Source organism: Myxococcus sp. CA039A (assembly GCF_013336645.1).
Lineage (GTDB): Bacteria > Myxococcota > Myxococcia > Myxococcales > Myxococcaceae > Myxococcus > Myxococcus llanfairpwllgwyngyllgogerychwyrndrobwllllantysiliogogogochensis.
This window is the reverse complement of sequence record NZ_JABUMQ010000040.1, coordinates 1-46,525: the sequence shown is the minus strand read 5'-3', so window position 1 is coordinate 46,525 and position 46,525 is coordinate 1. Positions and strand designations below refer to the sequence as shown.

31 protein-coding genes and 2 pseudogenes are annotated in these 46,525 nt (G+C 65.9%); 16 read left to right on the top strand and 17 right to left on the bottom strand.

Going from position 1 to position 46,525, the window contains the following annotated elements:
• Positions 1-31: 31 nt before the first annotated feature.
• A complete protein-coding gene (locus tag HR086_RS09460; RefSeq protein WP_174465415.1) occupies positions 32-982 on the bottom strand; it encodes a hypothetical protein in 951 nt (316 codons plus the stop codon).
• A 59-nt stretch (positions 983-1,041) separates the two neighbouring features.
• On the opposite strand from HR086_RS09460, the gene HR086_RS09455 reads away from it, so the two are divergent.
• A complete protein-coding gene (locus tag HR086_RS09455; RefSeq protein WP_141647649.1) occupies positions 1,042-1,452 on the top strand; it encodes a VOC family protein in 411 nt (136 codons plus the stop codon).
• 74 nt (positions 1,453-1,526) lie between these two features.
• On the opposite strand, the gene HR086_RS09450 is transcribed toward HR086_RS09455, so the two are convergent.
• Positions 1,527-2,420, bottom strand: a complete 894-nt coding sequence (locus tag HR086_RS09450) for a 1,4-dihydroxy-2-naphthoyl-CoA synthase (RefSeq protein WP_141647648.1) — start codon at positions 2,418-2,420, stop codon at positions 1,527-1,529.
• 426 nt (positions 2,421-2,846) lie between these two features.
• On the opposite strand from HR086_RS09450, the gene HR086_RS09445 reads away from it, so the two are divergent.
• Entirely contained in the window at positions 2,847-3,266 is a 420-nt protein-coding gene (locus HR086_RS09445) for a hypothetical protein (RefSeq protein WP_174458936.1), read from the top strand.
• A gap of 171 nt (positions 3,267-3,437) precedes the next feature.
• Positions 3,438-4,328, top strand: a complete 891-nt coding sequence (locus HR086_RS09440; RefSeq protein WP_174465414.1) for a DUF1003 domain-containing protein — start codon at positions 3,438-3,440, stop codon at positions 4,326-4,328.
• 83 nt (positions 4,329-4,411) lie between these two features.
• Here the strand turns inward: HR086_RS09440 and HR086_RS09435 are convergent, their stop codons facing one another.
• The 3 genes from HR086_RS09435 to HR086_RS09425 form a co-directional block, all read right to left on the bottom strand.
• Entirely contained in the window at positions 4,412-6,145 is a 1,734-nt protein-coding gene (locus tag HR086_RS09435) for a PA14 domain-containing protein (RefSeq protein WP_174465413.1), read from the bottom strand.
• 507 nt (positions 6,146-6,652) lie between these two features.
• Positions 6,653-7,360, bottom strand: coding sequence for a hypothetical protein (locus tag HR086_RS09430; RefSeq protein ID WP_174462611.1), 708 nt, complete (start codon positions 7,358-7,360; stop codon positions 6,653-6,655).
• 257 nt (positions 7,361-7,617) lie between these two features.
• Positions 7,618-8,100, bottom strand: a complete 483-nt coding sequence (locus HR086_RS09425; RefSeq protein WP_141647640.1) for a hypothetical protein — start codon at positions 8,098-8,100, stop codon at positions 7,618-7,620.
• 539 nt (positions 8,101-8,639) lie between these two features.
• Between HR086_RS09425 and HR086_RS09420 the strand changes: the two genes are divergently transcribed.
• Together HR086_RS09420 and HR086_RS09415 are read left to right on the top strand one after the other, a co-directional pair.
• Positions 8,640-9,134 (top strand): hypothetical protein, encoded by a 495-nt coding sequence (locus HR086_RS09420; RefSeq protein ID WP_174465412.1) that lies wholly within the window; start codon positions 8,640-8,642, stop codon positions 9,132-9,134.
• 48 nt (positions 9,135-9,182) lie between these two features.
• A pseudogene (locus tag HR086_RS09415) lies at positions 9,183-9,473 on the top strand (tyrosine-type recombinase/integrase); the annotation flags it as partial.
• A 21-nt stretch (positions 9,474-9,494) separates the two neighbouring features.
• Here the strand turns inward: HR086_RS09415 and HR086_RS09410 are convergent.
• Positions 9,495-10,760 (bottom strand): cytochrome P450, encoded by a 1,266-nt coding sequence (locus HR086_RS09410; protein WP_174465411.1) that lies wholly within the window; start codon positions 10,758-10,760, stop codon positions 9,495-9,497.
• A 394-nt stretch (positions 10,761-11,154) separates the two neighbouring features.
• Between HR086_RS09410 and HR086_RS09405 the strand changes: the two genes are divergently transcribed.
• Positions 11,155-12,354, top strand: coding sequence for a DUF2314 domain-containing protein (locus HR086_RS09405; RefSeq protein WP_174465410.1), 1,200 nt, complete (start codon positions 11,155-11,157; stop codon positions 12,352-12,354).
• Between the two features lie 476 nt (positions 12,355-12,830).
• Positions 12,831-15,605 carry an ELWxxDGT repeat protein gene (locus HR086_RS09400; protein ID WP_174465409.1) on the top strand — a complete coding sequence of 925 codons (2,775 nt, stop codon included), beginning with the start codon at positions 12,831-12,833 and terminating at the stop codon, positions 15,603-15,605.
• A gap of 229 nt (positions 15,606-15,834) precedes the next feature.
• Here the strand turns inward: HR086_RS09400 and HR086_RS49555 are convergent, their stop codons facing one another.
• Positions 15,835-17,139 carry a M57 family metalloprotease gene (locus tag HR086_RS49555; RefSeq protein ID WP_306440922.1) on the bottom strand — a complete coding sequence of 435 codons (1,305 nt, stop codon included), beginning with the start codon at positions 17,137-17,139 and terminating at the stop codon, positions 15,835-15,837.
• A 340-nt stretch (positions 17,140-17,479) separates the two neighbouring features.
• The gene (locus HR086_RS09390; RefSeq protein ID WP_174465408.1) at positions 17,480-19,594 is read right to left on the bottom strand and encodes a hypothetical protein; all 2,115 of its coding nucleotides are present in this window, start codon (positions 19,592-19,594) and stop codon (positions 17,480-17,482) included.
• Positions 19,595-20,402: 808 nt separating this feature from the next.
• Here HR086_RS09390 and HR086_RS09385 point away from each other — a divergent pair.
• Entirely contained in the window at positions 20,403-24,218 is a 3,816-nt protein-coding gene (locus HR086_RS09385) for an Ig-like domain-containing protein (RefSeq protein ID WP_174465407.1), read from the top strand.
• Between the two features lie 113 nt (positions 24,219-24,331).
• On the opposite strand, the gene HR086_RS09380 is transcribed toward HR086_RS09385, so the two are convergent.
• Positions 24,332-26,599: a hypothetical protein gene (locus HR086_RS09380; RefSeq protein WP_174465406.1), complete on the bottom strand. Its 2,268-nt coding sequence runs from the start codon at positions 26,597-26,599 to the stop codon at positions 24,332-24,334.
• Between the two features lie 297 nt (positions 26,600-26,896).
• Here HR086_RS09380 and HR086_RS09375 point away from each other — a divergent pair, with 297 nt between their 5' ends.
• Positions 26,897-27,475 (top strand): hypothetical protein, encoded by a 579-nt coding sequence (locus tag HR086_RS09375; RefSeq protein ID WP_174465405.1) that lies wholly within the window; start codon positions 26,897-26,899, stop codon positions 27,473-27,475.
• Between the two features lie 79 nt (positions 27,476-27,554).
• Here the strand turns inward: HR086_RS09375 and HR086_RS09370 are convergent, their stop codons facing one another.
• From HR086_RS09370 to HR086_RS09360, 3 genes are all read right to left on the bottom strand, one after another.
• The gene (locus tag HR086_RS09370; protein ID WP_174458921.1) at positions 27,555-29,045 is read right to left on the bottom strand and encodes a ricin-type beta-trefoil lectin domain protein; all 1,491 of its coding nucleotides are present in this window, start codon (positions 29,043-29,045) and stop codon (positions 27,555-27,557) included.
• Between the two features lie 284 nt (positions 29,046-29,329).
• Entirely contained in the window at positions 29,330-29,674 is a 345-nt protein-coding gene (locus HR086_RS09365; protein ID WP_174458920.1) for a hypothetical protein, read from the bottom strand.
• 357 nt (positions 29,675-30,031) lie between these two features.
• On the bottom strand, positions 30,032-30,451 hold the full coding sequence (locus tag HR086_RS09360; RefSeq protein WP_174458919.1) for a hypothetical protein: 420 nt from the start codon (positions 30,449-30,451) through the stop codon (positions 30,032-30,034).
• 178 nt (positions 30,452-30,629) lie between these two features.
• Between HR086_RS09360 and HR086_RS09355 the strand changes: the two are divergent.
• Positions 30,630-30,770: pseudogene (locus HR086_RS09355) on the top strand (endonuclease III); the annotation flags it as partial.
• Between the two features lie 235 nt (positions 30,771-31,005).
• Here the strand turns inward: HR086_RS09355 and HR086_RS09350 are convergent.
• The 4 genes from HR086_RS09350 to HR086_RS09335 all read right to left on the bottom strand — a co-directional run bounded on the left by HR086_RS09350 (position 31,006) and on the right by HR086_RS09335 (position 36,499).
• Positions 31,006-31,992: a hypothetical protein gene (locus HR086_RS09350; RefSeq protein WP_174458918.1), complete on the bottom strand. Its 987-nt coding sequence runs from the start codon at positions 31,990-31,992 to the stop codon at positions 31,006-31,008.
• A gap of 5 nt (positions 31,993-31,997) precedes the next feature.
• A complete protein-coding gene (locus tag HR086_RS09345; protein ID WP_174465404.1) occupies positions 31,998-33,467 on the bottom strand; it encodes a hypothetical protein in 1,470 nt (489 codons plus the stop codon).
• 300 nt (positions 33,468-33,767) lie between these two features.
• A complete protein-coding gene (locus tag HR086_RS09340; protein WP_174465403.1) occupies positions 33,768-34,943 on the bottom strand; it encodes an IS256 family transposase in 1,176 nt (391 codons plus the stop codon).
• 935 nt (positions 34,944-35,878) lie between these two features.
• Complete coding sequence (locus HR086_RS09335; protein ID WP_174465402.1) at positions 35,879-36,499, bottom strand: transposase; 621 nt, start codon at positions 36,497-36,499, stop codon at positions 35,879-35,881.
• A gap of 456 nt (positions 36,500-36,955) precedes the next feature.
• Here HR086_RS09335 and nth point away from each other — a divergent pair, with 456 nt between their 5' ends.
• The 6 genes from nth (at position 36,956) to HR086_RS09305 (ending at position 45,111) form a co-directional block, all read left to right on the top strand.
• Positions 36,956-37,588 carry an endonuclease III gene (nth, locus tag HR086_RS09330; protein ID WP_174465401.1) on the top strand — a complete coding sequence of 211 codons (633 nt, stop codon included), beginning with the start codon at positions 36,956-36,958 and terminating at the stop codon, positions 37,586-37,588.
• Between the two features lie 90 nt (positions 37,589-37,678).
• Complete coding sequence (locus HR086_RS09325) at positions 37,679-38,995, top strand: DUF418 domain-containing protein (RefSeq protein WP_174458915.1); 1,317 nt, start codon at positions 37,679-37,681, stop codon at positions 38,993-38,995.
• A 138-nt stretch (positions 38,996-39,133) separates the two neighbouring features.
• A complete protein-coding gene (gene xdhC / locus HR086_RS09320) occupies positions 39,134-39,967 on the top strand; it encodes a xanthine dehydrogenase accessory protein XdhC (RefSeq protein WP_174458914.1) in 834 nt (277 codons plus the stop codon).
• 5 nt (positions 39,968-39,972) lie between these two features.
• On the top strand, positions 39,973-43,779 hold the full coding sequence (gene xdhB, locus HR086_RS09315) for a xanthine dehydrogenase molybdopterin binding subunit (RefSeq protein ID WP_217441737.1): 3,807 nt from the start codon (positions 39,973-39,975) through the stop codon (positions 43,777-43,779).
• 56 nt (positions 43,780-43,835) lie between these two features.
• Positions 43,836-44,420, top strand: a complete 585-nt coding sequence (locus tag HR086_RS09310) for a hypothetical protein (protein ID WP_174465399.1) — start codon at positions 43,836-43,838, stop codon at positions 44,418-44,420.
• 91 nt (positions 44,421-44,511) lie between these two features.
• Positions 44,512-45,111: a hypothetical protein gene (locus tag HR086_RS09305; protein WP_174465398.1), complete on the top strand. Its 600-nt coding sequence runs from the start codon at positions 44,512-44,514 to the stop codon at positions 45,109-45,111.
• Between the two features lie 900 nt (positions 45,112-46,011).
• Here HR086_RS09305 and HR086_RS09300 read toward each other — a convergent pair.
• The coding region (locus HR086_RS09300; RefSeq protein WP_174465397.1) for a hypothetical protein at positions 46,012-46,525 on the bottom strand (514 nt) is incomplete at its 5' end.

Here is a 46,525-nt window from a genome sequence, read left to right as displayed (position 1 = left end):
CACCCCGACACTGCGTGCGCCCCCTCCCCTGTCAGCGCAGCAACCGACCCGACACGTGGAGCACACCGCGCGCGGCCCGGCGCACCGCGTCCACGCGCCGCGACTCCACCCAGGGAGGGTCCACGGGAGCGTCCCAGTCGAACACGCGCAGCCGCGACAGGAAGCCCTGCTTCACGCAGCCCTCCAGGCTGAAGACGTGCAGGTCATGCGTCCAGCGCACCGCGAGCCGCAAGTCGCGCGACAGCTCCGTCCAGTCCAGCGGCGGCGCCGAGAGGACCCCTGGCAGCTCCACGCCGCCCCCTGTGCTGCCCACCGCGAGCGAGCCCGTGCCCGGCGCGTAGCTCCACAGGAGCGCGGCGCCTCGGGGACGCACGAAGCTGGTGTAGAGCATCAGCACCTCCCGGTCCGCGGGCACGTCCACCAGACCCGCCACGCGCCGCAGCACGGAGGAGCGCGCCTGGCGCTCATCCACGATGAAGGGGAACTGGTACGCGTCCACGCGGTAGCCATCCACGCGGATGCGCTCCACCAGCGCGTGGTAGCCCGCCCTCGCCTCGCGGGAGCGACCTCCTCGGAGGATGAGCCGCGAGAGCATCCCAGGAAGACTCCGCAGCGGCGCTTCGGCCCACCTGCGCAGCTCCTGGATATCGGGCTCGATGTCCAACCCCACGCCGGCCCACTCGAGCTTCTCGTCGTCCGTCCACGTCCTGAAGGCTTCGTAGCGCGCACGCGCTTGCAGCACGTTGCCCGCGTGGAACCAGTAGCCCTGCTCCGGAGGGAGCAGGAGCCACGCCGTGACGGGGATGCCCGCGCGGTTCAGGCGGCGCACCACATCGGCTCGCTCGGGGCTCAAGTCCAGGAGTCCCAGGCTCACGCCGGCGCGCATCGCCTGGAGATCGTCGATGACGCCTTCGGTGTTGAACAGTTCGCGAAGTGGCTCCGGAGCCAGCTCGCAAAAGAAGGTCAGGAAATGGGGTTTCATGGCAGCCTCGCGCCTCCACGCGTACCCCCTCAGGGGCGCACATTTCCGCGAGGAGCACCATGGAATTTCACAGAGGCCGGATGCTCGACCACGTCCACCTCCGCGCCAAGGACCTGGCGGCGAGCAAGCGGTTCTATCAGGCCATTCTCGAAGTGTTGGGCATCCCGCTGGGCTCGCATGGCCCCGACAACTTCTTCGCGGACGAGCTGTTCGTCAGCACCGCGGACCCCGGTGCGCCGAGTGGACGCGGCGTCCATCTGGCCTTCCAGGCGAAGGACCAGGAGATGGTGAAGCGCGTCTACGAGGTCGCGCTCGCGGCCGGTGGGAAGGACAACGGCGGCCCAGGTGAGCGGCCCTACCACCCGGGCTACTACGCGGCCTTCGTGCTGGACCCGGACGGTAACAACATCGAAGCCGTCTACCATGGCCCGGCGAAGCGCTCCGCGCCGTCCGTGGTCTTCACCGTGTAGGCAGCTGAAGCATGTGAACGGCCCGCTCTGGGGTGTCTCCGAAGCGGGCCGAGTCTCACGAAGCGAAGCGCGGTTCAGTAGCTCCAGGGGAAGCGCTTGAAGTCGCGCTTGCGCTTCTGCACGAAGGCGTCGCGGCCTTCCTGGGCCTCTTCGGTGCCGTAGGCCAGGCGCGTGGCCTCGCCCGCGAAGAGCTGCTGCCCCACCAGACCGTCGTCGGGCAGGTTGAAGGCGTACTTCAGCATCTTGATGGCGGTGGGGCTCTTGGTGTTGATCTCCGCCGCCCACTCCAGCGCGAAGTCCTCCAGCTTCTCGTGGGGCACCACGGCGTTGACCATTCCCATCTGGAAGGCCTCCTGCGCCGAGTAGTTCGCGCCCACGAAGAAGATTTCGCGCGCCCGCTTCTGGCCAATCTGCCGCGCCAGCAGCGCCGAGCCATAGCCACCATCGAAGCTGGCCACGTCCGCGTCGGTCTGCTTGAACACCGCGTGCTCCTGGCTCGCGATGGTCATGTCGCAGACGACATGCAGGCTGTGTCCACCGCCCACGGCCCACCCCGGCACCACGGCGATGACCGCCTTGGGGAGGAAGCGGATCTGCCGCTGGACTTCCAGGATGTGCAGCCGTCCGAGGCGTGCCGGGTCGGACTCGCCTTCCTCTCCCTCGTACTTGTAGCCGTCCTTGCCGCGGATGCGCTGGTCTCCGCCCGAGCAGAACGCCCAGCCGCCGTCCTTGGGGGACGGGCCGTTGCCGGTGATGAGCACGCAGCCCACGTCCGTCATGAAGCGCGTGGCCTCCAGCGCCTTGGACAGTTCGTCGACGGTGCGGGGACGGAAGGCGTTGCGCACCTCGGGACGGTTGAACGCGATGCGCACCGTGCCCTGGTCCACCGCGCGGTGGAAGGTGATGTCCTTGAACTTGTGGCCCTCGACGGGCGTCCAGCGGGCCGGATTGAAGATGGCCGAGACCATGGGTTTCTCACTCGGGAGAAAGGGGGGAACGGGCGCGGACCCTACGCCGGCACGAAGGGAGCGTCCATCGTCCATCCGAGGATGGCGAGGTTCATTCCTCCGGGCTAGTCCCTCAGTGGAGCGGTGAGACACTCGCCGCCTACCCATCCGAGCGCGGCGACGTGCAGGGGTTGGTGCAAGAGCGCTTCAAGTCATTTGGCGTCCATGGTGCGGCACCGGAGGATCGAGCCCGCTGGATGGTCGACGTCAAGCAGACGTCTACGGCTGCGCTCCGCGATGAGGAACAGGCGGAGGCGTCATCCCGCCGTGGCAAACCGTGTGCATGACTTATCTCTGGTTCGGCAGTCCAAGCAGGCCCTGCCTTCATGCGAGTTCGTGACCACCTTTCTACTGGGTGACTGTTCCGCTCAGCCCAGGAGGTCTCGGATGAAACGATGGACCCAGCACCTGCTCCTCGGACTCCTGCTGAGCACGCCTCCCCTGGCCCTGGCCGTGGACACCCAGGCGAGCGGGGACTCGGCCCGTCCCTCCCCTGCCCCAGATGCCGAGGGCACGAGCGGCACACCTCGGGCCTTCTCCGGCCCGGTGCTCGGAACCGCCCCGGGAACACTCTTCGTCACCGGTCCCAGCGGCGCTTCGATTCCCATCCGCGTGACACACCAGACACGCATCGCCGGAGCGACTGTCCCGCGCGACCAGGACATCGAGACCTATCTGCGCGAGAACCTGAAGCCCGGCCGCTCCGTCCGCGTCCAGTTCGACGTCAGGCCCTTCTCCGACGGTACCCCGCAGAACGTCGCCTCCACCGTCGAGCCGAAAACCTCCCGCGAATCCCCTTCGCCGTGAGCCACGTCGCGAAAGCACCGCGACTCGTTGGAGCCACAGTCATCCGGCCGGGCCCTACTTTTCGGCCCTGGGAAAACCATCGTCCCGTGACACGGTGACGCTGGGCGAATTGCTCGGAAGGTGCCAGCCTGCGGAGCGCACGGTGCAGCCCTTCGCGAGGAACTCCGCGTCATGCCCGCCGACGTCGCCCTGCTCAAGGAAGTGCCCCTCTTCGCCGCCCTCGATGACGAGGAGCGCGCGCTGCTCGCCAACCAGCTCGAGGAAGTGCGCCTGTCCGCCGGAGAGAAGGTGTTCAGCCGAGGAGACCCCGGCGGCGCCATCTACATCGTCAGCTCCGGCGAGGTTCAAATCTCCGTCGAGGACACCACCGGCCAGGTCATCGTCTTCGAGACCGCGCGGCGCGGCGACTTCTTCGGCGAGCTGTCCCTGCTGGATGGAGACCCGCGCAGCGCGGATGCCCGCGCCATCCAGGAAACGTCCGCCCTCAAGGTGGACCGCGCGGACCTCGAGCTCCTCTTCCGGCGCCACCCCTCCAGCGCCATGGACGTGCTGACCGCCATCGGCCGTCGCCTGCGCGAAGCAGACAAGATGCTGCACAGCCGGCCATCACTCAGCCCCAACGAGATGGTGGAGGAGCGACTGACGACCATCCAGCGGCTCGCGGATGGACTGGCCGCCTTCAGCGGTACCTTCACCTTCATGATGCTGCACGCCGTGTGGTTCGCGGTGTGGATCACCATCAACCTGGGCTGGATTCCCACGTTCCACGCGTTCGACCCGTTCCCCTTCGGCCTGCTCACCATGGTGGTCAGCCTGGAGGCCATCTTCCTGTCCTGCTTCGTCCTCATCAGCCAGAGCCGGCAGGCCGCCAAGGACCGAATCCGCTCCGACGTCGAGTACGAAGCCAACATCCGCGCCGGCATGGAAGTCACGCAGCTCCACGCCAAGCTGGACCACCTCTATGCGCAGACCATGGCCCGCCTGGACGCCGTCGAACGCGGGCGCCCACCCTCGGCTCCGACGACCTCCAAGCCCGGCCAGCCCGCGGCATCCCAGGGCTGACCGAGCCACCGCTGGCTCCAGGCTCAGTTTGGCGCGGAAGCCCAACTCGCCTCCATCGAGCGGAAGTGCAACGCCAGTTGGCGTCAGGGGGCGCAGATGATGACCGAATCAACCTCCAGGTCTGGCGGGTCATAGACCGCCGCGGTGTCCGGCCCGACGTTCCAGGTCCCCTCCGGCTGCACCGCGAAGTCGATATAGGGGCGCCACCCATCGGCGAGCGCCGTGCGGAAGGCCTCGTCGGTGACCCTCCCGTTGAAGCCAGACGTCTGGTAGGTCGCGGTCCGCACCAGGATGCGCGAAGAGCCCAGGCTGTCCCGATAGTAGTATCGGGCAATCGCCGGAACCGCGGCGGCGTCCCACTCGACTTCCCAGACGTGGGCCGCGGAGACCAGATTGGCGAAGGGGCCGACTTCGTTGTTCGAGGTGTGAATCATCGGGCTCGAGCCGACGTGCGTGGTGGCCGAGAACTTGTTCGGGTCATTGGCCGTGCCCTTGGGGGAATCCCACCAGGTCTCGATGAGGTCGAGCTCGCCATAGCGTGCATCGCCGAAGCTGTTGCGGGCCCACAGGGCGGGGAACGTGCCGGGCATAGGGGTCGGCATCCTCGCGTGGAAGGCCATCGCGCCCCTTCCCGGAGCGAAGGTGCCCTTCCCCTTCAGCCATGCGCCCGAGTAGTAGTTCGTGCCCGCGCACCTGGCGGGATTCTCCGGCGTGATGTTGGGATAGGGGTCCGCGCAGTGGCGCTTGGAGGCGACCTTCAGCTTGCCGTCCTCCACCTTCACGTTGGCGCGGAGCATCTTGGTGAGCTGCGTGAACGCGCCCCCGCTGGGGTTGTTGTTTCCCTGGATGACGTCCCACTTCGTGGTGTCGAGGGCAGTCCCGTCGAAGTCGTCGCGGAAGAGCTCGTTGGTGAAACCCGGAGGGCAGTCGAGCCTCGTGACAGGGATGGGAGGGCCCACGGGGCCGGGGAAGAGGTTCTCCTTGGGGATGATGCCCTTGGGCGTCGACGGCGATGACCACGAGAGCATTGCCACGGCGTTGCCAGTGTTCTCGAAGTACTCGAGCACGATGTCGTAGGGCTCGCCGGCCTGGAGCGCGCTGGTCCCGGAGTTCTCGATGGCGCCGTGTGCGGTCCAGTTGTCGATGATGCGCGTGCCATTCACCGTCAGGCGGATGCCATCGTCGCTGGTGGTGTAGAAGGTGTACGTCTCCGTGTGGTCGGTGCTGACCTTGCCCGTCCAGCGCACGCTGAAGGTCTCGGCGCCGATGTCGGCGAGAGGCGCGGCCGCTCCCCAATTGAAATCGACGGTGGCATCCACTCGACTCACCGAAGCGCCAGTGAAGTCGACGTTGTCGAAATATTGCCCCTGGAGCCCGGTGCCGCTGCGACCCGTGACGTCGAGCCAGATGATGGACGAGACCAGAGATCCGGCCGCCGCACTGTTCTCGAAGAGCAGCTCGGTCCGGAGCAACCTTGCGTCCGCCACGTCCAGGCTGGCGAACGTGTCGCTGAAGTTCCCGGGAGTGGTGGTGAGTCCGTGGAGGGGCCCCGTGGCGAGCAGGGTCGCGCCATCGTAGAGCTTCACGCGGAGCGAGCCGGCGCCTCCGTTGATGGCCCATCCGTCGTAGTTCACGACGACTTTCGATGCGCCGCCGGGCATGGCGCTGTCGTGATAGCCCAGGGTCAGGGTCGATGACGTTCTCGCGGGGGCGCTGCGCGCGAACGAGCCGCCGCGATCACTCGCCGCGAAGGAGACACCGTCATCCATCAATCCATGGATGGGCGCGCTTCCTCCGCCCGCCCAGATGCCGCTCATGGCCTCGTCGCTGCTGGGAGACACACTGGACGAGACGAGCGCCGAGGGGGCTGTCTCACTCGCTTCGAGGTCGTCACCCTTCTCGGATGAGGAGCCGTGGCACGCCGCGAGGAAGGCAAGGGAGAAGACAGGGAGAGTCCGGAGCGTACGTATCGCTCTGTTCATGAAGAGTACCCTTGGTAGGCACAGCGCCAGGAACTCCAGATGTCTCAAATTCCATGTAGCGCGGTTGCACCAGCAATTGTGCACGGGGCTTTCTCACCCCGTCAAGCCATCGCTTCGCTTGTCTTCACGAGTGCGCAACAATCCGGAAGACTTCTCCATCAGGGGCGGAACCATTCCTCACTCATGATGACATTGGCACCTTCGCAAGGGATTGAACCGCTCCAGCGCGCCCGCGTCGAAGTCGCTGTCGAGGTGCGCCCGCGTGGTGCGGCGCCGGCGCATGAGCTGTACCTTGATGTGCTGGGCGACTCCTCGCGCCTGCGAGACCTGGAGCTGTCTGTGTCAGTTCGCGTCGGTGGCCTGGGCGACCGGAACGCGGCACATCTCCAGGAGCTTCTTCTTCTGGACGGCCGAGGCGCCCGCCCAGTCCGGATGTTCCGAGGCGACACAGGTCGGCTGGGAGGGGGCCTCGGGCGGAGCCTCTGGCCTGGCGATCAACGCACCAGGGCCGCTGGTCTGTCCCAACTCCAGCTCCAGCAGCATGCCGCGGATGGCCTCCGCCTCATCCTTCCCGGTCATCTGGTCCCGGCCGTGCCAGAGCGAGCCGGTGATGACATTCTTGTCGCATCTCGGCACCCAGGTGGGCGGGGCGTCACTGCACACCGCGCGGCCATCCAAGGTGGGATTGCCGAACAAGTCCATCCGGGTGACGCCGTCCTCGCGTGGCGTCAGCAGCACGAAGAACATGGACCCCACCGTGTTCGTGGAGCCGTAGACGATGTCGCCCCCCGACACCGTGGTCAACGCCGTGCGCAGGCCCTTGAAGACGTAGACGAGGCTCCCGTCCTTGCGGACTTGCTTCTCCGTCACCGGGAAGCCGCGCTTGCTCATCAACTCCGTGATGCGTCGCGCGGCGTCATCCGGGCCTCCTTGGAGGAGTGCCTCGGACTTCTTCGCGTCCAGGAATGAGTGACTGCTGGTCCGAATGCTGGAGATGCAGCCACTGCCCAGCATCACCATTCCCGCCAGGGCCCATGCTTGGATTTTCATGGGAAGGCTCCCTAGCATTTGTCATTCCAAGCCCATCGCTCGTCAGGCTTTCGAGCGGAGAAGGCCCCGGCACCTCGCATCCGCGTGCCGCGTGTCTTCATGACAGACCTTGATGCGGGGAAGTACGTAGATGCTGATTCCGCATGTTTTGCGGAAATCGCACTGCCATTTCCTCCACGCGCGTGTCTCCACCCGCCCGGGCCCCGAAGTGGCCAGGGACGGGCGGGCACTGACTCCGGGCGTTGAGGACAGCCAGCTCAGGGCTCGGGGAAGCCTTCGCGCACCCACACGTTGGCGGTGTCCCTGTTGAACTTGAAGTTCATGGGCACGCGATGCTTCGCGACAGTCGCACCCGCGTCGTCGGTGGCCGAGAGCAGCGCGTGGGGCTCGTACTCATCGGCCACGATCTCCAGCAGGACCTCGTACCAGCGGCCCTCCCAGGCGATGGAGAGCTTCCGGGTCAGGGCCTGGTCGCGCTGTCGCGCGGAGCGGTCGAGGACCTCCGAGGCCGTCTTCACGAAGGTCGCGAACGCTGGCGCATCGAAGGGCTTGGGGTTCTTCTTGTCGCGGCCCATCACCCACGGACTGATGAGGACGGGCTCGGCAATCCCCTGCTTGCGGATCTCCACGGCCCAGCCGTCATCGTCCTCGTTCTTGATGACCCGGGCCGACCAGCCGTTCTTCTGCCAGAACGTGGGCTCCATCACTTCAGGCTCGGTAGGCGTGCGCTCGTCGCTCATGGGGTTCCTCATACCCTCCGATGGCCATTTGCCAGAGCAGAGAATGAGCTTTCCCCTGCACCACGGAAGTCGACCGTGCGCTCGACCGCCTCGCGGCCGAGCGCTCCTCGCTGGATGGGAGGCGGTGGGGATCGAACCCTCTCCGGACGGCGCGAAACTCCCAGCAGAATCGCGCCCTTACCTCGCAACCGTCCGGAACGACTCAACTTCGGTATCCCTCCGCGTCCCCTGTCGTCCTGTCCCGTTCCCGTCCATTCCGCAGGTTCGTGCGACCTACGTGCAGCATGGGCGGCCCTTTCATAGGGGCCCAGGTCCCCAGCCACAGCCTAGTGGTACCCAACCCATCCCGGTCGGCACCTCTCTCGTAATCAGTGGTCCGAAGGATCCGGGCAGGTCAGTTGCTGCTCCGGTAGCTCGGGGCCCGCCCCAGGAACGAGTCGATGAACACATGCCTCTCAGAAGTTGAGGCAACCTCGCTTCTTCTCTGATGCGGATGGTGCGCGTTGTGTTGCTGAATGAGAGTCCAGGGAGAGAACCTGATGAAGAAGAACCTGATGTGCCTGACCGCCGTGTTCACGCTTTCCGTTGCCGTTCCCTCCTTCGCTTCTGAGCCGCCCCCGGAGAGCAGCACCGCCAGCATCTGCCCAATGACGAAGGTGACCGAGAACACGCTGAAGATGAAGCCGAAGCCGAATAGCTCATTCCCCGTGGGCGGAATCAAGGCCCCCAAGGTGTCGTGCCACGACAACAAGGAGAAGTTCAAAGCCGGGTACCACTTCAAGCTCTTCGTCTCCCCCGACCGTAAACAAAGAATCGACTACCTTCACAAGCCCGAGGAAATCCAGGCTGCGTGCCAGAACGCCTGCATCGAGCAGTCGAAGAATTGCAAAGAGACGTTCGCGAAAGGCGATAAAGCCAAAGTAGCCATGTGCAACGCCCAACTCCACGATTGCATGGCCGCCCATAACGAGTCTCATTCAGCCGTCTTCAAGAAGATTTCGGATACACACTGCACAAAGTACGGCGAACCCTGAACGACGGGTCGCAGTTCTTGAATGGCCTTATGCTGCGAGTCGAGCGGGACCATTTGGCGCGGTGTGGAGGACTTGCCGAAGGGTGGACGCGAGCGGACGGTCGACCTGCCCCGTTCGGTGGTGGAGGCGCTCAAGTCGCACCGGCACCTGCGCGATCGCTTCGTGTTCTGCCAAGAAGACGGCCGGCAGCTCACCGACGGGAAGATGGAGGCGCCGCTTCGACGTGCGCTCCGGGTGGCGGGCATCACCCGCGAGCAGGGGCAAATAGGCTGGCACGACCTGCGGCACACCTACGGGAGCCACCTCGCAATGAGGGTGGTTCCGCTGAAGGTAATTCAGGCGTGCCGCTCCACGCTGTCGTCAGCGAACCTGGGGCGCGTGGACCTCCCACGCGACCTCGAGGCTCTCGTGCCTCCTGACGGTGACGCTCCTCAAGAAGCCCGGCGTCTGCCCTGGCACCAGCCGGAGCCCCGGGAGACTCCGCAGAAGGGCCTCCAGCGACAGGCGTGCCTCCAGCCGTGCGAGCGGCGCGCCGATGCAGAAATGGAGGCCCTGCCCGAAGGCGAGGTGCTTCTTGACGTCAGGCCGCCGGACATCGAAGCGCTCCGGCTCGTGGAACCGGGCCTCGTCGCGATTGGCCGACGCGTAGACGATGCGGATGTGGGCTCCTTTGGGAATGGAAACGCCCCCAAGCTCCACCGCCTCCAGCGCGGTACGGAACATGGCATGCACGGGAGAGGTCATCCGCACCGCCTCCTCGACCGCGCCCGCGATGAGGCCCGGGTCGTCCCGAAGGGCCCGCAGCTGCTCCGGATGCTCCAGCAGCAGCTCCACCGCTCCCACGATGAGGCCCGCGGTCGTCTCGTGCCCCGCGAAGTGCACCTGCATCAGCATGCTCACGAGCTCCGCCATGCTCATGGGCGGCGTCATCCCCTGTGACCCGGTGACGATGTCGCTCATCAGGTCATCCCGGGGAGACGTTTTGCGTTCCTCGAGTGCCGCGGCGAGGTAGCGCTGGAAGTCGACCACGCCTCGCGCGCATGCGACCTGGTGCTCAATGGGGCCATGCGCCGCGAGGACCGTGGTCAGCTCGTCGGACCAGCGCCGGAACCTGTGGATGTCCGCGCGAGGGATTCCGAGAATCTCCGCGATGATGCTGCACGACAGTGGATGGGCGAACCGCAGGAACAGGTCCGCCTTCCCTTCCTTCCGGAAGGAGTCGATGAGTTCGTCCACGAGGGCGCGGATGAAGGGTTCCTTCTCCGCGAGACGCCGCCCGGTGAAGGCCTTGCTGACGAGGCTCCGGAAGCGCGAATGCGCTGGCGGGTCATTGTCGACGAGGCTGGGGACCAGCGGGTAGCCGTCCATCAGCGCGGCAACCACCTCCGGAGGCGTCGTCGCGGCGCCCACGGTGATGGACTCGGCGGACGAGAAGCGCTCGGTATCGGCGACCACTGCGCTGATGTCCGCATGGCGCGTCACCACCCACGCTCCCAGCGCCGGGCTGAAAAACACCGGCTCCTCCCGCCGTGCACGCGCGAGGAACGGGTGGGGATTCTCGAGCTGGGGAGAGTCGAGCGGGCGATACTCAGACCCGAGTCCTGAAGCGGCGCTGTCCTTGAACATGCGTGCTGACCTCACTCAAAGGTTCGTCGGGTGTTCAGTGCGGATGGGAGGCCCCGCGAATCCTAGCAGGCCAGCAAGACGCACCCGCATCCCGACGGTGACGACGACGCCATGACGAAGCTGGGACAGGAACGGCCGACTGTCGCCTCCGGGTGGTAGGTTGCCGTCACCTACCTTCTTCGAACAGGGCGTGAGGATGAGCATGCGCGGTGTGACCGCCAGGCGGTTGGGTTTCGTGGGGTTCTGGGGCGCGGTGCTCTGTGCGCTCGCGCTCTCGGGCTGTGCCACCCGGGCGGCGACTCTCCGGCCGATTCCCCCACCGCTGCCACCAGGCCCGCTCTTCTCCCCGCGTGCCACGTTTCGCTTCGCCGTCGTCCACACGCCAAAGCCTGGCATGCCAGTCCTCCCGAAGGTGGAGGAGCTGGTGCGCGAGCGCTTCACCGTGCTGCGGCTCGCTGGGGAGGGCTTAGGGGCAGCGCCCCTGCCCACCGTGCGCGTCTCGGAGCGAGCCCTGAAGGACCATCCTCTCCCCGAGCAGGGGATGCTGGAAATCGCCGCGCGCGGCCTCTCGCCCCAGGAGCAGGCGCAGCTCGCGGCCTCCGAGCGCATCACCGTCCTGGAGTTCACCACCGAGCCCCCGGCTTTCGAGGCGGTGCGGCAGGCGCACGCGCTGGCCCTGGAGCTGGCCCGCGCCAGCGGCGGGCTGGTGTGGGACGAGCATGCCGGGGAGTTCTTCTCCGTGGAGGGCTGGCACGAGCGCCGGCTCGAAGGCTGGGACGGCGGCGAGCCGATGCTGCCACGCCACTTCAACACCCGTGTCTACTCGGAATGGGACGGCACCGCACGGCTCATGACCGCGGGACTGGGCACCTTCGGCCTCCCGGACCTGGGAGTGCAGCAGGTCCCGGCGCCGCTCGCGCACACGGTGGGCACGTTCATGAACCTCGTCGCCCAGCTCATGGTCGAAGGCACTGCCATCCGCAAGAATGGGGTCTTCCCCATCACCGTGGACGCACTGAAGCTCGCCTCCTATCGCGAGGCCCTGCTGGAGCAGGTACCGCCCGAGGCGCCACGGCGCACCTTGATTGGCCTGCTCCCCGTGGACCCGAGCGACGTGGAAGGTGAGAACCGGCTGGTGGAAATCATCTTCAAGGCTCGGCCTGGCGACAACCCCTCGGAGCGCCCCTATGCCGCCATCTCCGAGGTCTTCGGCACGCAATCCGAGATTGTCCATGTCGACGAGGACCCGGAGCTGCTGGCCGCGAGCCGCCGCGCCGTGGAGGCCCTGCTCACGCGAATCAAACCGCGCTTCCAGGAGGGTCTGGAGCTGGAGTCGAAGCTGCTCGTGAAGGCCCGCTTCACCACCCATGACGGGGGCATCGAGTGGATGTGGGTCCACGTCACGCGGTGGGAGGGCAGCGTGCTCCATGGCGTGTTGAACAGCGAGCCGGAGGCCGTGCCCGAGCTGAAAGCAGGCTCGCCCGTGACGGTGGGGGAAGACTCGCTCTTCGACTACATCCTGGAGCGGGACGGTGGCTCCGAGGGCAACGAGACGCAGCGCCTCATCCTTGAGCGCTCGGGCAAGACGCGCTGACCGGGTGGAGGCGACCTCGCCCACTCGCCCACGGTCAGGCAGGTGCTCGAGCACTTGAAGCGGCCCGTGGATGTGCCGCCTCTTGCACCGGCACCAGGGCCGCCGCAGCCAGACTTCTGGCAGTCAGCGCCCCACCCTTCCGCGCCGCGCACTCCCGCGCAGCGCTCGGCGGCGGTGTGTCCGTTCACGTGCCACAGGGACCACACCCCCTTGAGCCGACCTCTCCAAGAGGTGCGCTTACCCGTCCGCTCACGAGCAGGACAGCACCATGGGCTTCTATCGGTCCGATGTTCCGGGAGAGCACAGATACGTGGCCTCCACGCAAAACAAGGCCATGCGCCTCGCGTCAGAATTCCCTTCCAGACATGTCAGTCCGGTGCGGTTTCATCCAACGCCTCAGTGAGGGGTTCTCCAACATGAATATCCAGAAGCAAGGCGGACGTTCCGCGTCCGTATGTTCCACTCCTGCATCCGGAGTGAGAGGTCTTTTCCTACTCACACTGCTCACCTTGGGCGCGGGCTGCGGCCCGGAGGCAACGGAGCCGTGGGCTCCCAAGCAGGAACCAGGTCCCCTCAGGGAGGCGCTGGACGAAGGACCCGCCTTCCTGGTCAAGGACATCAACACCTCGACTCCGGCCAACGTCGGCTCCAATCCGAAGCACTTCGTCGCGCTCGGTGGGGCGCTCTACTTCGCCGCCGACAGCCACACCTCGGGCGAGGAGCTCTGGAGGACCGACGGCACCTCCGCTGGCACCGCGCTGGTCGCGGACCTCTGCTCGGGCCCATGCGGCTCAAACCCGCGCGGTCTGACGGTCATGAACGAGGCGCTCTATTTCTTCGCCTCGAATTCCCACGGAGCCCTGGGGCTGTGGCGCAGCGATGGCACTGTCGCCGGCACGCAGATGCTCAAGGCAATCAACATCAACAACTTCAGTCCAAAACTCACCCCCATCAACGGGACGCTCTACTTCAGCATCTACGACCCCGCCTCGGGAAACGAACTGTGGACGAGTGATGGCACCGCCGTCGGCACGAAGATGCTCGTGGATATCAACCCGGGCACCGGCGACTCCTACCCGAGTGGCTTCCTCGCCTTCAACGGCACGGTCTATTTCAGGGCCACCTCCGGGGTGGGGGCCGAGTTGTGGGCGACGGACGGCACCGCCGCCGGCACCGCCATGCGGATGGACCTCTACCCGGGCACCAACGGCTCCGCGCCAGCTGAACTCACCGTGTACAACGACATGCTCTACTTCATCGCCTCGGATGCTCCCAGCCAGCGGAGTCTCTTCAAGTCCAATGGGACGGCCGCGGGGACCGTCAAGGTGAAGGGTTTCGGGACCATGGGCGCCCCCCTGCTCTTCAACGGGCTGATGTACTTCCCGGCCTCCGACACCGCCTCCGGATACGAGCTGTGGAAGAGCGATGGCACCACCGCCGGGACCTTGCTGGCCGTGGATGTCTTTCCTGGCAGCGCCGCCTCCCACATCAACAACATCAAGGTGGTGGGAGACAGTCTGTTCTTCACCGCCTACGACTCCACCGCTACCTATGCCCTGTGGCAGAGCGACGGCACCCAGGCGGGCACCCAGCGACTCCTCACCGCGCCCTCGAACCTGAACAACGTCAACGTCCTGGGCGGCTCGGTCTACTTTTCCGCCCGGGAGGCGAGCACGGGCTCGAGCGTCTACGCGGAGCTCTGGGTGAGTGACCTGACCGCCGCGGGCACCCGCGTCGTGAAGGACATCAACCCGGGCACCTCGCTTGGCGCCTTTTCAACCCTGGCGACGAGCTACTTCGGCATCCTGGACGGCGTCCTCTACTTCGGAGCCAACGACGGCGTCTCGAACACCGAGCTGTGGCGCAGCGATGGCACGGCCGCTGGCACCACCCAGGTGAAAGACCTCTTCGGGCCCGTGAGCGAGTCCTCCCCCGCGAATCTCGTCGTGTCGAACGGCCGCGTGTTCTTCACCGCCAATGAAGGGAGCCATGGGGCGGAGCTGTGGGAGAGCAATGGCACCGCCACGGGCACCCGCAGGTATTGGGACATCTGCACGGGGAGCTGCAGCCCGACCCTGTCCTCCTTCACCCTGCATGGCTCGAGCATCTTCTACATCACCACCACCAATTCGATTGGAGGCAGCTCGCCCGCGAGGCTGATGCGGAGTCCCACCTCCTCGGGCACCGCTGGCGCCATCCCCGTGGCCAGCTCGCTCACCGTCACCTCGCCCCGATTGGTGTCGTACAAGAACTGGCTGTACTTCCGCGCCAATGACACCAGCTACGGCGACACCTTGCGGATGACGGACGGCTCCTACACCACCCAGACGAGTGACACCGCCGGTCGCGGGCTCAGGACCCCGGACCAGATGGTGGTCTCCAACGGGACGCTCTTCTTCACCGCCGATGACGGCACGAGCATGGGGACCGAGCTGTACAAGACGGATGGCACCTACTCGGGCTCGACGCGGGTGAAGGACATCTGGCCGGGCGTGAACAGCTCCTCCCCGTCCAACCTCACCGACGTGAATGGGACGCTGTTCTTCCGCGCCCAGGATGGAACCGGCGCGTACAACCAACTCTGGAAGAGCGATGGCACCAGCACGGGCACCGTCAAGGTGGCGACCTTCTTGCCGGCAACCGGCGGCGCGTTGACCAACTTCAGGAACATGTCGGGGACGCTCTTCTTCTTCGTGTCCGACTACACCACGACCGAGCTCTGGAAGAGCGATGGCACCAGCGCGGGCACCGTCAAGGTGAAGGACCTTCCGGTGCGCTCCTACTCCGAGTCGACGTACTTCGCCACGATGGGCGGCGCGCTCTACTTCGGCCTGCGTGACGATGCTCACGGCTACGAGTTGTGGAAGAGCGATGGGACTGCCGCGGGCACGGACATCCTGGTGGACCTCCGACCCGGTCCGAATGGGGGATTGGCGACGCAGTCCTACAACAATGGCGCGCTCGTCTCGAACCTGCTTCCGTTGGCCGAAGGGCGGCTGTTGTTCTCCGCGTCGGATGGGGAAACCGGAATGGAGTTGTGGATGACGGACGGGAGCGCCGCGGGAACGGTGCGCTTGACGGACCTGGCACCGGGTGACGCCTCCTCCACTCCGACGTCGCTGACTCGCGCGGGCACCCTGGTCTACTTCGCCGCCAACGACGGGGGGCGTGGCCGCGAGTTGTGGGCCCTGCGTGTCGCCGACATCATGGACAGCAGCCAGACTTCTGGCAGTAAGGGCCCCACCCCTTAGCCCCCTACCCTTCAGCGCGGCGCTCTCCCGCGCCGCGCTCGGCAGCGGTGTGTCCGTTCACTTCCCTCGGGCACAGCGTATCGTCGTGCGCCTGCGCCCCGGGCGCGGCTCGAAGTGACCCGGATGGCGCATACCCGCGTGGCTATCCGGGGTCTGTCATTGGGTGCGTTGAAGCGAAACCGGCGGCCCGGAGCACTTCTGTCCGGGCCGCCCATTGCCAACGGGGCGATTACGGGCTGAGGGAGATGCTCCCCGCCCAGTAACCGTAGGAGTACGAGGTCACGCCATTGCGGGTGGTGCCCGCGTAGCCACCCTGGGCCGGCTGGATGGTGACAGTCACCTGTCCGCCGCTGGAGGCAATCACACCCGCGTGCACGGACGCCGTGCAGACATCCGAGTCATCGGTGTAGAGGTCCGTCCCCCAGATCGCCGCTCCGAGGCTCGCCGTCGGGCAGTTGCACCGGATTTGCGTCCCGTTCTGCCCGCGGTAGGACAGGAAGTTGAAGCTGGAGCAGATCGGCGGAGTCTGCGGCACCTGAGCGCCGATGAGGCGGAAGCTCCCCGCCCAGGCGCCGTAGGAGTTCGTGGTGACGCCGTTGCGAGTGGTTCCCACGTAGGTGCTCTGGCCCGGCTGGATTTCGACGACCACCGTCCCACCGCTGGTGGAGATGACACCCGCGTGCACCGCGGCGGTGCAGATATTCGAGTCATCGGTGTAGAGATTCGTTCCCCAGACAGTGCCTGAGGCCCCCGGGGAGCAGGTGCAGCGACCCTGTGCCCCCGTCTGCCCTCGGAAGACCGTGAGGTCGACGTTCGAGCAGTTCGGGAGCTCGCTCGGGCCGTAGAGGGCTTTCAGCGCGGCCTCGTCGGCCTGGGTGAACTCGCCGGTACTGCCGAAGTTGGGGCAGGCGTTCATGACGGACCCGTCCCAAACGGCGGCTTCCGGCGACCCCGGGATGAGGATGGCGCCCACGCCCATATCGCCCTCGTTGTAGCCGCTCGGGCAACTGATGGCGCTGTTGTAGTAGTCCGTGTGGCGCAACCCGATGGCGTGGCCAATCTCGTGGGTGATGGTGTGCTCGTTGATGTCGAGCTCGTAGTTGGCCAGCAAGACAGTCATGTAGATGGTCCCGTGGGGGAGACCGAGCGCAGGGAAGAACGTCCAGCTATGGTCCTCGGTCGTGGTCACCATGTCGATGTTCGCGGAGCAGCCGGTGGTCGGGCCGCGCTCGAAGGTGAACCGCAGACCCAGCGCGTTGTAGTTTTCGATGGCCATGTTGAGCCCCAGCTTCAACTTGGGATGCTCGTTGAACGAGTCCGATGGGTTGAGGCAGATCTTCGTCACTGAGGGGCCGACGACGTTGGTCGTTCTGTAGTGCTCGGCGCTCCCCGGGGGGGCCTGAAGCATCTCTCGGGAGGCCTGGAGCGTCACACGCGTGTCGCCGCCCACGAAAACAGCCTCGTTGATGACCTGGATGTCCTTGGCCGGATAGCCGGCCTCGATGAGGTTGGAGATGATCTCCTCATTCTCCATTCGCGGATCCATACCGCCGCAACCGACCAGCAATGCGACACCGGTCACCGCGAGGACTGCTGCCTGCTTGAACATGGATGCTCGTCTCTTTGACTTCGGGGGAATGCGCCGCCCGGCGAGGGCTTCCCGCCGGGGCCGCGCGCCAGGTTTCATAGCGCGCCCCCACCCCAAACCCTCAGCGACAACCTTGGATGCTTAATCCGTCTCAAGTCTCGGGATTCGAGACACCCACGCGAAGTCGGAACTTGCTGCTGAAATGACCCCGCGGGCTGTTGAAGACCGGGGCCTCCCGCCTCGCTGGGCTGAGGCGCCAGACGCGCAAGGGAACGCGGCGGCGTGCTCAGTCCAGGATGAGTGAGTAGGGGCCGTACGTGAAGCTCCCGGACGCAATGTCAGGCCGGACCCGGAGGTGGTGGAGGCCCGATTGGGTGGGAGTGAAGTCCCCCGCGAAGCTCCTGGGCACCGCCGTTCCATCCGGGGCCACCACACTCACCACCGTCCCGAAACCGGCCGTGGCCTTCACGCGACGCGGCTGCCCGGCGAGCAGGCTCAGCGAGAACACGTCCACGTCGAACGCGGAGTCCAGCACCGCGGGCAGCAGCAGCGGATAGGTGATGGGCGTCGCATGGACCAGGTCATCCCCATGGTCGTCCGTGCCCAGGTACTCCAGCGTGAGCTGGTAGAGCCCCGCCCTGACGACGACGTAGACCGGAGCCGTTGCGTCGGCGTCCAGGTGGTAGCTGATGGTGGTGCCCTGGGTCGTCTTGAGCGTGCGAAGCAGCCCGGCCGGTGACTCGAGCTTCGGGTCGCATCCGGTGCAGCTCACCCGATAGAGGGCATTGGCCTCCATGGAGAAGGTGAACACGTCCACGTCCGTGCTCACGTAGCACGCGCCAGAGACAGGCAGGCCCGGTTCGAGCGGCGTGGCTGTCGCGGGTGTGTCCCCGTGGTCATCGGGTCCCAGGTCACGGGCCCAGATGGAGAAGGTGCCCGCACGCCCGAACGGCGCGACATCCACCTCCAGGAAGTAGACCGCCTCCTCGGACGACAGGAAGGTGAAGCCACCGGACAGGGTATGGAGCACCGTCCCCTGCGCGTTCTTCAGCCTCACTGCGCCCGCGTTGCCGGTGCCTCCCATCTGCTGAAGGGAGTAGTGGTGCCCGGCACGCACGGAGAAGGAGAAGACATCCACGTCGAGGCGCGTCTCCATGTGTCCCGTGAGCAGGGAGGGAAGCAGCACTTCGGTCGCATCCACGAGGGTGTCCCCGTGGTCGTCTGAACCCAGGTCTTCCAGGCGACAGGAATAGGGGCCCACGTAGGCCCCGAAGCCCACCTCCACGAAGTACTCGGCGACAGCGGCCGCATCCACCGAGACACGTGTCGGCTGGTTCTCGACGTACGTGTGGACATCCACCATCTGCCCCGTGCCATTCGTGAGCATCAGGTGCGGCCCCACGCTGTACCCAGGGACGACCTCGCAACTGAAGAGGTAGATGTGTCCCACCTGGGTGGTGAAGGAGAAGACATCCCGGTCCAGTCCACCGGAGAGCTGCCCCGTGAAAGGCACGGACGACGGCGTCACCGGAGTGGCGTACTCCCGCGCATCCCCGTGGTCGTCCGTGCCCAGGGTCGCGAACTGGAGCGTATAGGCCGCCTGGACGATGAGGTCCTGCGCGAAGACCGACGTCACCTCCACCCGGTAGATTCCGTCATGCGTCGCATTGAAGGAGACCGTGCCCGTGGGATCCCCCGTGGACGAACCCGTGGGAGAGAGGACCTTCACCTTGCAGGACACGGCCGGGTTCTGGGACGTGCAGGTGACGCCATGGAAGGCCCCGTGCGACAAAGACACGGTGAACACATCCATGTCCGTGCGCAGCTCCATGACGCCCGTGGCCTGGGTGCTCGGGAGCCAAGGCGTGGCCGTTTCCACGGTGTCACCGTGGTCATCCTGCCCCACGTCCTCGAGCACGCAGCTGTAGGAGCCCGACAGCTCCTCATGGACGGCGTACATCCTCAGGTAGGTGGTCTGCGCCGAGTGGGTCTTGAAGTAGAGGCTGCGCCCGGACGAAATCCAGACAGGGACCCAATCCAGACGCCTGCCCGCGGAATCGATGAGCTCGAGACCCCAGCCCACGAGCGGCTCCGGGAAGGTGCAGTGGAAGCGGTAGAAGTGCCGGGCCCCCGACTGGAAGGCGAAGACATCCCGGTCGAGGGAGCTCTCCAGCGTGCCTCCGAAGCTGGCAGAGGAGGCAGGGAGGTGCGTCGCGGTGGCCGGAGTGTCTCCGTGGTCATCGAGCAGCGCGCCTGAAAGGGAGACATTCGCCGGCTGGAAGGACTCCGCCTGCATACCCGGGGCGCCCTCCTCTATTGGCTCGGGGAGTGCTCCACCGCAGCCCAGCGCGAACATCAGAATGGGCAGACGACGCCAGATGGCTCGTAACAGGGGTGTCATGGTCGTTCCTCCAGACAGCAGGTGAGATGGATGGGCCAACGGCGTGGGCCCCTCCTTCCTGAAGGAAGACGCGGCGGAAAGCAAAAACACTGGCACACGGAGCACATGTCAAGCCATGGCAGCTCCATGGGACGTCGGAGCGCCGCGCACCAGGACACACTTGGCTGAGGCGGAGGAGCCGAGGCGGGGCGCGGATGGGGGCCGCCGAACCGTGAGCCACCTCGGTGGAAAGGCCGTCTATTCTCGGTCGCCAAGATATCGCCGGAGCCCGCTTGGCCATCCCCGCACGGGCCGGACAGCATCTCCCAGACTCCTGGGATGGACACGCCCGCCTGGCATGACGACCCTCGCGGGAGATCGGCGATGTGATTGCAATGGCATCCGCAGAAACTGGGGCGTCAGGACCAGTCACTACGAGTTCACCGAAGTCGAGTGCCACGAACGGCGGTAGCGTGGAATGCGGCCGCATTCATTTCCGCGAGGTGCCGCCCCAACCCGTCAGGGCGTCAGGCTCAGGACCGCGATGACACGTGCGTCGCCGACTGGCCGAGATCTGGAGGTCGCTCCAAGGGGAACGTCAGAGGGTCGCGGTACATCGGTGCGGTGTGGCGAGCGCCTGTCACCTGGTTGCAGGTGCCCTCGCCTATCCGGGCGCGCATGACCCCTGTCCGTACAGGGGCTCCGTCGACGCGTGGTCCCTCTTGCTGCTTCTTGGTCCTGTCGTCGTCACCCGAGTCGCGGGAACGGAAAGCGCCGCACGAGCCGTTCGGCCCGCGACATCCCCCCTATGACATTGAAACCCTCCTGGATGAGATGGGCCCTGGTTGTCCTGGGCCTCATGGTGTTCACCCCTGCCTGCAAGGACAACACGCCGAACGACAATGACCCGCCGGACGCCTCGGGCGATCCCGACGCGGGAGGCTCCGATGGTGGCTCCAGCCCCACGGGCGACGGTGGGACTGGAGACGGTGGCTCGCAGCCTTCGGAGAGCCTGGGCTTCATCGACTACGTGTTGCCCGCGTTGGACGCGGAGGCGGTCCCTCGCAACGCGCGGGTCATCGTGGGCTTCACGGAAGCGCTCGACGTCAGCTCGGTGAACGAGAATGTCCTCACGGTGTCGGAGAACGGGGTCTCGCTCCAGGGCACCCTGACTCATGACGCCACCACCCGCACGCTGACCTTCACCCCGGCGCGTCCGTTCACCGCCGACGCGTTGGTGACGGCGGTGGTCTCCTCGCTGCTGCGCTCGGTGACGGGCAAGTCGCTGAGCGTGCCCCATCACTCCATCTTCACGGTGGGGTTGGAGTCGGACTCGTCGCCGCCGAGCGTGACGGCCACGAAGCCCCTCCTGGGAGTGACGGACGTGCCGTCGACCTGGCCGGTGTACGTCCTCACGTTCAACGAGGCCATGGACCCGCGCACCCTCACGGCCGAGTCGCTCCAGTTCGAGCAGTTGCTGGGTCCGAACCCCGCGTCGCCACTCTCCGGGACGTACTCCTATGAAGCCGCGAGCCGGTCGCTGTACTTCCGGGTGAGCCCCCAGCCCGCGCCGGGCGCACGTGTCACGGGCACGCTCTCCACGAAGGCGAAGGACCTGGCGGGCAATCCCCTCGTTCAGCCGTACACGCTCACGTTCGTGGTGGCGTCGTCGAGAGACACCACCTCGCCTCGCGTGCAGGCAACCCTGCCGGAGGCGACCTCGGTGGGAGTCGCCGTGCGCAACGCCCCCATCATCGTCACGTTCAGCGAGCCGCTCCGGCCCGCGAGCATCACGCCGGACCGTCTCTACCTGGAGGAGCTGAACGCGGATGGCACCCAGGTGGTCGGCCTCGTCCCGGGCGCCCTGCGCTACGACGACGCGCGGCTCCAGGGGGTCTTCACTCCTGCCCAGCCCTTGAAGTACCAGACGCGCTACCGGGGACACGCCCGCTTCGTGGAGGATATCGTCGGTAACCGGCTGGTGCCGTTCGAGGGTTTCGGCTTCGTCACGGAGCTGCCCCCCTCCCCTCCACAGGTCCTCGACGCGACGCCTGCTCCGGACACGCGCTTCGTGCCGCTGAGTGGCCCGCTGCGCGTGCGCTTCGACCGGCCGCTGGACCGGGACTCCATCACCCCGGAGACGGTCAGCGTCGCGGGTGTCACGGGGGTGGCGAACTACGAGTCATCGACGAACACGGTGGCGTACCGTCAGTTGTCGCCCTTCGCGCCGGCGACGAACTACACGATGACCGTGCGGGACGTACGCACGCCTCAGGGGGCGAGCCTCGCTGCGCCCTTCACGTACACCTTCCGCACGGTGGCTCCGGGGGTGAGGGTGAGCGCGGGCAGTCCTGGCCAGCCGGGCCCGGCCGTGTTCGCCACCGGGCCGCTGGGGACGCTGGCCGTGTGGAACGAGAACACGGGCACGGGCGTCCAGGTCCGCGCTTCGCTCAACCGAGGCTCTGGCTTCGGAGCGTCCATCCTGGTGGGCGAGGGGCGCTCGATGAAGGAGTCGCCGCAGGCGGCCGCGTGGGACCAGCGGTTCATCGTGGGGTGGTCGACCCCATCGCCCAACGACGATGCGGTGGCGCTCTTCGATGGAACGGCCTTCACCCCGGTGACGCCGGGCATCCGTGGCCACCTCTTCGGGTTCGGCGACAACCTCTATGCCTATGACTCCGTAGCGAAGTCCTTCCGTGTGAGCTCAGGGGCGCAATGGTTGGAGGTGACCCGGAAGAACCTGGGGACGTCCCCCACCCTCGTCTCAAACGCGGGGGCCGTGATGCTGATATCCGGGCCGGACTCTTTCGAGGACGTCACGACGATTTTCGATGGTGTGCAGTGGGTGCACTCCAGCGTCGTCTCCTCGTCCGTGGAGGAGCAGTACACCTTCGTGGGAGACAGCTTTGGCCGGGCGTGGACCACCTCGGAGGGGACGTGGTTCTCGCTCTTCAATCGGACCACCCGGGCGTGGGGGCCCGCCGAGTTCATCACCTCCAGTCAGGCGCGCAACCTGCGCATCGCCTCGGATGGCAGCACCGTCACGGCGCTCTTCATCCGCTCGGATGAACTCACCGCGTCGGTTCGCGTCAATGGTGAGTGGCAGTCCCTCGTGCGGCTGCCGGACAGCGGGCCTCTGCTCCTCCCCGTGGCGGTGGTTTCGTACCAGGGCAACTACGTCGGGTTGTTGTCGGGCAGCTCCTCGGGGCTGCACTCCATCACGCAAGTGGGGGGCTCGTGGACGTCGGTGACGAGGAGCGTTGTCGCGACAGGGATGCACGCGGTGCTCGAGACGCGTGCGGTGGGCAATGAGCTGCTGGTCCTGATGAAGAAGAACGGCCCGACGTCGTCCCTGCATGAAGTCTGGGGGACCGCGCTCACGTCGCAGGGGTGGCAGCCGAGCGTCCAGCTTCGTGGCGCGGAGAGCACTCCCGTGGTGCCGCATCGGGTGGGGGACCAGGTGAGTGTGTCCTATGTGGCGCCGGGGCAGCTCTCCGTGCGTGGCTATCAGGGTGGTGGCCAGTGGGGCGCGGCGAGGCAGATGGTGACGCCGCCGCTCGTCGGTGGCGTGCGGGAGGCGGTGGTCCACTTCGCGCCGGACGGGCAAGGAGCCGCCGCGTGGGAGCAGTTCGATGGGGGCGTGTGGAGCCTCTTTCTCGCGGAATACGACGGGGAGGTGTGGCACCAGCCCGTGCGTCTGGGGCCCGTGGGCTCCAACGTCCGGGTGGCCGTGGATGGCGACAGGGTGGTCGTCGCATACCTCCAGCCGGCCACCACGGCGGGCAAGGTGGACATCTGGGCGGTGTCCTACGCCGCGGGGGGGATGGGGACGCCGGTCAAGCTGGACAGCGTGACGGGTACGGACCCCGACCTGGTCCTGGTCCACGGAGCCAGTGGCTTCATGGCGGCGTGGGGCGAGTGGGAGATTCGCTCGGCGCAGAGCGTGGACGGGACGACGTGGAGCACGCCTCAGCTCGCCGCCGAGCGCACGTCGACGATACTGCGTTGGAGAAACACCCAGTTGGTTCCCTCGGGAGCCTCCTTCGCGTTGTCGACGAAGCGGGAGGACCGCGAGCTGAACATCCTGCGCATGCACACCTCGGGCGTCTGGCAGCCGAGGGTGGAGCCGGTGCTGCGGACCGGCATCTACGACATCGTGGCCACGGACAGCGCGGTGATGGTGATGGCGCCCCTCAGCCATGAGTTCCGCTACATGGTGCACAACGGTGTCGCCTGGTCCAACGAGAACACCGTGGCGTCGTCAGGGGACGGCCAGGGCTTGCTGGCCGTGTCCCCGAGCGGGATCCGGATGCACACGGACCTGAGTTGGTGGCGGTGGACTGGAACGGAGTGGTTGAAGGAAGCGACGAACGTCAGCCGCCCCTACCCGTCTGGCAGCCTGCGGTGCGACGCGAAGGGCTGTGGGCTGATGACGGGGCCCGGCTTCGGGGAGTCGACGGACCTGGGCTTGTCCTACGCGTCGGGCACACGCTCGTTCTGGAGCGGCGCCACGCCCCACCAGGGGCCCTTCCCCGTCCAGACCTGGAGCGTGACGTGGGACTTCGCGGGGGGCACCTACCGCGCCACCTGGCGGCAGCCCGTGGAGCCGGGAGTGACGGCGCTGCACGCCAGCACGGAGCTGTGACGCCGGGCGCGCGGGTGTGAGTCCGTGAGGACGGAGCGGGAGCCGAGGCTTTCGCTCCGTCCTCGCGTCATGAAGTGGCCCGTCACACAGCCCCGAGGATTGGGGCGTCGTGCCTACCGGTAGAGGCGGACGTCACAAATCTGGGAGAACTGGGTGATGCCGGGGAAGGTGCCCGACGCGTAGAACCGCACGTAGCGCGTGTTCAACCCTCCGCCCGAGCGCTGGCTGTAATCCCTGATGAGCGTCTGACCGGACGCATACGACAGGGAGCCGCCGTCCTGAATCACCCAACTGATCCCGTTGAGGCTGAGGCCCATGTACCAGCTCGGCGGATTCGCGCTGCCGAAGAGGACCTCCATCCGCTTGACCAGGTGCACCTGTCCCAGGTCGATGTACACCGACTGCTCGTTCCCGTTGCTCGTCCACCAGCAGGAGCCCGTGTTGTCATCCGTCACCGTGTAGGCCGCGATGGCGTTGATGGTGGCGTTGCTGGACGTCGCGGGAATCTTGTGCTCGACGGTGGCGTCGACGAAGAAAGGCCCCGCGATGCCGAAGCGGCCCGAGTCGTTCTTGTCCACCACCTTGAGCAGCACGTTCGAGTTGCCCCAGCCGCCCGTGTAGAAGTTCCAGTACCTGTTCGTGTTCGCCACGACGTCCTCGCCCACCTTAGTCCACGTCGCACCGTTGTCTCGCGAAGCGAAGTAGTCGACCGCCACACCCTGCGGATGGGACCAGTGGACGGTGACATTCACGCCATCGTGCGTCGTGGTGCCGACCCAGGGCAGTTCGGCCTCGATGCCATTGGCGATGGTCAGCGTCGTCGCGTTGGAGACGATGGTCTGCTGGTGGGGGTCCACCACCCTCCAGAGCGTGGTCGTCGGCAACGTGGCGGAGTCGATGGGGTAGTAATAGTTGTTGGTGATGGTCCCGACGGTCTTCCAGTCAGGCGACAAGGGGTTGGTCGCGCGCTGGAGGATGAGGCTGTTACCACCGCCGTTGATGAACAGCATGGGCACGAGCTGCCGGTTGATCACCGGGTGCTCGAAGGAGACGGTCGGCTTGCTGACGGGATTGGTGACCCAGATGGGGGCCATGACGACTTCGGAGTTGCCCCAGTTCTGGGTGAGCGTGACGACGTAGATGGACTCGTAGGGCGTCAGCGAGAACGCCTCGCGCACGTTGATGAGGTTCGGGTCGGAGTAGGTGATTTCCTTGAGGGGCGCGCCGGGCTGGAAGGGGTTCCAGACCTGGAGCTTCGTCCACTCGTTGCCACCATACCCGGTGCCGTCCTTGGTCGTGCCCCACACGGTGAAGTCCAGCCTCCGCTCGTTGGCGGCGCGCTCGAACTCGGAGCCCATGGGGCGCCCGTTGACCATGAAGAAGCCGGAGGCAGGCGCGAGCCCGGTGCGAAACACCGAGCGGTTGCGCAGCGCGGTCAGGAAGTTGTTGTAGTTGAACGGCGTGCCGGGTGGCAGCACGACACCGCCGCGCCCCTGGGCGAAGTCATCGCCGTAGAGCTTCTCCCGGGGCACGCCGGGCTCGTCGATGAAGGGCCTGACGAAGGAGCCGTCGGGATTCCGGTCCAGGTACTCATGCGCCAGCAGCTCGCGGGTGGTGGCGTGCGCGTCCGAGTTGGAGACCGGGGCGACGCGGAAGCCTCGACGCAGCAGCTCGAAGTACCTGGGGAGCCCGTTGAACTCGGTGAGTTCGATGGCGTCACGAACGTTGCGGCGGCGGTCCGGCTCGGTGGGCAGCGTGAACCAGACGTTGTCGCTGGGGTGGTTCAACTGGACGTGGGTGCTGAGCAGCGGATTGGTCGAGTAGTTGTTGAGGATTTCGTGATGCATGTCCCAGACATCGTCCGAGTGGACGTGGACGTGCCGGTTGAAGCTGTTGAAGTGGTGGTCATGGGAGGGGCCGGTGCCGTCGTCGGGACCGACGTGGCTCTCCACGCCCGTGAGGATGAGCAGCTCGGGCTGACCGTTCGCATCCAGCTCCGGGCTCAGCTGGGAGATGGGGTCATCACCGTCATAGCCGTCGTCCCAGGACGAGGTGTGGTTGCTGGTACCGAAGAAGTCATAGCCATGGCGGAACGCGGACTGGAGTACCTCGCTCCGCAGAATCTGGGGCGTGAAGTCGAGCTCCGTGTCCTCGTTCTCCGAATGGCCTCGGGGGTGGCTGTGCAGGTCGCCGAGGAAGACCTGCCAGCCCCCGCCGCCAAGCTCCTGAGCGATACGATTGCGATACTTGCTCTCCCGTTCCGCGGGGAGCGGAATGCGGTCCGAGGCGACCACGTTCGTCACCTCCCCCGCGAGGGAGGGACCCGCCACCAGGGCAGCCGTCAACAACAGCCAGGGGCTGCGACTTCCACGTCGAGACATGGGATTTCCTCTGAAAGAGCCCCGTGAGCGGGGTGTTTTTTCAAGAGGCATTACGGAGGCATGACGGGAAGCTGGTCGTTCGGACCGCGAGCGAAGGTGCTGGTTGAATGCGGGAGGACCCGTGGCGCACCCGAGTCCCAGGGGGCTTCCACCCCACCTCGGAGCCCCCAGAAGGATTGAAGGCTCAACAGCGTGGAGTCACCGGGGCTGACGGGGCTATCGCGGATTTGTTCCAGCGCCCCGAAACGCAGTAGAAACATCGTCTTTGGGCCGGAAAGCAGTGGCGGGGAAGCCGACATGAGTGACGCAGTGTCTCGAGAAAAGAAGAGTCCAACCGCCGTGACGTACCTGCGCGTCCCGTTGTTGCTGATGACGGTGATGCTGACCATGGGCAGTGGCATGGGCAATCCGGGGTGCGGCAGTGGCGACGACAAGGACGACGACGACATCGGGCCCGAACGCTGTGAATCAGGCTGCGCCATCAGCGGCGACTATGTGTTCCGCTTCCAGGACCCCACGCCGTTGAGCGCCGACTGCGGCCTGCTGGGGGTGTCGCTGCCGGAGGGCGAGCGGGTCGTCGTGGTCCAGAAGGGCAGCGAGGTGGACATCACCGCGACGCTGGGAGAGCTCCAGCTCACGGGCTCGCATTACGGGAGCACCACCAAACACATCGTGCTGAGGGCCATTGTGCAGCTCCAGCGCCGCGAGGGACCTCCCACCGAGTTGCTCTACCTCATCGAAGGCCAGTTCGCGGAGGGCCCCGAGAGTGTCGACGCGCCGGCCTCTTTCTCCGGGACGTTCAATGCCAACCATGTGAACACGGTGGCGGGCGACCCGGAGTGCCGCGTGGTGCGTCGCTTCACGGCGACGCGCTGACCTGAGTCGAAAAGGTCGCGTCGCTGTCCTCGGTGGGCGGCGACGCGGCCTGGTCGTAGGTCAGTAGCGGGGCGGCGCGCTACCAGCGGTGCTCCCACTTCTGGTTGTCACCTCCGTGGCATTCCCACAAGAACGGCAGCGTCCCGTCGGACGTGCTCCAGGGGTTGTCGAGGCACAGCCCGCCCGGCCCCCGAATCTCCCCTCGCAGATGGAACTTCTGCGCGGATGAGCCATTGCAGTCCCAGAGCCGGAAGGGGGTGCGGTTGGTCGTATTCCCATCGGCGAGGTCCAGACACTTCCCGCCGAGGCCGCGAATCTCCCCGCCCTGGTTGAACGTCCACCGCTGGTTCGCGCCGCCATGGCAGGCATAGGCCCACACCGGCGTGCCATTCGCGGTGCTCCACGGCACATCCAGACACCGGCCGTCCGGCGCGCGGATGAGGCCCGAATCCGTCACCGTCCACTTCTGGTTGGGGCCCCCCCAGCAGTCGAAGAGCCAGGTCCCCGAGCCGTCATACGCATAGGGGACGTCAACGCACTTGCCGGAGATGTGGCGAAGCTCCACGTTCTCCATCCGCCACTGCTGATTTCCAGTCGCCCAGCAGTCGAAGAGCCAGGTCGTGGTACCGGCTGTCGCAAAGGGCGCGTCCAGACACTTGCCCGCGTTACCGACAAAGGCCAGGGCTTCCCGCCGGAACGTCTGCGCCGAGGAGCCGTTGCACGAGTGGAGCTGGAACGGAGTGCGGTTCGCGGTGCCGCCCCCCTGCGCGTCCAGGCACTTGCCGCCCCACGCCTTCAGCTCCCCCGTGGGCCGGTGCGCCCGCCAGAGCCACCCGAGCGAGGTGTGATCCAGAAAGATGCCCTGGTTGTGGATGCCATTGTTCGAGTGGTTCACGCCGACGACCTGCAGCGAGTCGTCTTCGATCACCGCGGCACCGCTGCTTCCAGACTCCGTGTCGCAGGAGTGGAGGAAACCGGCGGCGAGAGGGGGGATGTAGCAAGTCTGCGACCACTCGAGGTCCCTGCCCTGGGGGTGACTGAAGATCGTCCCAGAGGAGCCCACCGGATTGTTGATACCGCCCGCGTTGGACTGGAATCCCACCGCCGCGGGGGGCGGCGGGCTCACCTCGAAGAAGGCGTAATCCCAGGCGCCCGAGTTCTGCATCGCCAGGATGCGGGTACAACTCGAGACCAGATAGGGGCCGGTCCCCGCGCGCTTTCCCCAGGAGACGGTCGTGTCCGCGGGACACGCGAGGTTCGACTGTCCGCCGGAGCCCGCCGCGAAACAGTGGCCCGCGGTCATCACCACGCCGTTGCCCAGGTGGGTCGCGGTACAGAAGCCCGCAGTGCCGATCTTCAGCAGGCCGAAGGCATCCAGCAGCGGGCGGTACCTCGCCGGGATGTTCGAGCCATCCGCCGCCACGGGGATGAGGTCATTGCCGCCAACGATGAGGCCTTCCCTCTGTGACTGCAGGGGTGTGTCCTCCATGGGCACACCTTCCATGACCTCGAGCTCCGTGCCACAACCCACCAGCAGCAAGGCCATCACTCCCGCCATTCGACGCAACATGCACATCCCCCCATTCCTCGTAGCGCTGCCTTGAAAATGGCCGGAGCGCCGAGGTCTCGTGCTGTCAGGAACGTGCACCGTCCAGATCCTTGGCTCCCGCGCGGGCGGACGCCGCTGAGTCGTCAGCCACCCTCCGCCTCATCCTCCTGACGCATTCGCGGTCCTCGTTCGATACATGGGAGAGAGCGCGTATGAGAAGGATTTCGCGCCGGAGTGCGCGACGTGCGGACACAGAGGAGCGCCGCACGTACGTGTGAGGCGCTCCCAACCCTGGCAGCTCGCTGTCAGTGCAGGCACTCGCTACAGGAGCCAGACAGCTTGGTATTGGCGATGAAGGAGGTGTAGTCCGCTTGCGACGTGACCACCGCGGAGCCGAAGTCAGCGTAGACCGCCCAGGTGGATGGAGTGGCCGCGGCGGCCTCGAAGGTTCCGCGATAGTAGCCCACGTCATTGTTCGTCTTGATGAAGCTCCACCCGTAATTGCGATTCCATGGGCGGCAGCTCGCATGCGTCACCATGTAGCCCGCCGTGGGAGCACCGCCACGCCCCTTCCACAGGTAGCACGCGTTCGCGGGCACCTGCGACGAGGCGGCTTGAGCGGGCGGCGTCTGCGCACCAGCACCAGTCATCAGCAGACAGCTCCCCAATGAGAAAAACGTCACGAATCCGCGCATGCTTGGGTCATCTCCGGCAGGGCCCATGAAAGTGGGGCCAGAGGCGACACAGCAAGCATCATGCCCAAGCGCGATGGGGCCCCGTGCAGGCACGACAGGTGCGCCCAAGGCCCGCTCGCCCCTCATTGACATGTCAAACGGGAGCGGATGACGCGTCAAAGGCGCATCTCCCGGGGAGAGGTCTTGCGCTCCTCGAGCGCCGCGGCGAGGTAGCGCTGGAAGTCGACCTCGCCTCGGGCGCATGCGACCTGGTGCTCGATGGGACCAGGTCAGGCGCGGGCCGGGACGAGGGCGGCGCGCCGCCGAGGCAGCTCACCCGCCTGTCCTGGAGAGGCCCTCCGTGGCGCCCGGTGGACGTGCGCCGACGACGGCGGGGCGGCCCGCGAGCAGGAGGCCCAGGATCGCGGCCGCGCCCGCTGCATGGATTCCCCCGACCCAGGCTGGCGGCATCAACGTCGCGCCCGCACCCACGAGGAAGGCCAGGGTCGCGAGGGCCGCCGACAGGCGCCAGGCCCAGAGTCTGCGGCGGAACAGGAACCCAGCCGCGACGGCGACCACGACTCCGTGGGCCAGCAGCGCCGTGGACAGCAGCGCGGACATCTCGGCGGCCATGAGTCCCGCGAGCAGCAGGTAGGGAACCACCAGTGCCTGCATGATGGCCGCACCGGTGATGAAACCGCCTCCGCGCTGGGAGGCCTGGAGGGGCGATTCACTCGCGACCGTTTCGCTCATGGGGCCGCAATGTAGCTCGACCGCCTTACCCATGGAGTGCGCGCTCACGATAGGGTCCGGCACGCCTGGGAACGTGCTCGAGGACTGGAGATGGGGAGCGGTCATCATCGCCATCCCTCTCCCCTGCTTCCGAGCCCGTGCCTGTCAGACATCCCGGGTAGGATGCCCTCCACACCCCATGAAACCCGCTGAGAAAGCCGTCCTCCTCCTCGAGCGCCTGCGTGAGAAGCACCCCGACGCACGCTACGAGCTCAACTGGTCCACGCCGTTCGAGCTGCTCGTCGCCACCATCCTCGCCGCGCAGTGTGTAACGGACCGGGGTCGCGGACTGCGCAGTCTCGGACACCCCACGGTGGCGCCGTGGGGCCCGCACGATGTCCAGGGAAACTAGCGTGTGCCAGCGGATGGGGCCATTGGCGACGTCCGCCACGAGGTTCAGGCCCAGCGCATCCCGGCAGAAGGTCAGCTCACGTTTGGGGTTGTCATGGGGCCCTGCCAGCCGTCCGCGCAGTCTAATTTTGTTCTAAAAATAGACGGACGCGGATGAAAACTGGTCATTGTCCCTTCTTGTCACTACGAGGCTTTGTTCGAGAGCCACGCCCTGGAATGGTAGAAGCAGGCTTGCTGGATGATGGGCAAGTGCCAGCATCCATGCGCTCCTCGCAAGTGACATAACTACAGAAGATATTGAGAGGGTGCCGTTCGGATGGTGGGAGCTTCTGCACGATCCCCAGGCATCGATGGAGCAATGAACCGGAGCCGCTCTCTCCGTCCGCGTCCTGTGGCAGCCGCGCCTTGGCCTCAATGGCGCGGTGGTAATGGTCAATAGCGCCGTAGTTGTCGCCCAGTTGGTCGGCAAGTTCGGCTCGGGAAACAAGACACAGGAGTTCGTCAGGCGCCTGAGTGAGGGCAGTGTCCAGCATGCTGGCTGCCGTCGTAAGCTGGCCAAGGGACTTGTGGTACTCCGAAAAGACATACCCCTTCTGACACGTCTGAGTATCACTCGGAGTCGTCGGCGCCTCCTTGAGTTCGAACTCGAGTTGCGAACTCGCCACCCCCTTCCAGCTCGCGTCATTCGTGCCATTTCGACTGTCCAAAAAGACCTGCATCGTGTAGCGCCCGGCCGCCGGCGTGGCAGTGGCCTCGGGCGATAGCACGACGGTCAACTCCCCCCGCTGCTCCGTATCCAAAGTGAGGGACGGGCCTACGGTTGTGAGCAATCGATAAGGCCATTGTTGGATCTCGCCCTGTGAGTTCCGAACAACGAGCTTTACGAGAGCCGTCCATCTCCCGCTGGGGACAGAAACGGATATGGGCTGGACCGTTTCGCCCTTCGCTGCCGCGAGTGCCGCTTTCGGGTGGGCAACAGAAATCTCGGTGACGATGGGCCAACCCCGATACGTTCCTCCTTCACCTCCTGCGACAAGCCCCAGATCGACATCGGGTCCCTCCGCCCCAGGCGACTGTGCGAAGACTGCTCCTGGCAGCACAAGCGCCAGGGCAGAGCACCACACTGAAAGCATGCGATATTTTTTCGTCATGACCATCACCGGGGTTGAGCAGGGACCGCATCGTTGACGAGAATTTGATGAACGCAGCTACCGCGCCCTGCACTTGCATTCCCGTGGCGCGACGGCTGAGCAGGAATTCCAGTTTTATTGAATGTCTTTCCAAGGCCGTCCGTGCAAAGCACCCCACCCGGGGTTTCGCTTGGAGAAATCCAGTATCGGACATCTAGTTGACCAGGCCGCACGACGACATTCGCATCATTGTATCGAAGAATACAGCTCTCGTCACCGCTATGTTGCTTTCCGGGAGGGAGCGACGCCTTGACAGGCGTGCTTCTCTGCGGACCAGGAACCCTATTGGCGTTGTCGTGAAGGACGGCTTTGGTGGTCTCATCTATGAGTTGTCGGATAACAACAGGATTCCTTGTCCCGGCGTTGTCATCCGCCTCCACGAGGCTGCCATCGGACTTGAAGACCAAATACCGGATGACTTCGCCCCCCTCTCCATGATGGTAGACATTGAGAGAATGCCCAAGCTCGTGAGCAACATCACGAATCAACTGTTGCTGACTGAGCTGCTTGAGCGCCTGCTCGGCAATCTCGATCCTGGAGAAAACCTTGGGTGTTCCCAGGGCGTTCGTATTCGAACGCCTTGCGTGAGAGTTGCCATCCGGCGTCCTCACTGCAGTCAGAACAACCAGATGCTGATCAACCCTGTGATTCACATTGTCGTGGTTGAAATTAACAACCCGGCGATTGAGAGAGAAATCAGTTCCGCTCTGGGGTGGCTCGAACTCGCCACGATCCAAATGATGGACGGTCAGGCCAGATGCAGCTTCGAACAGGGCGACGCCCTTCTTGGCAACAGCGCTAGCCGGGGAAACACCCATGCTTGTTGGGTCGACATGAACAAAGAAATCCTTCTTGCTTGGGTTTCCTTCCACGTGCTTCCCCTGCTCCCAGAAACCTCGATACTCCTCATAGAGTGTCAAACCATCGCCATTGTTTCCATCACCAGCAGGCACAGATTCATTGTCATCGGAATCACCTTGCCCGCCGGTGCCTGTTCTGTTCCTCCAAGATATTGCGATGTTCGAATTGGGAGCACGCTGAGGAATGCGCAGCTCCGTTTCATCTGCAGCAGAAAGGACGGCAACAACAGCGGTTCCGTCTTCCATTATCGCTCCTGCCTCGATCTTGCCATAGGCACCCCAGTCACGAGCGAGCACTTCGACTGTGGCCGTCTGGTGCTGGCCATCCGGAGTCGTTCCAATTTGGAGGTCGCCCATCTGAGAGAGAGCCAGGACCGTTCCAGGAGCTTGGTTCATGACAAGGTCGAAGTCACTGTTCGCCTGCCCAGGCAGTGGCGAGTTGCCTGCGATGCCAGGTACTCTCGATGACGTCAGACGAAAACTGATGGTCTTGGCCTTCTTGCTAGGTGCCCCCACCAAGTGGGCCTTGAAGATGGCGCTTGCTCCCGGTTGCACGAGCGGCGGCGCGCTCAACATAGGGCGACTCCCAGGTGCAGTGAATGTAGTGATGCTGCTGTCTAACGGTGGGATGCCAGAAACATCGGGAGTGAGTCCAGCGATGCTCGCCATGGGACGCCAAGTCCCATAATCAGGCGGTGGCTCAAGAATGAGCTTTACCTCCCCAACCTGCAGGGGGACGAGGTCGAACTTGAAGCGCCAAGTAACGCGTTCATCACCCTCGCCACAGGTAGGGAGCTGCTCGTCGCGCGGGTCAAGTCCCGAATCGTGTGTAGTTGGTTCGGAGGGGGAACGGGGGAGGAAGGCTCCTTGGCGGATTCATTCAGCGGTGTCTGGGTTTGAAGTCAGCAGGGCCATGTCGAGGTAGCGGCGGTCATCCCAGATGCCAGAGACTTCGAGGGCGACGGCGGTGATGAGGCGCAGTGCGCTGGCGCGGTCCGGGAAGGCGCCCACGGAGCGGATGCGGCGCTTGACTTCGCCATGGAGTCGCTCCAGGCCGTTGGTGCTGCGAAGCCGCTTCCAGTGGGCCTTGGGGAAAGAGAAGAAGCAGGTGGCCGGGGCAAAGCCCTCGCGCAAGCACTCCATGGCCTCGGGGACCTGGCGGCCCAGGCCGGCCTGGAGCGCCTCCAGACGCTTCCTGGCGTCCTGGAGAGTCGGTGCCTCGAAGACGGCTGAGGTCTCCTTGCCGAGGCGGCCTCGCAGTCGCCAGGGGGCCTTGGCGAGGACGTTCCGGGTGAGGTGCACCGTGCAACGCTGGAGTCGGGCCTCGGGCAGCGACTGCCGGGCCGCGGCGGCCAGCCCCGCGTGTCCGTCGGCGATGACAAGCCGCACACCCCTCAGGCCTCGCTCGAGCAACTGGCGAAGCAGTTCCAGCCACGAGTCCATCGACTCGCTGCCACCCAGAGTCACGGCCAGCAGATGCCGGTGCCCATCCTCTCCCACGCCGTAGGCCACCAGGGCCGAGACGTTCTGCACCGTGCGCGCCCACCTCGCGTCCAGGAAGGTGGCATCCAGGTAGAGGTAGGGGAAGGCCTGGGTGAGGGGTTGGGTGCGCAGGCCCTCCACTTTCTGTTCCAGGGACTTCGTCACCCGGCTCACCGTCGAGCGCGAAACCTCCTCGCCCATGAGCGCCCTGGTCACCCGGCCCATCTTCCTCGTGGAGACGCCCTGCACGTACGCGCTGGTAATCGCCTCGTCGAGCTCTTCGCTGCGCCGCTTGTAACGGCCCAGCACGGCCTCCGCCGAGCCGCTGGCCCTCGTCCGAGGCACGGCCACCTCCAGGTGCCCCATGGACGTCAAGAGGCCTCGCAGGTAGCTGCCATTGCGCTGGTCCTTGCGCCCAGCCACCTGCTGCCAGCGCCCGGCCCCCACCAGGCCCCGAATCTCCTCCTCCAGCAGCATCTCCAACGTCATGCGGATGGCTCCCAGGAAGAGTGCGCGCACGTCGGTGCGCACCTCCTCGTGCGAGGGCGCGGCAAACTCGGTATCGTCCACGGCGGGAACTCCTCGGCTCCCCTGCCAGGGGGAGACCGTCTCGGTTGGTTTCACCGAGGAGCTTCCCTCTTTCACGCTCATCCCTGCTCGCCGACTACACACTTATAGGGACACGACCCGTCGCCCCCCTCACCTCGCAGAGCAAAACCAGAATCCGGCAGTTGCCAAAAATTGAAACTAGGGATGCCCCGCCAACGGATCAGATACTCTTCCTCGACTTCCTCGCGAGTTCCACCGGGAGCTGCGGGGAATTCCTCGTGCCTCTTTGTAACGGGGATGAAGGTCGATGAATTGAGGTCATCTCCGTAGATGAATGCGAACTGGGTTGCATCATCGATCATTTCAGGTGGAACGAACGGGTCAAGAAATACGCGCGCATTCGTATCGAAGTGGTGAGAGCCTCCCGTCCACGTGTCCTTAAACGTCAGCCTCTTTCCGTCCGGAAAAACAATAGTCTCAGTCCGGACACAAGAGAGACTAGCGGTCCCCCGGAAACTCCCTTCCCAGTAATAGATAGACTCAGAATCTTGCTCAAGATAGACAGAACCAGAGACCACATGACTGCACGACAAACGAACCGTTGTTCCACCCCCTCCAGTAAATGTTTTCTCAGAGGAGTCACTTGAGAAGCTGAGTGTCCCACCGAAGGCCTCCACATTCGCAAAACGACTGGCTCCAAGCGCAGCCCGAGAATTTGTAGACTCGAGAGCAACTACTGCGGGAGCGTCTGCAACGTCGGAACTGCATGCGATGATCTGCATCACAGCTGCAAGAACAACGAGTCGCCTCATCAAGTGAACCCCCTCTTCACGATGAACCGTCTACTATCAGGTTTGTCCAGAAGTCAATTCAATCAATTCCACACATAAATTCACATCCACTGGAAATCATGATCACGGCAAGGCGCTAGCGAAGAGCGACTTAGTACTACTTGATCAGATGCGAGAGGGACCGCGAGGTGGAGCGCGTGCGCCGACGTGGCGTAGGCAGAGCGGACAGTGGCCGATGCGGCGCAGCAGCAGGTGCTGAAGTCGACGGCGCACCTGGGCAGCGTCCACCGCGTCCTGCTCCGGGGGAAAAAGCGCTCGACGGAGCGCGCGAAAGCCGTGGGCCACCATGCAAAGCGTGGCGTGGTGGTGGAAGCCTCTCCAGGTGCGGCCTTCGAAGTGGTCCAGCCCCACCTCCCCCTTCATCTCCTGGTAGTCGATCTCCACGCGCCAGCGCAGCTGCGCCAGCGTCACCAGTCGCTTGAGCGGCGTGTCGGAGGGCAACGACGAAAGGTAATACTTCGTCGGTGAGGCTTCGCCCGCTGGCCACTCGCACAGCAGCCATTCCGGAGCCCCAGGCGCTTTACGCACGACGTGGCCTTCCGCAGGCTGGATTCGTATCGCGGCGAAGGTGGAGGACTGAAGGCCACGGCTGCCCTCGCGCCAGCTGACACGGCGGTACTCCTCTTCGGGCAGTTGGCGCGCCAATTCTTCAATCGTCCACGGCTGCACGCCGCTGTTGGTGACGAAGCGCGTCCGGGGACGCCCGTACTCGCCTGCCTTCTTCACTGTCAAGGACCGGGGGCATGGACCGCAAGCGGGTCGGCCAAACGGATCCCGAGTCTTGATCGCATAGGATTGGCCGCTTGCGGCCGATTGATCGGTGTCCATGCGGAGGAAGGGTCAAGGGCGCAGAACGGTTCAGGGTTCGGCGCAGCCGACCCTTGACGCTCCCGAGCACGCGAGCTTCGGTTCTGATCGACAGTTCGATCCGGCAAGGTGACCCGCGAGCGATCCGATGGGAGGGTCCATCACAACCGGACGTGCGCGCCCCGTGAGGTGCACACTCACGGGAGGGCCCTGCACACCTCGGAACGTGCCCGAAGGACTGGAGATGAGGAGCGGCCATGGCCCTCCCCCCGTAACTGCTTGCCCTCCCTCAATCTGGGCATGCACCCACCACCGCGCCGCCACTTCCGAGCCCGTGCCTGTCAGACATCCCGGGTAGGATGTCCTCCACACCCCATGAAACCCGCTGAGAAAGCCGCCCTCCTCCTCGAGCGCCTGCGTGAGAAGCACCCCGACGCACGCTACGAGCTCAACTGGTCCACGCCGTTCGAGCTGCTCGTCGCCACCATCCTCGCCGCGCAGTGCACCGACGAGCGCGTCAACCGCGTCACCGCCACCGTGTTCCCCAAATACCCGGGCCCCCGGGCCTTCGCGGACGCCGACACCGCGGAGCTGGAGGAAGACCTCAAGCCCACCGGGTTCTTCAAGCAGAAGACCAAGTCCGTCCAGGCCATGAGCCGCGCGCTGCTCGCGGACTTCGGCGGAGAGGTCCCCCGCACTGTCGCGGAGCTGGTGACGCTCCCCGGCGTGGCGCGCAAGACGGCCAACGTGGTCCTCAACACCGCCTTCAACCTGGCGTCCGGCATCATCGTCGACACGCACGTCGCCCGCGTCAGCCAGCGCCTGGGCCTGACGAAGCACGAAAAGCCGGAGGCGATTGAAGAGGACCTGATGAAGCTGGTGCCCCAGGACGCGTGGACCTTCTTCGGCCCCGCCACCGTCCTGCATGGCCGCTACACCTGCACCGCCAAGAAGCCGAAGTGCGACGAGTGCATCGTGAAGGACATCTGCCCACGCATCGGCGTGTAGACCCACCCGACCCACTCGAAGCGCGCGCAATTCACCGCTGCCGTGGAATACCGGCAATAAAGCTCAGGTTCAGGCGTTCTTTCCGAACACATGACCTCTGCTCCTTCCGCGGTGACCACCGCCGAGGCCCGCCCGGTCGATTCGGGCGAGCGCCTGGTGTTGCTCGACACGCTGCGCGGCTTCGCGCTGTGCGGCGTGTTCATCTCCAATACGTTTATGTGGTTCAGCGGCCGGGCCTTCATGCCCCGGGAGCAACTCGAGTCCCTGTTCGCAAATGGGACGATGCTCGACAAGGTGCTCCTGCCCGTCGTGACGACGCTGGTGAGCGGGCGGTTCATCACCATCTTCTCGTTCCTCTTCGGACTGGGCTTCGCGGTGCAGATGGGCCGAGCGGAGGCGCGGGGCTCGCCCGTCACGCGCCTCTACGTGCGCCGGCTCGGGGTGATGCTCCTGCTGGGGCTCACGCACCTGACGCTCATCTGGTACGGAGATATCCTCAGCAACTACGCGCTGCTGGGCTTCTGGCTGCTGTTGTTCCGGCGCCGGGAGGACCGGACGATTCTCAAGGTCGCCGCGGTGCTGCTCTTCGCGTGGCCCATCGTGAGCGCGGTCATCTTCAAGCTGCCGCAGTTGATGGCCGCCACGCCGGAGGCCGCCGCCGCGCTGGCGAAGCTGGAGACGGAGCGCTCCGCGGCCCTGAAGGCGGACACCCTGTCGGTGTTCCAGAACGGGAACTGGTGGGCCGTGGTGAAGGGCGGCCTGTCGTTCTACCGGCGCGAGTTCCTGCTCATCATGTGCGTCAACTCGCTGGCGCTGCTGGGCCGCTTCCTCCTGGGCTTCTATGCGGGCCGCAAGCGCCTGTTCCATGACGCGCCCCAGCACGTGGCCTTCTTCCGCCGCCTGTTCTTCTGGTCGCTGGGATTGGGCGTGCTGGGCAGCAGCGTGGGCGTGGTGACGCAGCAGCTCGTGCTGCGCAAGATCATCAATCCGGAGACGCTGCCCGTGTGGCTGCCCATGGTGCTGGCCCCGGTGCGCGCCATGGGTGAGGTGGGCATCGCCGCGACGTACGTGTCGGGCATCACCCTGCTCTTCCAGCGCGCGACGGGGCAGAAAATCCTGTCCGTGCTCGCGCCGGTGGGCCGCATGGCGCTGACCAACTACCTGAGCCAGTCCGTCGTCAGCATCCTCGTGTTCTACGGCTACGGCCTGGGGCTCGTCGGCAAGCTGACGCCCAGCATGAGCATCGTGTACTGCCTGGGGGTCTTCACCGTTCAAATCGTGTGGAGCCACCTGTGGCTCGCGCGCTTCCGCTTCGGGCCCATGGAGTGGGTGTGGCGCTCGCTGACGTACGGCAAGCTCCAGCCCATGCGCCGGAGCACCGAGGCCGGCGCGGCGGTGGCCACGTAGGCTCGGCGCGGAGCCCCAGGGAGAGGGCCCCGGGGCATCCCCAGGGGGCGGCCCGGACACCAGGCCGTCGTCCAGCCCACGGACTCCGGGTGAGAGTCATCCCCGTCGGACTCCGGGTGTGGCAGACTCACAGGGACCATGTGGGATTGGGTCCGCCAGCTGGGCGAGTGGGCGCGCGAGGATGCGCCCTTCGCCGTGGCCACCGTTACAGCGTGCCAGGGAAGTACCCCCGCCGAGCCCGGCGCGAAGCTGCTGGTGCGTGGGGACGGCGCGTTCCACGGCACCGTGGGCGGCGGACACCTGGAGCAGTTGGTGCTCGCCGACGCGCGGGCCTGTCTGGAGCGCGGCGAGTCCCGCTCCTATCGCTATCCGCTGGGCGCGAAGCTCGGCCAGTGCTGTGGGGGCGTGGTGGACATCTTCGTGGAGCCCGTCAACCACGGGCCTCGCCTGTACCTCTTCGGGGCCGGGCACGTGGGCCAGGCGGTGTGCCGCATCCTCGAGGGGACCCCCTTCCGCGTACACCTGGTGGACGAGCGCCCCGAGTGGCTCCACGGCGAGCGCGTGCCCGCGGCGGTGACACGCCACGACGAGTCCTGGGAGGACTTCGTGGCCCAGGCCGTGTGGGACGCGCGCCGGACGTACGTCGCGGTGATGACGCACCGGCATGACCTGGACCAGGACATCATCGCCGCCGCGCTGGAGAAGCCCGCGCGATACATCGGCCTCATCGGCAGCAAGACGAAGTGGGCGCGCTTCCGGCAGCGGCTGGAGGCGCGAGGCGTGCCCGCGACGCTGCTGAGCCGGGTGCAGTGCCCCATGGGGCTGGAGCTGGGGGGCAAGTCCCCCCAGGAAGTCGCGGTGAGCATCGCCGCGGGGCTGCTCCAGCTCCACCACCAACCTTTCGTTGAAACCCGCCCCGAGCCATCCGCCTCGGAGCCGCCCCGCCTGCGCGGGGTTTCGTCTGGAGAATGAGCACCATGTTCGAGTTCCGGCTCAACGGGAGCCTGGTCGGCGTCGAGGACGTGTCGCCCAACACCACGCTGCTCGACTACCTGCGCGCCCAAGGCGCCACGGGAACGAAGCAGGGCTGCGCCGAGGGGGACTGTGGCGCGTGCACCGTGGCGATGGTGGACCGCGATGCCCAGGGCAACCGCTGCCTGCGCGCGTTCAACAGTTGCATCACCCTGGTGCCCATGGTGGCCGGGCGCGAGGTGGTGACGGTGGAGGGCGTGGGCTCGCGCGAGAAGCCACACCCCGTGCAGCAGGCGATGGTGAAGCACTACGGCTCGCAGTGTGGTTTCTGCACGCCGGGCTTCATCGTCTCCATGGCGGAGGCGTATTCGCGGCCGGAGGTCTGTACCCCGGAGACGGTGGCGGACCAGCTCTGTGGAAACATCTGTCGCTGTACCGGCTACCGGCCCATCCGCGACGCGATGATGGAGGCGCTCGCCGCGCGGGATTCGGCGGTGGGCCTGCAGCCGTTGCCGGGCACGTCGCTCGGGGGCCCTGCTTCGCCGGTGTCGGCGCTGAGCTATGAGGCCGGCGGCCAGAAGTTCCTGCGGCCCACGTCGTGGGAGGAACTGCTCGCGCTGAAGGCCGCGCATCCGGAGGCGCTGCTCGTGGCGGGCGCCACGGAAGTGGGCGTGGACATCACCAAGAAGGCCCGGCGCTTTCAGTTCCTCATCTCCACCGAGGGCGTGGAGTCCCTGCGCGCCATCCGCCGTGAAGCGGACGGCTGGTACGTGGGCGGCGCGGCGACGCTCGTGGACCTGGAGGATGCGCTCGGCAAGGACGTGCCCGAGGTGGGGAAGATGCTCAACGTCTTCGCCTCGCGACAGATCCGGCAGCGGGCCACGCTGTCGGGCAACCTGGTGACGGCGTCGCCGATTGGCGACCTGGCGCCGGTGCTGCTCGCGCTGGATGCTCGGATGGTGCTGTCGTCCGTGAAGGGCGAGCGGACGGTGGCGCTGTCGGACTTCTTCCTCGCGTACCGGAAGACGGCGCTCCAGGTGGACGAGGTCGTGCGCTTCATCGTCATCCCGCATGCGCCTTCGGCGGCCAGTGGACTCCGGCGGGTGTCGGATTCGTTCAAGGTGTCCAAGCGGCGCGAGCTGGATATCAGCATCGTCGCCGCGGGCTTCTGCGTGGAGCTGGATGCGGGCGGAGTGGTGCGCACGGCGCGGCTTGGGTACGGCGGCGTGGCGGCCACGCCCATTCGCGCGCGACGCACCGAGGAGCTGCTCGTCGGCCAGCCGTGGACCCGGGAGACGGTGGACAAGGTGCTGCCCATGCTCTCGGGCGAGCTGTCCCCCATCAGCGACTTGCGCGGGAGCGCGGAGTACCGACGCGGGCTCATCGTGAGCCTGTTCGAGAAGTTCTTCTCGGGGGAGCAGAGTCCCTCGCTGGACGCGGCGCCGGGCTTCGTCACGGGAGACGCCGAGGCGCCCACGGACACCAGCCGCGTGCTGCGACATGAGAGCGCGCTGGGTCATGTGACGGGGGCCGCGAAGTACGTGGACGATGTGGCGCAGGGCCGGCCCATGCTGGAGGTGTGGCCGGTGTGTTCGCCGCATGCGCACGCGCGAATCCTGCGCAGGGATGCGACGGCCGCGAGGGCACTGCCAGGCGTGGTGACGGTGCTGCTCGCGGAGGACATCCCCGGGATGAACGACACGGGGCCCATCCGCCACGACGAGCCGCTCCTGGCGAAGGACGAGGTGCTGTTCCACGGGCAGATTGTCGCCGTGGTGGTGGGAGAGAGCATCGACGCGTGCCGCGAGGCCGCGAAGCAGGTGGTGGTGGAGTACGAACCGCTGCCGGCCATCCTCACCGTGGAAGACGCGATGGCGCAGGGCAGCTACCACACGGAGCCGCACGTCATCCGGCGCGGCGATGTGGACGCGGCGCTCGCGTCGAGCCCGCGTCGGTTGTCGGGCACGGTGACGATGGGCGGACAGGAGCACTTCTACCTGGAGACGCAGGCGGCCTTCGCCGAGAAGGGCGACGACGGCGACATCACGGTGGTGTCCTCCACGCAGCACCCGTCCGAGGTGCAGGCGGTGATTTCCCACATGTTGCACCTGCCGCGCAGTCGCGTGGTGGTGCAGTCACCGCGCATGGGTGGCGGCTTCGGTGGCAAGGAGACGCAGGGCAACTCGCCCGCGGCCATTGTCGCGCTGGCCGCGTGGCACACGGGCAAGCCGGTGCGGTGGATGATGGACCGGGACGTGGACATGGCGGTGACGGGAAAGCGCCATCCGTTCCATGCCACGTTCGAGGTGGGCTTCACTGAGCAGGGCAAGCTGCTCGCCCTGCGCGCGCAGCTCGTATCGAACGCGGGCTGGTCGCTGGATTTGTCCGAGTCGATTACGGACCGCGCCCTCTTCCACCTGGACAACGCCTATTACGTCCCGGCCATGAGCTACACGGGCCGCGTGGCGAAGACGCATCTGGTGTCCAACACGGCCTTCCGTGGCTTCGGGGGTCCGCAGGGGATGCTGGTGGGTGAGGAGGTCCTCGACCGCGTGGCGCGCACGCTGGGCCTGCCGCCGGAGGAGGTGCGCGAGCGCAACTTCTATCGAGGCACCGGTGAGACGAACACGACGCACTACGGACAGGAGCTGGAGGACGAGCGGCTGCCGCACCTGTGGCGCGAGCTGAAGGACTCGTCGGACTTCGCGCGCCGCCGTCGGGAGGTGGAGGAGTTCAATGCCCGCTCACCGCGAATCAAGCGCGGGCTGGCGATGACGCCGATGAAGTTCGGCATCTCCTTCACGGCGACGTTCCTGAATCAAGCGGGCGCGCTGGTGCATGTGTACCGGGATGGCTCGGTGATGCTGTCGCACGGCGGCACGGAGATGGGCCAGGGTCTGCACACGAAGATTCAGGGCGTGGCCATGCGCGAGCTGGGATTGCCCGCGGACGCCATCCGGGTGGCGAAGACGGTGACGGACAAGGTGCCCAACACCTCCGCCACGGCGGCCTCGTCGGGTTCGGACCTGAATGGCGCGGCGGTGCGCGAGGCGTGCGTCACGCTGCGTGGGCGGCTTGTGCCAGTGGCCGTGAAGCTGCTGTCGGAGAGGCACGGGCGCACCGTGGCTCCGGAGACGGTGGTGTTCCAGGACGGGCGCGTGGGGGTAGCGGACGCGTCCGTGTCCTTCGCGGAGGTGGTGGACGCGGCGTACCTGGCGCGCGTGGGGCTCTCGGTGACGGGCTACTACCAGACGCCGGGCATCGGCTACGACAAGGCGAAGGGCCGAGGGAAGCCGTTCCTCTACTTCGCGTATGGCGCGGCGGTGACGGAGGTGGAGGTGGACGGCCACACGGGCATGAAGCGGGTGCTCCGAGTGGACGTGCTGGAGGACGTGGGTGACTCGCTCAACCCGGGTGTGGACCGGGGACAGATTGAAGGCGGCTTCGTCCAGGGCATGGGCTGGCTGACGGGCGAGGACCTGCGCTGGGATGCGAAGGGACGGTTGCTCACGCACTCGGCCAGCACGTACCCGGTGCCCGCGTTCAGCGATGCGCCGGTGGACTTCCGTGTGCGGCTGTTGGAGCGGGCGCGGCAGCACAACACGATTCACGGCAGCAAGGCGGTGGGCGAGCCGCCGCTGATGCTGGCGCTGTCGGTGCGCGAGGCGCTGAGGGATGCGGTGGGTGCGTTCGGGGCTCCGGGCGAAGAGGTGGAGCTGGCCGCTCCCGCCACGCACGAGGCCCTGTTCCTGGCCATCCAGCGGCGTGAGGCCCGGAGCAAGTCTGAGTCGCGGCTGGTGGTCGCGGCATAGCTTCCTGGCGCCCCGTGGGAACGAGGCGCCGTTCACCACACGAGAGCAGGAGCAATGTGACGACACATACGTTGGAGTCGTTGAAGCCTCGGCTTCGGAGGGCCGGGGACCTCGCGGACCTCCTGCTCGAGGAGCACGCGACGTTCCTCGACGGTGACACCTGGGTCCACGAGGGAGACCTGGTGCTCGAAGGGGAGCTTGAGGTGAAGCGGGGGGCGTTGCTGATTCTGGGAAATCTGAGGGTCAGCGATGCCGTTGGGACGGACGAGAGCGGCAAGCTCGTCGTCACGGGTCGACTCGATGCCCGCCACCTCTATCTGGAAGGCGACCTGCGGGTGCACAAGGACGTTGCGCTCCGAGGCGCCCTCTTCGGCTTCTACGAAGCGGGCAATTCACAGGTCGACGGACGGACGACCGCGAAGCTCGGTCTCATCGGCGACCATGAATGGGAGTGCGATGACGAGCACTACGAGGTCTCTGGCCGCTTCTCGAACTTCGTCGAGATTGAGGAGGGAGACCCCGATGCCATCCGCCAGCTCATGGGCGACAAGGAGTTCGCCATTCTCGCGCCCATGCTGGGTCTGTCCGACGAGGATACGGAGTGCGATGGTTACGGAATGAAGCTCTTCTTCCGGGTCTGAGCAAAGCGCGAGTCTCGGAGCAAGACGGAGACGGGACTGGTCGCGACGTAGGTCCTGGGCGCCGATTCATCGTTGAACGTGGAGACGTGACTTGAAAGAGCAGACACTGCAGTCGCTGAAGCCGAAGCTCCGGCCCGTGAAGGACGAGGACCTCGAGCAGATTGGTGATGAGGACATCGCGGGAGTCCTCGGTGATGACAGTTGGGTTCACGAGGGAGACCTCGTGATTGAGGGCGACCTCAGCGTGACGGAGGGGGCGCTGTTGGTCCTGGGGGACCTGACGGTGAGCGGCGAGGTCACGACGGATGAGACGGGCACGTTGGCTGTCATGGGCCAGCTCAAGGCCCACCACCTCTACCTGGAGGGCAACCTGGAGGTTCACGGGGATGCCACGCTCAGCGGTGTCGTCTACGGCTTCTACGAAGCGGGCATCTCCCGGGTCTACGGCAAGACGACCGCGAAGCTCGGCCTGATTGGCAATCACGACTGGTCTTGCGACAGCGAGCACTACGAAGTCTCGGGGCGCTTCAGCAACTTCCACAAGCTCATGGAAGGAGACCCGGAAGCCATCCGCAAGCTCGTCGGCGACAAGGAGTTCGCCCAGCTCGCGCGCATGCTGGGGGTGACCAAGGAAGAGGCGGAGGGTTCGTCGAACAGTGCCTGGGGACTGAGCCTCTTCCACCGGGTCTGAGCTGTCCGCGTCGGTCCCTGCGCTTGAACAGGGACCACGAGGAGGGTGATGAGAGCCCACAGAAACCGACGGCCACTCATTGTGTAGTCCCGTGTATCGCTCGGTCGGAACCACACCCCTTGTCCCCTCAACCAAGGAGATCGTTCACTGGGTGATGCACAAACGAAACGAGTCCGCTCCGCTCGACAAGCGACATGCACTGTCCGCGCACTGAACACAAAGAAAGATTTATGACGAAAGGCCCGCCCCTTTCGGCAGGGCATTATCGGAGCCAAGGCACATGCATGTGAACAGCATTTGGTGGAAGTCCTTGTGTCTCATGTCGGGTCTGCTCGCGACCATGCCCGCTTGGGCCGAAACCGCGCTGTTGGTTTGCCCTGGTACAGAGGCAACCCACTATGAACCAGGGGTTACTCAGACGCCGCGCCCCGTGGTGTTCACGAGTGAGGCCGTGCTCGGCCCATGCGTAGGGATTCCATTGGGCATCGTTTCCGCGACAATCCAGTCGGAGGGACAGGGCAATCTGAGCTGCTCGCTAGGGTCCACGGATTCCATCATCCACATCGAGTGGAGCGATGGGACGTGGAGCAAGGCAAAGGGCCGCACTGTGCTCAATGCTCGACCTGCCGGAGAGTTGGTCATCGTGCTCACTGCGCGGGTAGTAGCCGGGCGATTCCTGGGCGCGGAGGTCGTGCGCACGCTGACGCTGCTCCAGACAGACCTGACGGCCTGCTGGACACCCGAGGGTGTAACGGACGTTGCGGGTGTGGCGTCCCTTGTGCTTACAAGCCTGCTCTGAACGAGTCACGAGGCGGTGGGCCGACGCAATTGGCTCTTGCTCGGCAGTGATGAGGCTGGCGAGATGCAAAGTGCGCTGACGCTCGAGCAGGTCTGCGCGCCTCAGCCCACCACCCGCTCGACCCCTGGACGCACAGCTTCGGGCGGGATGGGCAGGTGCGTGGTGTTGGAGCCCGGGAAGCGTTCCGAGGCCCACTGACACAGGTGGTCCACACACGATTCAATCGCACCACCCGTCGTGAAGATGTGATTGGTGCCCTTGAGGCGAATCCGCGACAGGTTCGGATGTGGCAGATCCGCCAGCGCCGAGCGATGGATACGGTCGAAGAACACGTCCCGCAGCTTGCCCTCCGCCGTCAACACCAGCACCGGCTGCCCGCGCTCCACCACCCGCTGCCACGCCCGCACCAGCGGCACGTTCGCCACCGCCGGCAGCGAATCCCAGTCCATCAACAAATCGAGCAGCTTCTGTCGCGGGAACGGCACGTACTTGAACAGCCGCGCATACTCGTTCTCCCGCGTCAGCATCCGCATCCAGCCCCAATACGAAAAGAGCTTCGACGTCACCCGCTTCAATGACAGCCGCGAGGACTCAACCTCCACCTCGGCCCCCTCC

What these genes read in the sequence shown, in the direction of transcription:
- HR086_RS09460 (WP_174465415.1), bottom strand. Translation starts at nt 982, where the DNA reads ATGAAACCCCATTTCCTGACCTTCTTTTGCGAGCTGGCTCCGGAGCCA.
- HR086_RS09455 (WP_141647649.1), top strand. Translation starts at nt 1,042, where the DNA reads ATGGAATTTCACAGAGGCCGGATGCTCGACCACGTCCACCTCCGCGCC.
- HR086_RS09450 (WP_141647648.1), bottom strand. Translation starts at nt 2,420, where the DNA reads ATGGTCTCGGCCATCTTCAATCCGGCCCGCTGGACGCCCGTCGAGGGC.
- HR086_RS09445 (WP_174458936.1), top strand. Translation starts at nt 2,847, where the DNA reads ATGAAACGATGGACCCAGCACCTGCTCCTCGGACTCCTGCTGAGCACG.
- HR086_RS09440 (WP_174465414.1), top strand. Translation starts at nt 3,438, where the DNA reads ATGCCCGCCGACGTCGCCCTGCTCAAGGAAGTGCCCCTCTTCGCCGCC.
- HR086_RS09435 (WP_174465413.1), bottom strand. Translation starts at nt 6,145, where the DNA reads ATGAGCGGCATCTGGGCGGGCGGAGGAAGCGCGCCCATCCATGGATTG.
- HR086_RS09430 (WP_174462611.1), bottom strand. Translation starts at nt 7,360, where the DNA reads ATGAAAATCCAAGCATGGGCCCTGGCGGGAATGGTGATGCTGGGCAGT.
- HR086_RS09425 (WP_141647640.1), bottom strand. Translation starts at nt 8,100, where the DNA reads ATGAGCGACGAGCGCACGCCTACCGAGCCTGAAGTGATGGAGCCCACG.
- HR086_RS09420 (WP_174465412.1), top strand. Translation starts at nt 8,640, where the DNA reads ATGAAGAAGAACCTGATGTGCCTGACCGCCGTGTTCACGCTTTCCGTT.
- HR086_RS09410 (WP_174465411.1), bottom strand. Translation starts at nt 10,760, where the DNA reads ATGTTCAAGGACAGCGCCGCTTCAGGACTCGGGTCTGAGTATCGCCCG.
- HR086_RS09405 (WP_174465410.1), top strand. Translation starts at nt 11,155, where the DNA reads ATGCCAGTCCTCCCGAAGGTGGAGGAGCTGGTGCGCGAGCGCTTCACC.
- HR086_RS49555 (WP_306440922.1), bottom strand. Translation starts at nt 17,139, where the DNA reads ATGGAGAATGAGGAGATCATCTCCAACCTCATCGAGGCCGGCTATCCG.
- HR086_RS09390 (WP_174465408.1), bottom strand. Translation starts at nt 19,594, where the DNA reads ATGACACCCCTGTTACGAGCCATCTGGCGTCGTCTGCCCATTCTGATG.
- HR086_RS09385 (WP_174465407.1), top strand. Translation starts at nt 20,403, where the DNA reads ATGAGATGGGCCCTGGTTGTCCTGGGCCTCATGGTGTTCACCCCTGCC.
- HR086_RS09380 (WP_174465406.1), bottom strand. Translation starts at nt 26,599, where the DNA reads ATGTCTCGACGTGGAAGTCGCAGCCCCTGGCTGTTGTTGACGGCTGCC.
- HR086_RS09375 (WP_174465405.1), top strand. Translation starts at nt 26,897, where the DNA reads ATGAGTGACGCAGTGTCTCGAGAAAAGAAGAGTCCAACCGCCGTGACG.
- HR086_RS09370 (WP_174458921.1), bottom strand. Translation starts at nt 29,045, where the DNA reads ATGTTGCGTCGAATGGCGGGAGTGATGGCCTTGCTGCTGGTGGGTTGT.
- HR086_RS09365 (WP_174458920.1), bottom strand. Translation starts at nt 29,674, where the DNA reads ATGACTGGTGCTGGTGCGCAGACGCCGCCCGCTCAAGCCGCCTCGTCG.
- HR086_RS09360 (WP_174458919.1), bottom strand. Translation starts at nt 30,451, where the DNA reads ATGAGCGAAACGGTCGCGAGTGAATCGCCCCTCCAGGCCTCCCAGCGC.
- HR086_RS09350 (WP_174458918.1), bottom strand. Translation starts at nt 31,992, where the DNA reads ATGACGAAAAAATATCGCATGCTTTCAGTGTGGTGCTCTGCCCTGGCG.
- HR086_RS09345 (WP_174465404.1), bottom strand. Translation starts at nt 33,467, where the DNA reads ATGTTGAGCGCGCCGCCGCTCGTGCAACCGGGAGCAAGCGCCATCTTC.
- nth (WP_174465401.1), top strand. Translation starts at nt 36,956, where the DNA reads ATGAAACCCGCTGAGAAAGCCGCCCTCCTCCTCGAGCGCCTGCGTGAG.
- HR086_RS09325 (WP_174458915.1), top strand. Translation starts at nt 37,679, where the DNA reads ATGACCTCTGCTCCTTCCGCGGTGACCACCGCCGAGGCCCGCCCGGTC.
- xdhC (WP_174458914.1), top strand. Translation starts at nt 39,134, where the DNA reads ATGTGGGATTGGGTCCGCCAGCTGGGCGAGTGGGCGCGCGAGGATGCG.
- xdhB (WP_217441737.1), top strand. Translation starts at nt 39,973, where the DNA reads ATGTTCGAGTTCCGGCTCAACGGGAGCCTGGTCGGCGTCGAGGACGTG.